The organism is Cyanobium sp. ATX 6A2 (genome assembly GCF_024346355.1).
Classification (GTDB): Bacteria; Cyanobacteriota; Cyanobacteriia; order PCC-6307; family Cyanobiaceae; genus NIES-981.
On record NZ_JAGQCU010000002.1, the window covers coordinates 164,217 to 219,084 of the forward strand.

Here is a 54,868-nt window from a genome sequence, read left to right on the forward strand (position 1 = left end):
GCGAGGCCACGGCGGCGGCGGTGCGCCAGGCCGACCCGGACCTGGTGATGCACCTGGCGGCCGAGAGCCATGTGGACCGCTCGATCGAGGGGCCGGGGGCGTTCATCGAGAGCAACGTGAGCGGCACCTTCCAGCTGCTGCAGGCGGTGCGGGCCCACTGGCAGGGGCTGGGCGCGGAGCGGCGCGAGCATTTCCGCTTCCACCACATCAGCACCGATGAGGTGTTCGGCTCGCTGGGGGCGGAGGGGCGCTTCTCGGAGACCACCCCCTACGACCCGCGCAGCCCCTATTCGGCCAGCAAGGCGGCCAGCGACCACCTGGTGAACGCCTGGCACCACACCTACGGCCTGCCGGTGGTGCTCACCAACTGCAGCAACAACTACGGCCCCTGGCAGTTCCCCGAGAAGCTGATCCCGGTGGTGATCCTCAAGGCGGCGGCGGGCGAGCCGATCCCGCTCTACGGCGACGGCGGCAACGTGCGCGACTGGCTGTATGTGGACGACCACGTGGACGCCCTGCTGCTGGCGGCCTGCCGCGGCCGGCTGGGCCAGAGCTACTGCGTGGGCGGCCATGGCGAGCGCACCAACAAGCAGGTGGTGGAGGCGATCTGCGCCCTGCTCGATGAGCTGCGCCCCGCCGGCGCCCCCCACGCGCGCCTGATCACGCCGGTCACGGACCGTCCGGGCCACGACCGCCGCTACGCCATCGATCCGGCCCGCATCAGCAGCGAACTGGGCTGGCAGCCGCGCCACAGCTTCGAGCAGGGGCTAGAGGCCACGGTGCGCTGGACCCTGGAGCACCAGGACTGGTGCGCCGAGGTGCGTGAGCGGGGCGGCTACAGCGGCGGGCGGCTGGGGCTGGTGGGGTAGGCGATCACACCAGCCAGCCCACCAGGCGCGAGCGCAGGGCCATCAGGCGAGTGCTGATCACTCCGGCGTGCCGCGATCGGAGTCCGACTCGGTGAGGCGAGGGGTTTGCAGCGGAGAGCGATTGAGGGCCAACTCCAGCACGGTTTCCAGCCGAATCACCCGACTGTTGAGCTCATCGATGCGGCGCTGCTGCTCCTTCATCAGGCCGGCCATGGAAGCCGCACGGACTTCGGCCAGGGCGTCATCGAGCGCCGCTTCGGTGCGAGCGGTGCTGAGCTCCAGTTGCTTCAAAGCCGCTTCCAGAGCATCGGATTCTGCCTGCCGCTCCGAACCAGCGCTGGAGGCATAGGCAGCACCCGCTTCCCGGAAAAACTGCCCGAGCGAGAGGCCCAGGCTGCTGGCGCGATCGGTGTAGGTGGCTTTCTCCGTGGGCGTCATCAAGACGGCAACACGCTCCGTTGCGCGCTCACCTGCGGTTTTCGGGGCCGTCGCCATCGGGTTTAAGCGCTGTGCATGTGCTGCACATATTAAGCGAGGCCAGTCACACCAGCCAGCCGACCAGACGGGAGCGCAGGGCCATCAGGCGGGGGTAGTGGCGGGCGAAGGGGCGCAGGCCGAACTTGATGATCTCCGCCGCCTTGGCGGGCAGGTTGCGGGTGGGTTCGCGCAGGCGCAGGCGCAGTACGGCCCAGGTGGGCAGCTGGCTGGACACGCCGCCGAGGTTGTAGGCCACCACCGGCTCGCGCAGGTAGGCCACGCGGCTGAGGTCGGCGAGGGCCGAAGCCATCCAGCCGCGGCAGGCGCCCTGGGGCGCGTCGAGGCGGTAGGGGTGGGCGCGGGCCCAGTCGCCCTCCACCACCAGGCTCTGGTGGTTGGGCAGGTAGAACCACAGCCAGCGGCGCAGGCTGCGCACCGCCGGGTCCGGCACCAGCCAGGGCGGGCAGCGACTGGGCGGCACGGGGCAGACGCGGGCCTGGCCGAACACCACCCGTGGCGGGGTGCCCGTGCGGCTGATGTGGGCCAGGGCGTGATCGAGGAGGCGCTGCAGGGCGTGGGGATGGAGCCAGTTGTCGCCGGAATTGAGGAACTGCACCCAGTGGCCGCGGCAGTGGGCGAGGCCGAGGTTCATGGCCGGGTAGATGCCGCGGGCCGGGTGATCGCGCACCAGCTCGAAGGGCGCCATGGCCTGGGGAGAAACGGGCTCATCGCTGCCATCCACCACCACCACCTGCAGGGCTGCTGACACCTGCTGGCTGCGGATCGAGGCGAGGGTGCCGTCCAGCTCCTGGGGGTTGTTGCGGGTGAGCACGACGATGCTCACCAGGGGCTGGGGTGAGGTGGCGCTCATGGGCTGGGGCTTCTTGAGTGAATGGCCATCTCAAAGGCGTAAAAATGTGCGGCTTTCAGGAGAATGGAGCTGGCGGTTTTTGGATCTAAAGGTGTGATTTTTGCCGACAATTCGTGACTGTCTGAATTGCCAAGTGCTGCCCTGTTCTGAATTTCGGCCATTGATAGCCTTCAAAGGCACTTGTCAACTGTGAAATTTAATATGCGGGCTTCGGGTACGCTGGTCTTGCTGTGTGTTGCTCGAGCACTCGCGGGTGGTTGAGCTCTTGAGATCACTTGCGTGGTAAGGAGGCCTTTCACGCAATCTTCTTGAAGAGATAGTTTGGGTTTTTCATGACTACTTGATAATTTGAGTTGTGCTTGATTTCTTTCATTAGCTTCGAAAGGCCAAAGGGGTCGGCGTCAGATGAATCATCAAATAATATAAATCCACCGAGTTCTAAGCTCTTGTCTATATTTTTAAAGTCGCGCTTTGCAAATTCATAGGTATGATTTCCATCTATATAGGCAAATGCGATCTCGCCGCCGAGGATTGTTGTTCTTCCAAATATATCATTGGCCTTTGCATGCTTTTGCCATAAGAGAAAAAACTCGTCAGATGTTTGCTCAACCGCGAAGGGCTTGTTGTCTGGAGAAAAGAATTCAATATTCCTGATGAATGATGACTTGACAAAGTTCCGATAATCTTTATGAGAGATCTGACTATTTCCTAAGTTTGGTCCATTTTCTGATCCCTCAAAGATCCACTTGTCGCAGCAGAAGATCTTGTTGTTCTTTCCGGCGATCTTAAGTAGGTAACTGATGACATTCGCAGAGAGGCCGCAGAAGCTCCCGATTTCTACAACGGGGACGCCTGATGGCAGATTCTCAATCGCAAAGCGCATGGCGTAGATATTGCCTTTTGTCAACATCCCTGCGTTTGCAAATGTAAGCCAATTTATATACTCATCTGAGATTGTTTTGGTTGTTAGCTGCTGTGCTCCTAGGTGAAGTAGTGTCTTGAGTCTGGCAATCATCGGTTTAGGTGATTTTGTTGCTTCTATCCTGCCGGGGTTCATCATTGCTTTCAAGCTCTGCACTCATGGCCTTTGACTGTGCAGACTGTTCAGCACCTCTCGATAAAGCTCGGCATAGAGCCCGGCGATGCGGCCGGGGTTCCAGAGCTGCTCCGCGCGCTGGCGGGCCTGGCGTCCCAGGGCGGCTTGCCGCTCGGGGGTCTCCAGCACCCAGCGGATGCCGTGGGCGAGATCGGCGGGGTCGTAGGGCTCGGCGAGGTAGCCCGTGCGCTGGTGGTCCACCACATCGGGCAGGCCGGTGGCGTTGAAGGCCACCACGGGCACGCCGCAACTCTGGGCTTCGCTCGCAGTTTGGCCAAATGCCTCCATCAGGGAGGGCACCACCATCACATCGGCGGCGGCGTAGAGCAGCGCCAGTGCTTGGTCATCATGGAGGGCGCCCACGTAGTGCACCGGCAGGCCTAGGTGAGGCGGGGCGTTTGGCTCCGATTGGCCGAATACCACTGCCTCGAGGCCGGGAACGCTTCGGGTGAGTCGGCGCAAAGCGGCAACCAGCAGATCCCAGCCCTTGCCCGGGTCGCGGCTGCCGCCTACAGCCCCGAAGAGCACTAAGGGCGGCTCTGCCGGCAGGGCGAACAGCTGCCTGGCTAGCGCCTGAGGCACGGGTCGATAGATCTCTGTAGGCAGCGGATGGGGGATCACCCGTACGGGCCAGTGCCCCAGCAGCGCTGAGCGTTGCACACACTCGGACAGCCAAGTGCTTGGACATACGAGCTGAATCGGTTGCTTCCAGTGGCGGCGTTTCCGCTGCCAGCACCAGCGGTCGAGATCCAGACCTTGATGGCCTTGCGGCCTGTTGGATGCAAGGTAGCCCTGCCGGTAGCGGTGATCTTCGAGGCCGTTGGGATGATGTTCACTACCGCAGAAGGCCCAGCTGTCGTGAAGGGACCAGACCAAAGCTTTCTTTAGTCGACCGATAGCTTCGATCGATAGCATTTCTCCGTTTACCCAATGTAGATGGAGCAAGTCAGAGTAATTGCTATTTAGTTCTCGGTCCAGTCGACAGGGTAGAAATGAAGGGGAATGGAGAATTTGATTCGTTGTGCTCTGAAGCCTTGAGAAGAGCAGGCCAGCAGATGATCGTGCAAGGGGAAGTGCTGCACTCTTCCCTGTTGGGCCATGGATAGTGGAGCAATCGCACAGCTTCCGGCCAACTCGCATCTGGCTGCGGATCTGAGGAAAACTGGTTCCTTGTAAACAGGTGTGTATGCGGTGCGCAGCGCGAGCAGCGCCACCTTGCTTGTCAGAGAAAGAGACATGGCACACTCGTATTGTGGCGCGCTCTGTAGATGGGCTGTCAGAGGTCTCTTCTGGAAGGCCCATCTGATTTATAACTTGGGAGAGTTCAGCTTTGGATTTCCTCATGCTATCCCTAGCCTCGCCAAGAGGCGATGCCTGATCCGGCGCAAAAGGCTGGGTTTGAAGATCTGGTAAAAAGTAAAACTGTCTGCAGCCGCATCTCTTAAGGCAATAGTTGGGCTCTTCATCTGAAGAATTCGTGACTGATGACGTGAGATGGCTTCTGAATAGGTGCGATACCCTGAAGGCGCAATTGCGGTATGGGTGGCGTCTTCGCTAAATCCAATGTTGAAAACTAAGTTCTCGTTTGGCAGGGCTGTCAGACCTCCGTTAACGAGGCAGGTAAAGGTCCACCGATAAGCCCATGAGTCCGGTTTCCCTTCGCGGAGCAGCCGGTCCCAGATGGCTGCCCAGTAGCGCGCTTCGCTGGGGTTCTCAAAGATTGATCCGAGCAGGCCGGAAGCCTTCAGGGCGGGCCACTGGTGGAGTTCGCCGTCGTAATGGCGCCAGCAGCGGCGCCAGGTGGCCCAGCCCCAGCAGTGGTTGTAGCGGCTGAAGTAATAGCTGCCGTCGCCACGCCAACGGCCATTCTGGAAGTTGTTGCCGCTGATGCACCACACCCGCGTGTCGTGGCGGTAGCGCTCCAGGAGGGTGACGCAGTAAACGAAAAAGGCGGGGTGGGGTACACAGTCGTCCTCTAGGACGATGCCCTCCTCCACCTGCTCGAAGAACCAGCTGATGGCGCGGCTGACGCCTAGGCGGCAACCCTGGTTGGTGTCGGAATAGAGCCGCTCGATCCGGCAGGGCCAATCGATCTCGTTGTCGATCACGGTTCTTGTGGCTGCCACCTTCTCGGCTTCGCCGGGGCGCTCAGGGTTGGGGCCATCGCAGGCGACGAACAGCCGCGTGGGTGCCACGGGACGGATGGCATCGATCACCTGGCGCAGGGTGTTGGGGCGGCGCCAGGCGATCAGGAGAAGGGGGGTGTCGGCGGGGGTGGGATCCAAAGCCATCGGTTAACTGCGCGCCATCAGGTCCACGTCGTGGAGATCCTTGAAATCGGCATCCATCGTGTACAGCCTGGCTTGATGGACACGGGCGTTGGTCAGGATGATGCTGTCAGCCATGGGCAGCCGCAGCGTGTGGCTGAGTTGCGCAGCGGCGATGGCGAGGCGGCTGTCGAGATCGTCCAGCATGCCGCGTTGCATGGCTGCAGCAGCCTGGATGGCCTGGTCCTCGCTGTGTTCCCGCAGCACCCACTTGAATACTTCGGTTTGGAGCATCGCCAGAAACCGATCAGGCAGTGGGCCGTTTGTGAACACCTCGATCCAACGAGACGAGTCCACCACGGCTCTTTGCGGATTCACAGGCGGTGGGGTTCGCGCTGGAAGGTGTTGTCTCCATCAAAAACCCGCGCAATGCAGCAGGGGGCTGGTTTGGCACCAGTTCGATCCGCCCCGGCAGCGCCAGCACCTGCGGCTGCTGGCCTGGAGCGAGGCCGAACTGCTCGCGCACCTGCTTGGGGATGACGACCTGGTACTTGGGGGAGACAGTTGTCAGATCCATGGCCCCAACGTAAGCCGGAAGCCAGGTGGATGCCGCTTTCCGGCTTCAGGAGCGGTTTGCCCAACCCGCGGGTTGGGGAAGGCGTCGAGGTGTTTGGGATTGGGGCCGTCGCAGGCGACGGACGGCTGGGTGGGCGCCACGGGACGGATTGCGTTAATCACCTGCTGCAGGGTGTGGGGGCGGTGCCAGGCGATAAGCAGGAGGGTGGCGGTGGCTGGGTCACGCGAGCGGGTGACGGTGAGCCGTACGTGCAGACAGAATAAGGGTGGTACTGGGCGCCAGGATTGCCAAAGACGCATGAAATCAAGAGGCGCCGATGGACCGATGTGCGGATTAGTCTTCAGACCTTTCCTTGTATCCAATAGCATAGATAGATGTGGCTCGCCTCGACTCCATGTCTAGCCCAGGCTGAAAATCCCGCAGCCTGCATTTGCTAAATCCTGCGCTTCTCATGATATTAATAAGATTCTCTTGGTCGAACATGTAGGCGTGTTCGCCTCTTCCCATGTATGCAATGTAATTCACTTGATCGATAAGGCTGCCTGTGTTGCTTAGCCCTGGGGTGTAAGCCTTCTCCACTTCCAGTAGGTTTTTTCCTGCAAGGTAGGCTTCCATGTAACGGCGAGCATTCGGAACGCATACGGAGAAATCGCCGCCAGGCTTTAGAGCTCGATGGCATTTTCTGAGGAGCCTGCGCAAATCATCGAAGGGAATATGTTCCAAGACGTGTGAGCTGTAGATGCTGTCTAGTGAGTTGTTTGGGAACGGCAGCCCTGCCCGCAAATCCCATGTCAAATCACAGCCTAAACTACGATCTAGTGTTATCCAGCCTCCGGCTCCAACTTTGTTGCCTGCGCCAATTTCCAGTCGAATTGGTGCCGTTCTTCTAAGGATAGAAGATACCTTTATTCTGGTTTGAATGGATTTTATCTTGAGGAAAGGCCATTTCCCGGCTCGCTTTGCTGCCGTGCTTATCTCGTTGAGCAAACTGTATCTTGGCTGACCTGCATCCATGCGTCACACTTCCTCCTGCCCTTGGCTGTGATCACTGCCTAGAATGGCGGCTATGTTCTGGTAGCGAAAAACAGGAAGATCCCCATCGTGAACTGCTAGGAGCCTTCCCTTCGGAAGTATTCTAAATAAGCTGTAGTCGCCAAGAATGAATCTAAAGTCATTCAAAAATGTGCGACTCGGAATCATCGTCTCGTTAAACTCGAATTGAATCGCGCCTATTTTCCGTGAGGCAATCATTTCGCGAAACCCTTGGAGTACTTTAAGCTCATGTCCCTCGACGTCAACTTTTAGCAGATCAATAAACCTAATTCTCTGTTGCCTGCAAAACTCGTCACCAGTCGTCACTTCTACTTTAAACGTCTTTTCCTGCTGCCCGTGGACTTCAGTAATGACGCCGGCTTCAAGAGAGGCGTGGGTGGACCCATACGATGAATCGGCGTAATCATGCATCCTTGCAGCCCCTCGCTGATTGGATAATCCGATGTTGAACGTTTTTATCGCTGGAATCTCCCGTACTCGTGCGGCAAGTGTCGTGAAGGTTTCCGGAGAGGGTTCAAAGGCAAAGAGCCGATAGGGTGTTTCGATCTTGAGGCTTGTGACCATCAGTGCCCAGTTGCCTACGTTGGCACCGACGTCGAAGACGACTGCGTCTGTAGGTGGCAGGTCTGCTGGCCTTCTTTCTTTGTAAGTCTTAAGGACTGAACGGGCAAATCCCTTTTCGCCCGATATTCTGAAATCCTGGTAGTTAAGAATCCCCTGCCCTCTCAGGCCGGCTAAGACCAGTGCTTTGTTGAATTTCGCCAGCCATGGTTTGCCAAAAACAGAGGCATAGACGTCAAGCAATACTGTAATCACCTGGCTTTTTGGCCTACAAGCTGGAATGGGAAGGCAAGCTTTAGGGCGTTTGCCCTTGTTTCCTCGGACCATAGTGCCATCACGGCAAAGGTTGCCAAGCCATAAGAAACAAAAGTCGCAATGGCTGCACCATGGAAGCCGTAACTGGGGATCAGTGCTAAATTCAAGAGGATGTTTGCTGAGCATCCAGCCGCAGTTCTTGCTGCAGAGACCTTTTCCAGCCCTGCTTTCTGAAGCCAGGATGAGCTTGCAGTGCCTGTTGAAACGGCAAATGAAGCTAGCCCTAGCCAGATCATCGCATTTTGAGCAGGCTGAAACCGTGGCCCAAAGATCAACGGAATTAGAGCCGATAAAGCTGTGCTTGTTACTAGTGCCATCCCTACACCGAGAATCCATGCGGCCTTGTACAGGCGTTTGAGTGCTGTGTCCGTATCAAAGTTGCCCCTACCGTGGCCAATTCTTGGTAGAAACGTTGCAGACAGGATTACTGGGAGGAAGTAGAGGCTTTCGGCTGTCTTTACGGCTACTGAGTACTGTCCTACTTCTTCAGGCCCGCGCAACCATTCCAGCATGACTTGGTCACTCTTGACATACAGCATCACCGACAATCCGGCCAGGAGCAACGGCCAGCCACGTTTCAGTAAAACGCGCGCTGTAGGCCATGATACCTCATGCAAGGTAGTAACGAATCTGTAGCTGTTGGCGAATCTGCTGAGAACAACAGCTCGTGCAGCCATTGCCAGGGTCTGCACGCCTCCAAACGCCATCAGCGGAGCTTGGCTCAGCAACGCAACGACTGAAACACACGCTCCAGCGATGGTCTGTGCAAGCCCTGCTTTTGCGACGCGGGTGCCTTGCTGCCGGTTCAGCAGCTCCACCTCAAACACCTCTGCGGAGCTGAACAGATTGCCCAGCACCGCCAGGCCCATCAGGCCGGCCAGCACCGGATCCCGCGCCGCCCAGGCAAAGGGCACCAGCACCAGGGCAATGACAGCCGTGCCCAGCAGTTCGATCCAGAAGGCGGTGGCCACCAGACCGGGTCGTGGCGGTTCCTCGCACAGCAGGATCGCCAGGCTGCCCTTCACGCCCAGGCTCCCCAGCGGGCTGAGCACGCCCACCAGGGCGGCCACATAGCTGAGGGTGCCGAGCTTTTCCGGCCCCAGATAGCGCGCCGTCCAGCCGCCGATGCCGATCGACACCGCCAGCCTGAACACCTGGCTGCCCACCTGGCTGATCAGGGACGTGCGCAGGCGCTCGGGTTTGGCTTGAGGCTGCCCCACGGCCATGGCTCAGTGGTGATTTGTCACCAGCCGGGGCACGGGCGGGCTCGCGGTTTCAGGGTAGGGCTCTGTGGGGACCGGCGGCTCAGGCTGGATCGGGCCCTGGCCAGCGGCCATCCACCAGGAACTGCTCCCTCTTCAGGGTGATCACCTGGCTCAGGCCGAAGGATGCGAAGGTCACGCCGTCGGGCCGGATTTCCAGCGTCCAGTCCTGGAAATCGAAGGGAGTGCTGCTGAACGCCCAGACAGACAGAACGCCCACGCAGGGCGCCTCCTGGGGGGCACGAGCCGAGAGCACTTCGAAGGCCTCGATCCCCAGCTGCCGCATCACCCGGCCCAACCGCTGACTGGCGGCATAGCTGCAGGGGTCAGTCACCGCCTCCAACGCGCTCTCCTCCAGGCAGTCCTGCAGCTGCAGACCCCGCTGCACCTGGATCTCCACGTGAAACGAGGTCTGCTGACGGTGGATCGTCTTGCCCGGTGGCAGCGGAGCGCCTTCCAGCAGTCGTAACGCATGGAAGGCTTGTTCGGCCAGCACCGTGGTGAGTGCCCGCGCCCCGTAGACCATCTCTCGCTGATCCTGTGGCGTGAAACGCGAGCCGCTGCGCAGCGGTGGATAGCGAAACGGGGTGATGAGCAGACGGTGCTGGGCCACCCCCGCCGGCAGCGGCGGTTTCACCGTTTCGATCAGGGCCTCCAGCCTGGCCTGGTCGGCCAGGGTTTCGGTCCAGCGCTCGCTGGCATGATAGCCCTGGCGGTCGGTGATGCGCACCACCCCGCCAGCCATTGGCTGGATGTGGGGCAGCAGAAACGTCTCCGGATCAGGCACGCAGGGCGTCCAGGTAGGCGGCCACGCGCGCCAGCCCCTCCACAGAGGCAAGCAACTGGCGCGGCGCCTGCTGCGCCAGGTGTCGGTTCGGCTGCATCAGCCAGTGCTGCATCAGCTCGGTATCCGATCCCATCAGCGCATCCAGGCTGCGCGCCACCCGTAGAAACAACAGACCGAGCTCTCCTTCCTTGCTGGCGGGATCCAGGCCGCTGCGTTCCAGGCTGGTGCGGTGCCGCCCCACGATCACACCAAGCTCGTCCTTGGAAATGCCCAGTTCAGCGGCTGCCTTGATGCAGGCATCGGCCACCAGCCGGGCATCGGCAGCCGAGGTGTCAGCACCGTGCTCCAGAACTGCCATTCAGCCTCGGTATTTGTGCGATTGCACGCAGGCTAGGCGCATCTGAGCGTTTGCGCGGTGCCCTTGGGCGTTCCTTTCCGGCCTTGCCAGCAGGCGTTGCCGCGAAACTGCGGCATCCTGCCTGGCATCGCCTGTTCCCAGCCCGCAGTCACCTGCGCCCCGTCGATGCCGGCCACCATCTACCTGCACTGGGCCGCCACCCCCTATTCCTGGGTGCGCTCCGGGCTCTATCACACGATCATCGGCGGAGATGGCACCGTCCACCGCCTGCACGCTTACAGCATCGATCTGCCGGCCCACACCTGGCGCCGCAACAGCAATTCGATCGCCCTCTCCTGCGCCTGCATGGGCGGCCGGCCCGATCCCTGGACGATCCCGCCCACCGAGGTGCAGCTCGATGCGCTGTGCCGTGAGGCTGCCAGCGTGGCCAGCAGCTGGGGCTGGCGCGAGGGCGACATCACCATCCAGCGGGTGATGACCCACGCCGAGGCGGCGTCAAACCGCGACGGCCGCCGGATGCACGACAACTACGGTCCGGTGATCTGGGGCGGCACCGGCGAGCGCTGGGATTTCCTGCAGCTCAGCAAGGGCGGCCCGCCCACTGGCGGCGAGGAGCTGCGGGGGCGCATCCGGCGGTTTCTGGCCGCGCCGGATGGGCCTGCGGGCAGTGGTGCTGGCAAGCCGGGGTCGGCGTCGAGCGCCGCCGGGGCAGCCCCTGGCGCTCCAGTCCGCCTCGAATTCCGCCGCGCCACCACCATGAGCGCCCGGGGCGAAACCCTGGCGGTGGAGCTTGACGCCAACGGCTCCTCCTGGGCCCTGGCCGCCGATCTGCTGGCGCTCTACGAGATCCCTTACGAATGGGACGCCAGCCGCCGCCGGGTGCTGGTGGGCAGCCTCGATGTGGTGCCCACCTTCCGCGACGATCAGGTGCAGCCCGGCGTCGGCTGGCCCCTGTTCGAGATGACCCTGCAGAACGGCAACGCGCCGGTAGTGCTGCGCGGCATCCTGCGCGACAACCGCGCCTGGTGCAGGGTGCTCGAATTCGCCGAGGAGTTCGGCATCAGCGCCACCTTCGAGCCGTTCACGCTGCTGGAGCGGCGGGGGGGATGAACGGGCCGCCGCTGGTTTCGGTGGTGATGCCCTGCCGCAACGCAGGCGCCTTCATCGGCCAGGCGATCGCCTCGGTGCAGGCCCAGACGGAATCCCGCTGGGAGCTGTTGATCGTGGACGACCACTCCAGCGATGCCTCCCCCGAGCTGATCGCCGAGGCGGCCCGCGCTGATGCCCGCATCCAGCCGCGCCTGCTGCCGTTTGCGGTGGGGGCGGCCACCGCCCGCAACCTGGCCATCGAGCGGGCCCGCGGCCGCTACATCGCCTTCCTCGATGCCGACGACCGCTGGCTGCCAGCGAAGCTGGAGCAGCAACTGGCTTGCTTTCGGGCCCACCCGGGCGCCGCGATCGTGTGTTCCTCGTATTACACGGTGCGGGCGATCGATGAACCGCTTCAGCACGTGGTGCAGGCACCGCAGCGCATCAGCTTCCGCGAGATCGTGCGCACCAACGCCATCTGCACCAGCACAGCCGTGGTGGACACCGCGGTGGTGGGGAGGTGCTACCTGCCCCGGCTCACGATCACCCACGACTGGGGCCTGTGGCTGCAGATCTTTGCTCGTGATCCGGAGCAAGTGGTCTGCTGTGGTGTGTGCGCCCCCTTGGCTGTACGGGTGCGTCATTCCCGCTCGCTGTCCGCCAATCCGTTGCGCACAACCCTCGACAGCTTCCTCACCCTTCGCTGCTACAGCGGCCTCTCCACCCCCGCGGTGCTGCTGGCCCTCGCCCACCATTCCCTGGCCGCCCTGCGCAAGCGGCTCTGAGCTCCGCCATGGCCGCCCGCATCGCCATCACCGGGGCCTCCGGCTTTGTGGGCCGGGCCCTGGTGGCGGCCCTTTCGCCCCACCACACCGTGTTCCCGGTGCCCCGTGCTCTGCTGGCCGCCGAGGAGTCGCCCGCTGCCCTGGAGCGCTTCGCGCCCACCCACCTGGTGCACGCCGCCGCCATCGCCCACCGCCGCCCGCCGCGCGGTGCCGCCGAGCGCCGCGAGCTGCAGCGGGTGAATGTGGAGCTGGCCGCCAGTACGGCCCTCCTGGCTGCCCGGCTGGGAGTGCGGCGGCTGCTGGTGCTCAGCTCCATCGGCGTGCACGGCGCCGCCACCGCCCACGGCCAGGCGATCACGGAAGCCAGCCCCCTGCAGCCGGCCAACGCCTACGCCCGCTCCAAGCTGGAGGCCGAAGATCGCGTGCGCACCGCCCTGGAGGGCACCGCCACCGGCTGCACGATCCTGCGGCCGGCGCTGGTCTACGGCCCCGGCGCCCCCGGCAACCTGGCCGCCTTCAGCCGCTGGGTGGATGCCGGCCTGCCCCTGCCTCTGGCCGCCGTGGCCAACCGGCGCAGCCTCATCGCCCTGGCCAACCTGGTGGACCTGATCGCCACCGCCCTGCTCGCCGAGGCCGCCGCCGGCCGCACCTACGTGGCCGCCGACGCCGAAACCATCGCCACCCCCGAGCTGATCCGCCTGATCGCCCGCGTGCGCGGCCGTCCTGCCCGCCTCTTTCCCCTGCCGCCGCCGGTGCTGGCCGCCGCCGGCCGCCTGCCCCTGCTCGGCCCGAAGCTGCGCCAGCTCAGCGGCAACCTGGTGGTTCACAGCGCCCTGGTGCGCCGCGAGCTGGGCTGGCGCCAGCCCCTGGCCCAGCGCGCCGCCCTCGAGGCCGCCTTCGCTTCCCAGCCCCGCTGACCGCCGCCGATGGCCCCGCTCCTGCTCACCACCGCGGCGGCCCTGCTCAGCTGGGCGCTGCTGGCCCTGCTGCTGCCCCAGCTGCGCCGCCGCCTGCCCGATCAGCCCAACGCCCGCAGTTCCCACCAGCGCCCCACCCCCCGCGGCGGCGGTGTGGTGTTCGCCCTGGTGGGCGCCGCCTTCGCCCTGCCCCTGGGCAGCGCCATGCCCGCCCTCTGCCTGCCCCTGGCCGGCGTCGGCCTGCTCGACGACCGCCGCTCCCTCTCCCCCGCCCTGCGCCTGGCGGCCCAGCTGGCCACCGCCCTGGTGCTGCTGGCCGCGAGTTCCTGGGCCGGCACGGGGTGGCTGCTGGCTGCGCCGCTGGCCCTGGCGGTGGTGGCCCTGATCAACCTCACCAACTTCATGGACGGCCTCGATGGCCTGGTGGCCGGCTGCCTGCTGGTGCTGCTGGCCGCCGCCGCAACGCCGCTGGCGGGGGCCGGCCAGCCTGCCCTCTGGCCCCTGGTGGGCGCCCTGCTCGGCTTCCTGCCCTGGAACTGGAGTCCGGCGCGGCTGTTCATGGGTGATGCCGGCAGCACCTTCCTCGGCGCCGTGTTCGCCGGCGCCCTGCTGCAGGCCCCCGGCTGGCGCGATGCCCTGGCCCTGCTGCTGGTGGCCACTCCCCTGCTGGCCGATTCCGGCCTCTGCCTGCTGCGCCGCCTGCTGGCCCGCCAGCCCCTGTGGCAAGCCCACCGCCTGCACCTCTACCAGCGTCTGCAGCAGGCCGGTTGGAGCCACGCCCGCGTGGCCGGCCTCTACAGCGCCGCCACCGCCGCCCTCGCCCTGGCCCAGCGCGCCGGCGGCTGGCCCTGGCTGCTGCCCCTCGCCGCCGCCGTGGTGCTGATCGGCGTGGGGCTCGATCGCCGCGTGGCGGTGCCGTTCGCCGTGGCGTCTACGGTGACTTTCAACTCGCAGCCGCCGCAGTGGCGCTGAGGTTTCGCTGGCCGTTCATCGGCGGCATCCCGCTGATGCTGCGGCGCCTGCCCCTGCTGCTCGCCGACGTGCTGCTGCTGCCCCTCTCGGTGTGGCTCAGCTTCCTGCTGCGCCTGGCCGATCCCTGGCCGCCCCAGCTGCAGGAGTCGCTCTGGCTGCTGCCCACCGTGCTGGTGATCGGCTTGCCGATCTATGCCCTCAGCGGCCAATACCGCGGCCTGGCCCGCTACGTGGGCAGCGCCGCCCTCTACCAGCTGGCCGCCCGCAACGCCCTGCTGGTGCTGCTGGTGGCCTTCGCCGGCCTGCAGCTGCAGCAGCCGGCCCCGCCCCGCAGCAGCTGGATCCTGCTCTGGATCCTGCTCACCGTGTTCACCGGCGGGTTGCGCTTCGCGCTGCGTGATCTGTTGCTCGGCCAGGTGCCCCGCGCCCCGCGCCGGCGCCGCCAGCGGGTGCTGATCTACGGCGCCGGTGCCGCCGGCGCCCAGCTTGCCGCCGCCCTGCGCCTGGCCCACAGCACCCGCATCGCCGCCTTCCTCGACGACGACCCCGGCCTCTGGCACCGCACCCTCTACGGCGTGCCCGTGCTGCCCCCCGCTCGCCTGCCGCGGCTGCTGCGCCAGGGGCGCGTGGATCAGCTCATCCTCTCGATCCCGTCGCTGCCCCAGAGCGAGCGCCGCCGCCTGCTGGCCTCCCTACAGGGCTATGGCGTGCCCGTGCTGCAGGTGCCCTCGGTGGATGAGATCGCGTCCGGCCGCGCCCGCATCGACACCCTGCGTCCGGTGCCGATCGAGGATCTGCTCGGTCGCGAGAGCGTCCACCCCGACGCCGCCCTGCTGGAGGGGGCGATCACCGGCCGCTGCGTGCTGGTGAGCGGTGCCGGCGGCTCGATCGGCGCCGAGCTCTGTCGCCAGATCCTGCGCCTGCGTCCCGCCCGGCTGGTGCTGCTGGAGCGCAGCGAGTTCGCCCTCTACGCCATCGGCCAGGAGCTGGAGGGCTGGGCGGCCCCGCAGCCATTGGTGCAGGCCCTCGGCGATGTGGCCGACCAGGGATTTCTGGAGCGGCTGCTGCGCGCCTACGGCGTGCAGGTGCTCTTCCACGCCGCCGCCTACAAGCACGTGCCCCTTGTGGAGGCCAACATCTGCGCCGGTCTGGCCAACAACCTCAACGGCACCCGCAGCGCCCTGGCTGCATCCCTGGCCTGCGGCCTGGAGCGCTTCACGCTGATCTCCACCGACAAGGCGGTGCGGCCCACCAACGCCATGGGCGCCAGCAAGCGCGTGTGCGAGCTGCTGGTGCAGAACGCCGCCGCCGCCCAGAGCCGCACCATCTGCTCCATGGTGCGCTTCGGCAACGTGCTCGGCTCCTCCGGCTCGGTGGTGCCGCTGTTCCGCCGCCAGATCGCCGCCGGCGGGCCGCTCACGGTCACCCACCCGGAGATCACCCGTTTCTTCATGACCATCCCCGAGGCCGTGCAGCTGGTGCTCCAGGCCAGCGCCATGGCCGCCGGCGGCGAGGTGTTCCTGCTCGACATGGGCCCGCCGGTGCGGATCGCCGACCTGGCCCGCCAGATGATCCAGCTCTCCGGCGCCAGCGTGCGCGACGCCGCCAACCCCGACGGCGACATCGAGATCCACTACACCGGCCTGCGGCCCGGCGAGAAGCTGCACGAGGAGCTGCTGCTCGCCGACGCCAGCGACCCCACCGCCCATCCCCTGATCAGGCGCGCCCGCGAGGAGTCCCTCGCGCCCGCCCGTCTGGCCGAGCTGATGGCCGCCATGGAGGCGGCCCTGGGCCGCTGGGATCAGCCCGCCGCCCTGGCGGTGCTGCGCCGGCTCGTGACCGATTACCAGCCTCGGTAGGCTGCCAGCACCGCCCTCCCTGGTAGCCGTTTTCACCATGCTCAAGCTCCTGCTGGGTGATCCCAATGCCCGCAAGCTGAAGCGCTACCAGCCCCTGGTGTCGGACATCAACCTGCTCGAGGAGGAGATCGCCCCCCTCTCCGACGACGAGCTGCGCACCCTCACCGCCGAGTTCCGCCAGAAGCTGGAGAACGCGCGCGGGGCCGGCGGCATGGGTGGCGGCGACCCCGAGGCCGTGCGGGCGCGCGAGCGCAGCGTGCTGGATGAGCTGCTGCCCCAGGCCTTCGCGGTGGTGCGCGAGGCCGGCAGGCGGGTGCTCGGCCTGCGCCACTTCGACGTGCAGCTGATCGGCGGCATGGTGCTGCACGACGGCCAGATCGCCGAGATGAAGACCGGCGAGGGCAAAACCCTGGTGGCCACCCTGCCCAGCTACCTCAACGCCCTCACCGGCCGCGGTGTGCATGTGGTCACGGTGAACGACTACCTGGCCCGCCGCGACGCCGAGTGGATGGGCCAGATCCACCGCTTCCTGGGCCTCTCGGTGGGCCTGATCCAGCAGGACATGACGCCCCCCGAGCGGCGCGGCAACTACGCCTGCGACATCACCTACGCCACCAACAGCGAGCTGGGCTTCGACTACCTGCGCGACAACATGGCCACCGATATCGCCGAGGTGGTGCAGCGCGAGTTTCAGTACTGCGTGATCGACGAGGTGGATTCGATCCTCATCGATGAGGCCCGCACGCCCCTGATCATCTCCGGCCAGGTGGAGCGGCCCCAGGAGAAATACCAGAAGGCCGCGGAGGTGGCGGCCGAGCTGGTGCGCGCCGCCCAGCTCGGCAAGGACGGCATCGACCCCGAGGGCGACTACGAGGTGGACGAGAAGCAGCGCAGCTGCACCCTCACCGATGAGGGCTATGCCAAGGCCGAGCAGATGGTGGGGGTGAGTGACCTGTTCGATCCGGCCGATCCCTGGGCCCACTACATCACCAACGCCCTCAAGGCTAAGGAATTGTTTGTGTGCGATGTGAACTACATCGTGCGTGGCAGTGATGCGGTGATCGTGGATGAGTTCACCGGCCGGGTGATGCCCGGCCGGCGCTGGAGTGATGGCCAGCACCAGGCGATCGAGGCCAAGGAGGGCCTGCCGATCCAGCCCGAAACCCAAACGCTCGCCTCGATCACCTACCAGAACTTCTTCCTGCTCTACCCGCGGCTGGCCGGCATGACCGGCACCGCCAAAACCGAGGAGGTGGAGTTCGAGAAGACCTACAAGCTCGAGGTGGCCGTGGTGCCCACCAACCGGCCCCGGGCCCGCTCCGACTGGAGCGATCAGGTGTACAAGAGCGAAACCGCCAAGTGGGGTGCCGTGGCCGCCGAAACCGCCGAAGTGCACCGCGCCGGCCGGCCGGTGCTGGTGGGCACCACCAGCGTGGAGAAATCGGAGCTGCTCTCAGCCCTGCTGGCCGGGCAGAAGATCCCCCACAACCTGCTCAACGCCAAGCCCGAAAACGTGGAGCGGGAGGCCGAGATCGTGGCCCAGGCGGGCCGGGCCGGCGCCGTGACCATCGCCACCAACATGGCCGGCCGCGGCACCGACATCATCCTCGGCGGCAACGCCGACTACATGGCCCGCCTGAAGCTCCGCGAGGTGCTGCTGCCCCTGCTCGTGCGCCCCGAGGAGGGCCACCGGCCGCCCGTTCCCCAGCAGCGCAGCCAGGCTGCCGCCGGCTTCGGCAACGGCGCCAACAGCGCCAGCGACGCCACCGCCCCCAGTGAGGCCCGCGCCATCGGTGCCCTCTACCCCTGCTCCCTCAGCGACCACACCGACCAGGCCCTCACGGCCCTGGCCCGGGAGCTGGTGAAGGCCTGGGGTGATCGTCAGCTCACCGTGCTGGAGCTGGAAGACCGCATCGCCCAGGCCGCGGAGAAGGCCCCCACCGACGACCCCCAGATCCAGAGCCTGCGCGAGCTGATGGCCCGGGTGCGCGGCGAATACGAAGCGGTGACCAAGGCCGAGGAGCAGCAGGTGCGCGAGGCCGGCGGCCTGCACGTGGTGGGCACCGAGCGCCACGAGTCGCGCCGGGTGGACAACCAGCTGCGCGGCCGCGCCGGCCGCCAGGGCGACCCGGGATCCACCCGTTTCTTCCTGTCGCTGGAGGACAACCTGTTGCGCATCTTCGGCGGCGACCGCGTGGCCGGCCTGATGAACGCCTTCCGGGTGGAGGAGGACATGCCGATCGAATCGGGCATGCTCACCCGCTCGCTGGAGGGCGCCCAGAAGAAGGTGGAAACCTACTACTACGACATCCGCAAACAGGTGTTCGAGTACGACGAGGTGATGAACAACCAGCGCAAGGCCGTGTACACCGAGCGCCGCCGGGTGCTGGAGGGCCGTGAGCTCAAGGCCCAGGTGATCGGCTACGGCGAGCGCACCATCGATGACATCGTGGAGGCCTATGTGAACCCCGACCTGCCGCCCGAAGAATGGGACATGGAGCGGCTGGTGGCCAAGGTGAAGGAGTTTATCTATCTGCTCTCCGATCTCGAGCCCAACCACGTGCAAGGTCTGTCGATGGAGGAGCTCAAGGCCTTCCTGCAGGAGCAGATGCGCAATGCCTACGACATCAAGGAGGGCCAGATCGAGGCCCAGCGGCCGGGATTGATGCGCGAGGCCGAGCGCTTCTTCATCCTCCAGCAGATCGACACCCTCTGGCGCGAGCACCTGCAGGCCATGGATGCCCTGCGCGAATCGGTGGGCCTGCGCGGCTATGGCCAGAAGGATCCGCTGATCGAATACAAGAACGAGGGCTACGACATGTTCCTGGAGATGATGACCCAGATGCGCCGCAACGTGATCTACTCGATGTTCATGTTCCAGCCCGCCCCGGCGCGCCAGGGCGCCACTGCCTGAACGCTCTGCCTGAGTGCTCTGCCTGAGCCCTTTCAGTTGGTGGTGCCGGGGTTGTCGCCCAGGAACTCCAGGATCTCCCGGTCGCGCAGGTTCTGGGACAGGCCGCCGCAGGGCTCGTGCAGCGGCCGCCCGGCGGTGAGCTCCTGCAGGCAGGCCTGGGTGCGCACCAGCTCGCTCTCCAGGGCGTCGATGCGCTCCATCAGGTTGCGGATCACCCGCGCCTCGGTATCCGGCAGGGCCGAGTGGGCGAGCGGATCCACGCGCACACCGCTCTGGTGCACCACCCGACCCGGGATGCCCACCACCGTGCAGTTCGGCTCCACGTCGCGCAGCACCACCGAACCGGCGCCGATGCGGGTGTTGGCCCCCACCGTGATCGCCCCCAGCACCTTGGCGCCGGCGCCCACCACCACGTTCTGGAGCAGGGTGGGGTGGCGTTTGCCGTGGGCCTTGCCGGTGCCGCCCAGGGTCACCCCCTGATACAGCAGGCACTGATCGCCGATTTCGGCCGTCTCGCCGATCACCACCCCCATGCCGTGATCGATGAACACGCCGTGGCCGATGCGCGCACCGGGGTGGATCTCCACGCCGGTGAGCAGGCGGCCCAGCTGGCTCAGCAACCGCGCCGGCAGCGGCAGTCGCAGGCGCCAGAGCCTGTGGCTGAGCCGGTGCAGCAACAGGGCGTGCAGTCCCGGGTAGCAGAGCAGGATTTCCAGCGGCCCGCGCGCGGCGGGATCCCGCTCCTGGATGATCGCCAGGTCGGCGCGGATGGCCTTGAACATCCGGGCATCCTGGCGGAGCGCCTGCCCTGTTGAGCGGCCCGCGTTTGACCGTGGGGCCCGCCGTCAGGCATGATCACTTGGCCGGCGGGGCGAGCCGCCAGGCGTGCTCGGCAATCGCGGCCGAACGTGCGGATGTAGCTCAGTGGTAGAGCATCTCCTTGCCAAGGAGAGGGTCGAGAGTTCGAATCTCTTCATCCGCTTGTCTTGAATCAGCCCGTCTTCAGGACGCCTCAGCCCCTCTTCTGGCTGCCTCAGTCCACTGTCAGGCCGATCTCCTTGCGCAGTTCCTCGATGGTGGCGGTGCCCAGATAGCTCTGGGCGCAGTGCACCACCGGCAGGCGCATCAGCTGGCCCCGGTTCTGGCGCAGGCTCTGCTCCACCAGCGGCAGGCTGGGCCGGTCGCAGAGCACGTGACCGGACGCCCGCAGCAGGGCCAGCAGGCGACTGCCGATGTCGGGGTTGGCGGTCATCACCAGCAGCTCGTTGCCCCGCAGGCTGTGCAGGATCACCTCGGCGGCCCGCAGGATGCCGGGGCTGATGCTCACCAGCCCCACGCAGCTGCCGCTGCGCAGTTCCTTGAGCAGCTCGAGCTCGTGGCGGAAGTCGTTGAGGTCCACCGGCACCGCGCGCACCCCGTGGCGGCGGGCGATCTCCTCCACCGGCTGCAGGAAATAGCGGCTGGTCACCACCGTGCCGTTGTTCGACTGCTCCAGCACACCCTCCAGTTCCTCCATCGGCACCACCTCCACCGGCACCGCCAGGTTGGGGGTGAGTTCCTCGGCGATCAGCAGCGAGGCGCCCAGGTCTTCCCGCGGCGTGCTCACCAGCACCCGGGCACCGCAGCGCAGCCGCCAGTCGATCTCGCGGGTGAGCAGGTCACGGGTCTGTTGCAGGGTGCAGCCGGCCTGCAGCAGCCCGTCAACGCTCTGGCGCACCTCCCGGTCGATGTCGGGCAGCACGCGGTTGCGGGGCCCCGGCGGCGGTTTGATCTGCCGCGGTTGCTGCTGGTTGCGCACGTAGATGCCCGAACCGGCCATGGCCTCCACCACACCGTCGGTCTCCAGCTGGCGATACACCTTGCTGATCGTGTTGCGGTGCAGTCCCGTCTGCATCGCCAGCTGGCGGGTGCTGGGCAGGCGGTGACCCGGCGGGTAGTGCCGGGCCGCGATCGCGAAACAAACCTGGTTGTACAGCTGGGTCGACGCGGGAATGTCGCTCTCCTGCTGGATGTGAAATCGCACGCCGCGCCGGGCCTGAGGGTTCGAACTCACCATACGGAGCATCTCCGTTGGGGACAATCCCCCTGTTGGCATACGCATGTGTGCCGGTTCAGGGACAGTTGCCCGGTCGCGGCGGGCTTCCAGACTGGCTTGGCCCCCGTTGCGACGCGCCATGGCCTCCGCTGTGATCTCCAGCTGGCAGGAGCTCCCGGCTGCCGGTGGACTGCGGCTGCGCTGCTGGTGGGCGCGGCCGGCGCAGCAGCGACCCCGGGCCGCCGTGCTGGTGCTGCCGGAGGTGTTCGGCCTCAACGCCTGGGTGCGGGGGGTGGCCGAGCGCCTGGCCGCGGAGGGCTATGGCGCCCTGGCGATGCCGATCTTCGCGCGCACCGCCCCCGATCTCGATCTGGGCTACGACGCGGCCGGGCTGGCGGCGGGCCGCGTGCACCGCGACCGGGTGAGCGCCGCCGACGTTCTCGCCGATGCCCGGGCCGCCATCGCCTGGCTCCAGGCCCAGCCGGGCCTGGACGGGCCCGTGGGCTGCGTGGGCTTCTGCTTCGGCGGCCACCTGGCCATGCTGGCGGCCACCATTCCCGAGGTGGCCGCCAGCTGCGCTGCCTATGGCGCCCGCGTGTCCAGCTTTCGCCCCGGCGGCGGTGAGCCCACCCTGGCGGTGCTGCCCACGATCCCAGGCCACCTGCTCTGCCTGGTGGGCGATCAGGACCCGCTGATGCCCGCCGAGGAACGACAGGCCATCGCCGCGGCCCTGGCAACCGACGCCGCCCGGCGGCCGCAGCTGGAGCGCCGGCTGGTGGTGGCGCCCGGTGCTGGCCATGGCTTCTTCTGTGAGGCCCGCGCCGACTACCACCCTGAGGCCGCTGCCCAGGGCTGGCAGGAGATGCTCGCGCTGTTCAGCCGCCGGCTCTGACGGCAGCTCTGGAGCCGTTCTCGGGGTGCTCCGCCTCAGGCCTCGGCCGGACTGACGGCAGCCGGACTGGCAGCGGGCGCCACAGTTTCGGCTTTGTTGGCCTGGCTCTTGACGCGGGTTGGCGTCTTGGGAGCGGCGGCGCTTTTGCGCGGACTGAGAAACATGATCATGTTGCGGCCCTCGCGCTTGGGGGGCTGCTGGATCTCGGCCGCTGTCTCCAGGTCTTTGGCCATGCGCTTGAGCAGCACTTCCGCCAGGGCCGTGTGCTGAATCTCCCGGCCCCGGAAGATCACCGTGCACTTCACCTTGTCGCCGGCCTTGAGGAAACGGGTGGCCTGACCGATCCGCACGTCGTAGTCGTGCTGATCGATCTTGTAGCGCATCTTCACCTCCTTGACTTCAGTTTGATGCGACTTCTTCTTGGCCTCCTTGGCCTTCTTCTCCTGCTCAAACTTGTATTTGCCGTAGTCCATGATCCGGCACACCGGCGGATCGGCCTTCTCGCTCACCAGCACCAGGTCGAGTTCCCGGTCCCTGGCCACGCTCAGGGCTTCGTCCCTGGTGATCACCCCGAGTTGACTGCCGTCGAAATCAACCACCCGTAGCTGGGGGTAGTTGATGCGCTCGTTGATGTTGGGCAGCTCCCGCACGGGAGCGCGGCGGTCAAAACGGGGACGAGGTGGCATTCAGGCGTTGGTAGGTGTCGGATGGGTGGATATCTCCCTTCACCCTAGACGCCCCTCGATCTCCGGCAATGCCTGGTGCAGTTGCCCCTTTGTGTCGGCGGCGCTCAGCCACAGGGGCCGGTGCTGGCGGCGAAACCAGGTGCGCTGGCGCTTGGCGAACTGGCGCGTGCGCTGGGCGGTGAGCGCCACGGCGGCGCTCCGCTCCAGCTCCCCGGCCAGCAGGCGCCGGGCCTCGCCGTAGCCGATCGTGTCCAGCAGGGGCAGATCAACGCCGTAGCGCCCGATCAGGGCCCCGGTTTCCTCCACCAGTCCGCCGGCATAGAGGGCCTCGGTGCGGCGCTGGATGCGCTGGCGCAGATCGGGCGGATCCAGGCCCAGTTCCAGCACCCGCCAGGGCGGCGGTGCGCTCCCCTGCTGGCCCGAGAGCGGGCGGCCGGTGGCGTACAGCACCTCCAGGGCCCGCTGGGTGCGTACCGCGTCGGCGGGGGTGATGCGGGCGGCGGCCACCGGGTCGGCGCTGCTGAGCAGCTGGTGGCAGAACGGCTGGCCGAGGGCCTCCAGCTGGCGGCGCAGGGCGGGCTGGGGCGGCACCGCCGGCGGCCGCAGGCCCTGGGTGAGGGCCTTGAGATACAGGCCGCTGCCCCCCGCCAGCAGGGCCAGGGGCGGCCCGCCACGGGGGTGGGCCAGTTCCGCGGCGATCGCCGCCTCGGCCAGGGCGCAGAACTCCTGCAGGTTGATCGGCTGGTCGGGCTCGCGCAGGTCGAGCAGGCCATGGCGGGCGGCCGCCTGCTGGGCTGCGCTGGGCTTGGCCGTGCCCACGTCCATGCCCCGGTAGAGCTGGCGCGAGTCCACGTTCAGCACCGCCAGATCGAGGGCCCGGGCCAGGGCGATGGCCAGGTCGGTCTTGCCGCTGGCCGTGGGGCCCAGCAGCACGATCACCAGGGGTTGGCCGCTGCCCATCGCTCCAGCCTGGCAGGCCGGCTGGCGGTGGTAGATTCACTCTCTGAGAAGGGATCTCGCCGGGAACGGTTGCCGGTTCCATGCCTGATCCCAGGGGAACCCCTCCCGCATGAGCGAAGCCACGAAGGTTCAGAACGATTACGGCGCCGAGCAGATCCAGGTGCTCGAGGGCCTGGAGCCGGTGCGCAAGCGCCCGGGGATGTACATCGGCACCACCGGGCCGAGGGGTCTCCACCACCTCGTCTACGAGGTGGTGGACAACTCCGTGGACGAGGCCCTGGCGGGCCACTGCGACCAGATCCTGGTGGTGCTCCACGAGGACGGCTCCTGCGGCGTCACCGACAACGGCCGCGGCATCCCCACCGACATTCACCCTCGCACCGGCCGCAGCGCCCTGGAGACGGTGCTCACCGTGCTGCACGCCGGCGGCAAGTTCGGCTCCGGCGGCTACAAGGTGTCCGGTGGCCTGCACGGGGTGGGCGTGTCGGTGGTCAACGCCCTCTCGGAATGGGTGGAGGTGACGGTGCACCGCGCCGGCCAGGAGCACCGCCAGCGCTTCGAGCGCGGTGAGCCCATCGGCACCCTCAGCTCCAGTCCCGCCGCCGCGGGCGAGGAGGAGCGCACCGGCACCGCCGTGCGCTTTCTGCCCGACACCCAGATCTTCAGCGGTGGCATCGAATTCGACTACGCCACCCTGGCCGCCCGTCTGCGCGAGCTGGCTTATCTCAACGGCGGCGTGCGCATTGTCTTTCGAGACGAGCGCCCCGCGTCCTGCAGCGAGGCCGGCGAACCCCACGAGGAATCTTACCTTTACGAAGGCGGTATCCGCGAATACGTCGCCTATATGAATGCGGAGAAGGATCCTCTGCACCGCGACATCATCTATGTGAACGCCACCAAGGACGGCGTGCAGGTGGAGGCCGCCCTGCAGTGGTGTGTGGATGCCTACTCCGACAGCATCCTGGGCTTCGCCAACAACATCCGCACTGTCGATGGCGGCACCCACATCGAGGGCCTCAAAACGGTGCTCACCCGCACCCTCAACACCTTTGCCAAGAAGCGCGGCAAGCGCAAGGAGGCCGATTCCAACCTCGCCGGCGAGAACATCCGCGAGGGCCTCACCGCCGTGCTGTCGGTGAAGGTGCCGGAGCCTGAATTCGAAGGTCAGACCAAAACCAAACTCGGCAACACCGAGGTGCGTGGCATCGTCGACACCCTGGTGGGTGAAGCCCTGGCCGAATTCCTGGAATTCAACCCCTCGGTGATCGATCTGATCCTCGAGAAGGCGATCCAGGCCTTCAACGCCGCCGAAGCCGCCCGCCGCGCTCGCGAGCTGGTGCGCCGCAAGAGCGTGCTGGAGAGTTCCACCCTGCCCGGCAAGTTGGCCGACTGCTCATCCCGGGATCCCTCCGAATCGGAGATCTACATCGTGGAGGGCGATTCGGCCGGCGGTTCGGCCAAGCAGGGTCGCGACCGGCGCTTCCAGGCGATCCTGCCCCTGCGCGGCAAGATCCTCAACATCGAGAAGACCGACGACGCCAAGATCTACAAGAACACTGAGATCCAGGCGCTGATCACGGCCCTGGGCCTGGGCATCAAGGGTGAGGAGTTCGACGAGAAGAACCTGCGGTATCACCGCATCGTGATCATGACCGACGCCGATGTGGACGGCGCCCACATCCGCACACTGATCCTCACGTTCTTCTTCCGCTATCAGAAAGCCCTGGTGGAGGGCGGCTATATTTATATCGCCTGTCCGCCTCTCTACAAGGTGGAGCGTGGCAAGAACCACACCTACTGCTACAACGAAGGCGAACTCAAGAAAACGGTTGCGTCGTTCGGCGAGAAGGCCAATTACACGATTCAGCGCTTCAAGGGTCTGGGGGAAATGATGCCCAAGCAGCTGTGGGAAACCACCATGGATCCCTCCACGCGCACGATGAAGCGGGTGGAGATCGAGGATGCCCTCGAGGCCGACCGCATCTTCACGATCCTGATGGGCGACAAGGTGGCCCCCCGTCGCGAATTCATCGAAAAACACAGCGCCGAGCTCGATCTCGCCCAGCTGGACATCTGAAATGACCGCGGTCGCCCCCTGGCGTGTGGCGGCCCTGCTGGGGTTCGCCCTGGTGGCCCCGGCCGGTCTTCCGGCCGGAGGGGCCGACTGGCGCCTGCCGGAACTGCGCCGCCGCCAGAGCCGGGAGCCCCTGCTCTCGGTGGTGCCCCAGGCGCTGCGCTGTGCCCCGCGCCACCAGGCGCCCACGATCAGCAGCACCGAAGCCGGGGTGCCCCTGCGGGTGCTGCGCCGCTGGCAGCAGCCCGGCGGTGAGCGCTGGCTGCAGGTAGAACTGCCCACCGTCGCCGGTCTGCGCCGGGGCTGGCTGGCCGGCTGAGGATCAGGCCGCCAGCGCCGCCTCGATCGCTGTGGTGAGTTCGGCGCCATCCGGTTCCACCGCACTCTTGAAGCGGCCCAGCACAGTGCCGTCCTTGCCGATCAGAAACTTCTCGAAGTTCCAGGCCACATCCCCGGCCGGCTCCACCTGGGTGAGGGTGCTGTAGGGCTCGGTCTTGGCGCCGCTGGCGTGCACCTTGTCGAACAGGAGGAAGTCGGCGCCGTAGGTGCTGGAGCAGAACTGCTGGATCTCCGCCAAGCTCCCCGGCTCCTGGCCGCCGAAGTCGTTGCAGGGGAAGCCGAGCACGCTGAAGCCCCTGGGCCCGTAGGTGTCCTGGAGCTTCTGCAGCCCGGCGTACTGGCGGGTGAAGCCGCAGCGGCTGGCCACATTCACGATCAGCAGCACCTGGCCGCCCCACTCCCCAAGCCGCCGTTCGGCGCCGCGGCTATCGCGCACCACCACATCACTCGCGTTCAGCGCCATCGAGAGCATCGGGTTCACACCTGCCGACGTTAGCTCTCGGGTTCGTGTGCCCCGGCCCGCGGCGGCCCATAAACTCGCAGGGCCCTGACAACTGGCGATGGGCGAGGCGAACGGCGCGACATCCCAGGCCACGGCCGCCAACGCCACGTCGGCCAACGCCAACGTCGCCGTGGTGGTGGCGTCGCAACTGGAAGCGCTGCTGCAGGCGGGGAACTACGACGGAGCGAAGCTGCTGCTGCAGCCGGTGCAGGAGGTGGACGCGGCGGAGGCGATCGGGCGGTTGCCGATGACGCTGCAGGCGCTGGCGTTCCGGTTGCTGCCGAAGGACGAGGCGATCGATATCTATGAGTATCTGCCGGTGGAGGTGCAGCAGAGCCTGCTGGAGCGTCTGCGCTCGGGAGAGGTGCTGGAGCTGGTGGAGGAGATGTCACCGGACGACCGTGCGCGGCTGTTCGATGAACTGCCGGCGAAGGTGGTGCGTCGGCTGCTGGCGGAACTGAGCCCGGCGGAGCGTCGGGTGACGGCGCAGCTGCTGGGGTATGCGCCGGAGACGGCGGGTCGGTTGATGACAACGGAGTTCATCGACCTGAAGGAGTTTCACAGCGCGGGCCAGGCGCTGGATCTGGTGCGCCGGCGGGCGCGGGACACCGAGACGGTGTATTCGCTGTATGTGACGGACGGATCACGTCACCTGTCGGGGATTCTGTCGCTGCGGGATCTGGTGGTGGCGGATCCGGAGACGCGGATCGGGGATGTGATGACGCGGGATGTGGTGAGCGTGAGCACGGACACGGACCAGGAGGAGGTGGCGCGGGCGATTCAGCGGTACGACTTTCTGGCGATGCCGGTGGTGGACCGGGAGCAGCGGTTGGTGGGGATCGTGACGGTGGACGACGTGATCGACGTGATCGAGCAGGAGGCGACGCGGGACCTGTATGCGGCGGGAGCGGTGCAGGCGGGCGATGAGGACGACTACTTCCAGGCCGGCCTGTTCACGGTGGTGCGCCGCCGCATCGTGTGGCTGCTGGTGCTGCTGGTGGCCAACAGCATCACGGCCGCGGTGATCGCCCGTGAGGAGGACATCCTCAGCCGGGTGGTGGTGCTGGCGGCCTTCATTCCGCTGCTGATCGGCACCGGCGGCAACGTGGGCGCCCAGAGCTCCACGGTGGTGATCCGCGGCCTCAGCACCCAGCAGCTGCTGATCAACGGCCGCCGCCTCACCGTGCTGCGCGAGGGCATCGCCGGCCTGATCCTCGGCCTGATGCTGATGGCGGCGGTGGTGCCCTGGGCCTGGCAGGTGGGCGGCGATCCGCACGTGGCCTGGACCACCGGCCTCAGCCTGGTGGCAATCACCACCCTGGCGGCGATCGCCGGTTCGGCCCTGCCGCTGCTGTTCAACCGCATGGGGCTGGATCCGGCGCTGATGTCGGCGCCGTTCATCACCTCGGCCGTGGATGTGGCCGGCGTGGTCATCTACCTGCGCACGGCCCGCTGGCTGCTGCCGGGCCTGGGGGAGAACGCATGAGCCGCACCCCCGGCACCCTGTCGAGCGAGCTCGGCGCCACGTCGGCCAACGCCAACGTCGCCGTGGTGGTGGCGTCGCAACTGGAAGCGCTGCTGCAGGCGGGGAACTACGACGGAGCGAAGCTGCTGCTGCAGCCGGTGCAGGAGGTGGACGCGGCGGAGGCGATCGGGCGGTTGCCGATGACGCTGCAGGCGCTGGCGTTCCGGTTGCTGCCGAAGGACGAGGCGATCGATATCTATGAGTATCTGCCGGTGGAGGTGCAGCAGAGCCTGCTGGAGCGTCTGCGCTCGGGAGAGGTGCTGGAGCTGGTGGAGGAGATGTCACCGGACGACCGTGCGCGGCTGTTCGATGAACTGCCGGCGAAGGTGGTGCGTCGGCTGCTGGCGGAACTGAGCCCGGCGGAGCGTCGGGTGACGGCGCAGCTGCTGGGGTATGCGCCGGAGACGGCGGGTCGGTTGATGACAACGGAGTTCATCGACCTGAAGGAGTTTCACAGCGCGGGCCAGGCGCTGGATCTGGTGCGCCGGCGGGCGCGGGACACCGAGACGGTGTATTCGCTGTATGTGACGGACGGATCACGTCACCTGTCGGGGATTCTGTCGCTGCGGGATCTGGTGGTGGCGGATCCGGAGACGCGGATCGGGGATGTGATGACGCGGGATGTGGTGAGCGTGAGCACGGACACGGACCAGGAGGAGGTGGCGCGGGCGATTCAGCGGTACGACTTTCTGGCGATGCCGGTGGTGGACCGGGAGCAGCGGTTGGTGGGGATCGTGACGGTGGACGACGTGATCGACGTGATCGAGCAGGAGGCGACGCGGGACCTGTATGCGGCGGGAGCGGTGCAGGCGGGCGATGAGGACGACTACTTCCGCAGCAGTCTGTTCGCGGTGGCCCGGCGGCGGGTGGTGTGGCTCCTGGTGCTGCTGGTGGCCAACTCGGGCACCTCGGCGGTGATCGCCAGCCAGCAGGGGGTGCTGGAGCGGCTGGTGGTGCTGGCGGCCTTCATTCCGCTGCTGATCGGCACCGGCGGCAACGTGGGCGCCCAGAGCTCCACGGTGGTGATCCGAGGCCTCAGCACCCAGCGGATCATGCAACTGGGCCTGGGCCGGGCTGTGCTGCGCGAAACCGTGGCCGGCGCCCTGCTCGGGTTGCTGCTGGCGGTGGTGGTGCTGCCCTGGGCCTGGGTGATGGGCGGCAGTGCCCTGGTGGCCATGGCGGTGGCCGTGAGTCTGCTCGCCATCAGCGTGCTGGCGGCCCTGGCCGGGGCCTCGCTGCCCCTGCTGTTCAACCGCATGGGCCTGGATCCGGCGCTGATGTCGGCGCCGTTCATCACCACCGCGGTGGATGTGGCCGGGGTGTTCATCTACCTCTCCACCGCCGCCTGGCTGCTCCGTGCTCAGATCGGCCTGTGATGCCGGTGCCAGCTCGGGAGGCACTGTGGCAATCCGAACCGTCAGATGAGAGGTCGTTCACACTTCTTCAGGTTAGGCTTTACGGAACTTCAAGCCAAGCGCCATGACCCCCGCAGTGGCTTACGTCCAGGACCGTCCCGGAACTGACCAGAGCAGCGCCCCCAACGCCGCACCCGCCTCCGGCTCCGAGCGCAAGCTCTCCGTTGCCCCCAAAGCCCGCTCCCACCCCGCCGCCGATGGCGACCTGGTGCGCAGCTACCTGCGCGACATCGGCCGGGTGCCGCTGCTGTCCCATGAGCAGGAGATCACCCTGGGCCGTCAGGTGCAGGAGCTGATGGGGCTGGAGGAGATCGAGCAGGAACTGACGATGCGTGCCGGTGGCAGCGCCCCGAGCGCCAGTGAGCTGGCGGCGGCGGCGGGGATGAGCCCGCAGCTGCTGAAGAAGCGTCTGCAGGCGGGGCGTCGGGCGAAGGAGCGGATGGTGGCGGCGAACCTGCGTCTGGTGGTGAGCGTGGCGAAGAAATACACCAAGCGGAACATGGAACTGCTGGACCTGATCCAGGAGGGAACGATCGGGCTGGTGCGGGGTGTGGAGAAGTTCGACCCCACCCGCGGCTACAAGTTCAGTACGTATGCGTACTGGTGGATCCGGCAGGGGATCACGCGTGCGATTGCGGAGAAGAGCCGCACGATCCGGCTGCCGATCCACATCACGGAAACGCTGAACAAGCTGAAGAAGGGTCAGCGGGAGCTGAGCCAGACGCTGGGGCGGACGCCGACGGTGACGGAACTGGCGGAGTTTGTGGAGCTGCCTGAGGAGGAGGTGAAGGACCTGCTGTGCCGTGCGCGGCAGCCGGTGAGCCTGGAGACGAAGGTGGGCGACGGGGAGGACACGGAGCTGCTGGAGCTGCTGGCTGGGGATGAGGAGCTGCCGGAGGAGCGGGTGGATGGGGAGTGCCTGAAGGGCGACCTGCGGGCGCTGCTGGAGCAGCTGCCGGACCTGCAGGGCCGGGTGCTGAAGATGCGCTACGGCATCCCCTGCTCCGATGTGCCGGAGGGCACCGAGCCCATGAGCCTCACCGGCATCGGCCGGGTGATCGGCATCAGCCGCGACCGGGTGCGCAACCTCGAGCGGGATGCCCTGGCCCGGCTGCGCCAGCTCGGTGAGGCGGTGGAGGCCTACGTCGCCAGCTGAGGCCGCCTGGCACAGAATCGGTGCGCTGAGCTGAGCTGCCTGGCAGCTCAGCCTGGCCTCTCTTCAGCGGTGCTTCCAGGCGATGATGTTCACCAACATCTTTCACGAGCTGGCGGCGATCCTGATGTTGGCCGGCGTGATCGGAGTGGTGGGCCTGAAGCTGCGCCAACCCCTGATCATCAGCTACATCCTCACCGGCATTGTCGCCGGGCCTGCCCTGCTGGGCTGGACCTCTGGCGGCAGTGAGCTGGAGCTGCTGTCCAGCATCGGCATCTCGGTGCTGCTGTTTGTGGTGGGCCTCAAGCTCGACGTGGGTCTGATCCGCTCGGTGGGGCCCGTGGCCCTGGCCACCGGGCTCGGCCAGATTGCGTTCACCTCGCTGTTCGGCTTTCTGCTCTGTCTGGGCCTGGGCTTCGCACCGGTGCAGGCGATCTACATCGCCGTGTGCCTTACCTTCTCCAGCACGATCATCATCGTCAAGCTGCTCTCCGACAAGCGGGAGATCGACTCCCTGCACGGGCGGATCGCGGTGGGCTTCCTGGTGGTGCAGGACATCGCCGTGATTCTGGCGATGATCCTGCTCACCTCCTTCGCCACTGACGCCGGCGGTGGTGTCGCCGCCCAGGCCGTGCGCCTGCTGCTGGTGGGCAGCGCCTTCGTGGTCGGCACCGCCGCCACCATGCGCTGGGTGATGCCGCCCCTGCTGGGCCGCCTGGCCGCCAACCAGGAGCTGCTGGTGCTGTTCGCCGTGGCCTGGGCCGTGGGCCTGGCCGCCCTGGCCGACGCCGTGGACTTCAGCAAGGAGGTGGGGGCCTTCCTGGGCGGCGTGTCCATCGCCTCCACCGCCTATCGCGAGGCGATCGCCTCACGGCTCACCGGTCTGCGCGATTTCCTGCTGCTGTTCTTCTTCATCGATCTCGGCTCCGGCCTCAACCTCTCGGCCGCCGGGGTGCAGCTCTGGCCTGCATTGGTGCTGTCGGTGTTCGTGCTGGTGGGCAACCCACTGATCGTGGTGGCGATCATGGGCGCGATGGGCTACCGCCGCCGCACCGGCCTGCTGGCGGGCCTCACCGTGGCCCAGATCTCCGAGTTCTCGCTGATCCTGGCGGCCCTGGGCCTGCAGCTGGGCCAGCTGGGAGATGGGGAGCTGAGCCTGATCACCCTGGTGGGCGTGATCACCATCGCCCTCTCCACCTACATGATCCTGGGTTCGGACCGGCTCTACCAGTGGCTGCAGGGGCCGTTGCGGCTGTTCGAGCGCGACAACCACTTCAGCGAAATCGCCGGCAGTTCCTCCGGGCCGGCCCGGGTGGATGTGATCCTGCTGGGCCTGGGTCGCTTCGGCAACGCCATCCACCGCCAGCTCCAGCCCCACAACCTCTCGCTGCTGGGCATCGACTTCGATCCCCAGGCCCTGCGCCTGGCCGCCGCCCAGGGGCTGCCGGTGCAGTACGGAGATTCCGAAGACCCCGAGTTCACCGCCAGCCTGCCACTCTCCTCCGCCACGGTGGTGGTGAGCACCCTGCCGTCCCTGGAGGCCAACGCTGCCATCCGCCACGGCCTGGCCACGGCGGGCTTCCGGGGGCACTTCATCGCCACCGCCCACGACGAGGCCGAGGTGGCCCGCCTGGAGTTCATGGGGGCCCACCGCACCTTGCTGCCCTTTCTGGATGCGGCCGAGCGGGCCGCCGAGCTGATCATCGACGACCTGCTGCAGCTGCGCGACCAACCGGCCCGCAGCGCCTAGTCGGCCGCCTGCTCCGCTTCGGCCTGATACCGCAGCAGGGAAGTGCCGCCCTCCCCCAGCAGGGTCAGGCCCGTGCCCTCGATGCGCCAGCCGCGCACCTGCTCGAGGGCGCGGAACACATCCGTCTCGAAGTCCATCACCGCTGGCGTGCAGGCCATCTTGGTGCTGGCCAGCGGTGAGAAGCGCAGGCTGTCGCCCTCCAGTTCGAAGCCCCCCATCAGCCGGTTGCAGCCACCGCTGCCGCTCACCCGCTCACTGTCGGGATCGAACAGCAGCTCCACCTGCCGGCCGCCGGCGGGGGGCTGCTGCGACCCTCCTGCGGCCTCCAGGTTCTGCAGCCGCCAGTTGGTGCCCCGCAGGGGCAGCGTCTCCGCACCGGGGCAGGTTTTCTGATCGCTGAGTCTGTTGAAGCGCTCCACCACCAGGGTGCGCCGGGGCGGCTGGGTCTCCTCCATCGAGGGGCGGGTGGTGATCAGCCCCTCCAGGGTGGCCAGCCGTGGCGCTCCGGCGGCCTCGCTCTGCAGGTAGGCCCGCTCCAGCGGCAGGTAGTCGGCTTCCATCGCCACCGGCAGGGTGCGGCCGGTGGCGCAGAGCTCGATGCTGGGGGCGTCGGCCAGGTAGCGGAACAGGCCCACCAGGTTGAGCTCTGGATCGATCGGCTGGGGTTCGCTCAGGCGGTTGAGCCGGTCGTTGAGCGGGGAGCGGATGCGCTCGCCCTCGAGATCGAGCTTGCGCAGCCGGCGGCCGCGCCCCATCGGCTCCAGAAACACCGGCGCCTCGCGCCCTCCGCGCAGCACCAGGCGTCCATCGGAGTCCAGCTGCCAGCGGCCGATGTCGTCGAAGCCGCGCTCCGGCTCGCGCTTCAGGTAGGTCTGGCGCAGCTGGTAGGTGCCGTCGGCCTCCAGATCCACCTGCCAGCGGATCGGGCCCGAGGCCCCTGGGATCTCGCCCACCCAGCTGGCCGGCAGCGGACCCAGCACCTTCTCCACCGGCTTGGCCTTCCCGGCCTGGGCGGGCGTGGCCGCGCTCAGCAACAGCAGGCTCAGGGCCAGGCCAGTGGGGATGGCCGCGGCGCCGCGGAGCGGGGCGGCCTGCTGGCGATGGGGAGAAACCTGCGGCGGCATCTGTGGCGACATGGGGGCGTGGGTTGGGGTGGGGTGCTGATGGGGCCTGCATCGGCTTGTCCAGAACGTGAATGCTGTGGGTGCCTGGGGGGTGGCAGTCCGCCCTTGGCGTTCCCGGAGCCCGGCTGGAGCGGCTCAAAGGAGCCGAATGTGGCCCCGTTCAGCTCATGATCCTGAGTTGTCATTCCCCATACCGTCAGTCTGGGAGCATCCTGTTTCTGATGGGCAAGCTCTCAGCTGGCCAGCATGAGATCTCCACTTGGACTCTCACAGCCAGGAGGATGCCGTTCTCGATGGCTTTGCTCAGCGACACGATGCACGCCTTCTGGAAGAGTGATGACCCGTCCGCAAAAATAAGGTCGGTGAAGAAGGTTGAGCGGGTCTAAGACTGTTGCTCGCTGCGTGGGTGCCGCCGCTCTTCGTTGATAGTTGCACCCGTGATGGGATGGCGCGTCACTGGGACTCTGGAGGACCGGATGGAGACATGCCCCGCGGCCTGGCCCACCACCATCGTCTTGGCGATCAGAATCGCCGACAGCCGGGGTGCAGAGTTCACAGATGAGCGCAGCCGACGAGCTCAAGCGCCTTGAGCGCGAGATTGAAGGGTCGGATCGCATCCCTCCCCAGCCGCCTGGCGAGGCGAAACTGCTGAAGGCTGCCGAATCGGACCGTCGCCGCAGCATCAGTTTTGACATTGCCCTTGCGGCCTGCGCACTTCTTGTGAGCGGATCCGTGGGCATCGATTGGGTTCGCCAGAGGGCGGCGGTGGGCTTGATGGCTGGTTATGCCGTTGGTCGACTGCGTCCTTAAGCCAGGCGCGGACTCGCCCTGATCCAGAGGACGCATCGTGGCGTTCTGTGGTGGTGGGGCCGCAGCCTCCTGAGCTGGGGCCCGGCGGCCAACATCGGGAGCACTGAGGAGGCGCTGATCTGGACCGGTTTGACGTGACGCTGGCGGCACACGCTCCTGTGCTTCGGCAGCAGCTCCTGGCCTGGTGGGAGGCCCATGGCCGGCGCCACCCGGAGCAGAAGCCGTGGATGGTGTGTGTGCACGGCGGCCGCTTTGGCGGCACTGAGCCCCTCGATCCCTATCCGATCTGGGTGGCGGAGGTGATGCTGCAGCAAACCCAGCTGCAGGTGGTGCTGCCCTACTGGCGGCGCTGGATGGCGGCCTTTCCCAGTCTGGAGCTTCTGGCGGCGGCCGAGGAGCACGACGTGCTGCTGCTCTGGCAGGGCCTGGGCTACTACGCCCGCGCCAGGCGCCTGCACCAGGGTGCGCGCCAGCTGCGGGAGGCGGCAGCTGCTCCTGGTGGGTCGACCACCGACCCCTGGCCGCGCGCGCTCGAGGGCTGGCTGGCCCTGCCCGGCATCGGCCGCAGCACCGCCGGCAGCATCCTCTCCTCGGCCTTTGATCTGCCGCATCCGATCCTCGATGGCAACGTCAAGCGGGTGCTGGCGCGCCTGATCGCCAGCCCGCGGCCGCCGGCGCGGCAGCTCAAGGGGCTGTGGCAACTGAGTGAGCTGCTGCTCGATCCGCAGCGGCCCCGGGCCTTCAACCAGGCGCTGATGGACCTGGGCGCCACGCTCTGCACGCCGCGCAATCCCAGCTGCGGCGCCTGCCCCTGGCGGGGGCACTGCGCTGCCTACGCTTCCGGCGCCCCCGCCGCCTACCCCGTGAAGGATGCCCCGCGTGAGCTGCCGTTTCAGGTGATCGGTGTGGGCGTGGTGCGCAACGGCGCCGGCGAGGTGCTGATCGATCAGCGGCTCAACGAGGGCCTGCTGGGGGGGCTGTGGGAGTTCCCCGGCGGCAAGCAGGAGCCCGGCGAGCCGATCGTGGCCACGATTGAACGTGAACTGCGCGAGGAGCTGGCGATCGAGGCAGAGGTGGGCGAGGAGCTGATCAGCCTCGAGCACGCCTACAGCCACAAGCGGCTGCGCTTCGTGGTGCACCTGTGCACCTGGCTGAGCGGTGAGCCCCAACCCCTGGCCTCCCAGCAGGTGCGCTGGGTGCGGCCCGAGCAGCTCGAAGAGTTTCCCTTCCCCGCCGCCAACGCCCGCATCATCGCGGCCCTGCAGGCGCGGCTGGGGCTGGAGCCTGGCCGTGCTGCCCACGCCGGCCGTTCCGCTGCCTGACGCCGGTGTCATCAGGACCAAGCCGTTGGCGCGGGCGGCGAACCGGGCCAGGGTGAGGGCTGTCGCCTCACCGCCGGATGGCCACACCCCCACCTGCCGCGCCCCAGGTGCTCTGCCTCGGTGAGGCGCTGGTGGATCGGCTCGGCCCCCCCGGCGGCGAGCCTGCCGCCGCCACCAGCGACGACCGCCTTGGTGGCGCCCCCGCCAATGTGGCCTGCGCCCTGGCCCGTCTGGGCACGCCGGCGGCGTTCCTGGGCCGGCTGGGGAGCGATGCCATCGGCGAGGCTTTCGCCCGCCTGTTCGCCAGCCGCGGGGTGGATACCACCGGCCTGCAGCGCGACACCGAGCGGCCCAGCCGCATCGTGCTGGTGCGCCGCGATGCCGCCGGGGAGCGCCAGTTCGGCGGCTTCGCGGGCGAGCGGGGGACGGGCTTCGCCGATCAGGCCCTCGACGCTCCCCAGCTGGAGGCTGCCATTGACGGCCTGACGCCGTCGGCGCGCTGGCTGCTCACCGGCACCATCCCCCTGGCCTCGCCCGCGGCGGCGGCGGCCCAGGAGCTGGCGCTGGCAAGGGCCGCGTCAGCCGGTGTGGCCGTGGCGGTGGATGTGAACTGGCGGCCCACGTTCTGGAATCCGGCCGCCGATCCGGCCAGTGGTCCCGATGCCCAGCAGCTCTGCCGCTGCCAGCCCCTGCTGGAGCGGGCGGCTCTGATCAAGTGCGCCCGTGAGGAGGCCCTGTGGCTGTGTGGCAGCGACGATCCCGCCCTGCTCAGCGCCTCCCTGCCCGGCCGGCCGGCGGTGGTGGTGAGCGATGGCGCCAACCCGGTGCGCTGGTGCTGGGGGGAGGCCACCGGCGAGCTGGCTCCCTTCCCGGTGGCCGCGGTGGACACCACCGGTGCCGGCGATGCCTTCAGTGCCGGCCTGCTGCACGGTCTCTGCGCCCGCCCCGAACTGCTGGGCGGCGGCGATGAACCGGGCCTGGGGGAGCTGATGCGCTTCGCCAGCGCCTGCGGGGCCCTGGTGTGCCAGGGGGCCGGTGCCATCGATCCCCAGCCCACCGCCGCCGAGGTGCAGGCCTGGCTCAGCCGGGCCCGTTGAGGCCGGTGGGGCAGTGCAGAGCGGCGCTGCGCCCGGCCTCGGGGTTGGCGGGATCGGCCAGCTCCAGCTCCAGCAGCCAGGCCTGGGGCGGCAGGGCGCTGAGCCGCCCCGGCCACTCCACCGCCAGCAGCGCCCCCAGTTCCCCGGCCTCCTCCTCCTCCTGGGCGAACAGTTCCTCGGCGGCGGCCGGCTGCTCCAGCCGGTAGAGATCCAGATGCACCAGCGCCGTGGGTGTGCCGTTTGGCAGTACACCGCTGTAGTGCTGGGCCAGGGCGAAGGTGGGGCTGGTGATCGGCTCGGCGATGCCAAGCCCCACCGCGATCCCCTGCACCAGGCAGGTTTTGCCTGCCCCCAGATCCCCCTGCAGCATCAGGGCGGGGGGCACGCCTGTGCCTTCCGGCACCCGGGCCGCCAGCAGCCGGGCCGCCAGTTCCCGGCCCAGGGCCTGGGTGGCCGCCGCATCCACCAGCCGCCAGTGCTGCCGGGAGCCGCTGGCGGACGGTCGTGGGGTGCCTCCGTGCGGGCGATTGCGGTTCACGGCGCCTGGGATGCTCTCGGTAGATTGCCCCCCAGCGAGCCCGAAGCCTCGGCGTCTCCGCAGAACTTTCCAACGCCCTCCCAGCCGGGAGCGAGCCGTACCCCCCGGAGCAACAATCCATGGTGGCCACACCCGCCGCAGCGTCCCGCGCGTCTGCCCTGCAGAGCACGTCGTCGTACGTGATCGCCGACATCGGCCTGGCCGACTTCGGCCGCAAGGAGATCGCCATCGCCGAAACCGAGATGCCGGGCCTGATGGCCCTGCGCCAGAAGTTCGGCGCCGAGCAGCCCCTCAAGGGCGCCCGCATTGCGGGTTCGCTGCACATGACGATCCAGACCGCCGTTCTGATCGAAACCCTGGTGGCCCTCGGGGCCGAAGTGCGCTGGGCCAGCTGCAACATCTTCTCCACCCAGGATCACGCCGCCGCCGCGATCGCCGCCGCCGGCATTCCCGTGTTCGCCTACAAGGGTGAAACCCTGGATGAGTATTGGGCCTTCACCCATCGCATCCTCGAGTGGGGCGATGGCGGCACGCCCAACATGATCCTCGATGACGGCGGCGACGCCACCGGCCTGGTGGTGCTCGGCACCAAGGCCGAGAGCGATCCTTCGGTGCTTGACAATCCCTCCAACGAGGAGGAAACCGCCCTCTTCCACAGCATTCGCCAGAAGCTGGCCGCCCAGCCCGGCTTCTACTCCCGCATCCACGCCGCCATCCAGGGGGTCACCGAGGAAACCACCACGGGTGTGGCTCGCCTCTACCAGATGCAGAAGAGTGGCGAATTGCCCTTCCCGGCGATCAACGTCAACGACTCGGTGACCAAGAGCAAGTTCGACAACCTCTACGGCTGCCGCGAATCGCTCGTGGACAGCATCAAGCGCGCCACCGATGTGATGGTGGCCGGCAAGGTGGCCCTGGTGATGGGCTACGGCGATGTCGGCAAGGGCTCAGCCCAGTCGCTGCGGGGCCTGGGTGCCACCGTGATGATCGCCGAGATCGACCCGATCTGTGCCCTGCAGGCGGCCATGGAGGGCTACCGTGTGGTGCGCCTCGACGAGGTGGTGGGCGATGTGGATATCTTCGTGACCGCCACGGGCAACTTCAGGGTGATCCGCCACGAGCACCTGCTCCGGATGAAGGATCAGGCGATCGTGTGCAACATCGGCCACTTCGACAACGAGATCGATGTGGCCTCCCTCAAGCAGTACCCCTGGGACAACATCAAGCCCCAGGTGGATCACATCGTGCTGCCCTCCGGCAACAGGATCATCCTGCTGGCCGAGGGCCGCCTGGTGAACCTGGGCTGCGCCACAGGCCACCCCAGCTTCGTGATGAGCAACTCCTTCACCAACCAGGTGTTGGCCCAGATCGAGCTGTTCAGCAAGCGCGAGCAGTACGGCAACCAGGTGTACGTGCTGCCCAAGCACCTCGATGAGATGGTGGCCCGCCTCCACCTCGAGAAGATCGGCGCCCGGCTCACCGAGCTCACGTCCGAGCAGGCGGCCTACATCAACGTGCCGGTGGAGGGGCCTTACAAGCTCGACCACTACCGCTATTGAGGTGCCGCCTGGTCAGCCCGCGTCGGGCGGCCACCGGCCTGGGGCCGGACGCCGCCCTCATGCGGGCTGACCAGGCGGGTTCGGTGGGGCTGGGGCAGGCCTGGCCCTGGTGTCTGCTCCGGCATCCAAGCCAACCCCCGGCTCGCCGTGGCGCGTCGATGGGCGGAGCCGGCCGTCGCGTCAGCGCGGCCGGCGACCCCATGTGCGCGCCACGGCGCAGGCGCTCAGAACGGCACTTCCTCCTCGCTGGGCTCACCGCCCCCAAAGCCCCCGCTGCCGCCACCGCCGTAGCTGCCAGAGTCGGCCATGGCGGCCTCGCTGTCGCGCTTGGAGCCCAGCAGCTCCAGCCGATCCACGCGGATCACCGGCTTGGTGCGTTCCTCGCCGCTGCTGCGGTCGGTCCAGCGGTCGAGCTTGAAGCTGCCGATGATGCCCAGCAGCGAGCCCTTGCGCACATAGTCGGCCGCCACCTGGGCCTGCTTGCCCCAGATCTCGAGGTTGAACCAGTCGGGCTCGTCGTCGCGGCTGCGGCGGTTCACAGCCAGGGTGAGGTTGGCCACCATGCTGCCGGATTCGAAGTAGCGCACCTCGGGATCGCGGCCGGCCCGGCCCACCAGGGTGATGGAGTTGACGCCCATGGCGTGTGTCCTCGTTCGTAGGGATCAATGATGCGGCACCCGGAGCCGGAATCCGGTCTCTGGCGCCACTGTTGTCCCAGTGCCACCGCCGGGAAGGGGCTGTAACACCCACCTATGATTCGACGCCTGCCGGCCCATTGCTGCCACGTGTTTTTCCGTCGCTTTCAGTTCTCCCGCGACATCGGCATCGATCTGGGAACGGCCAACACCCTGATGTACGTGTCCGGCAAGGGCATCGTGCTTCAGGAGCCCTCGGTGGTGGCCCTCGATCTCGAGAGGGGCGTGCCCCTGGCCGTAGGCAATGAGGCCAAGATGATGCTGGGTCGCACCCCCGGCAACATCCGTGCGGTGCGCCCCCTGCGCGATGGCGTGATCGCCGACTTCGACGCCGCCGAGCAGATGATCAAAAGCTTCATTCAGAAGGGCAATGAGGGGCGCGGCATCGTGGCGCCGCGGCTGGTGATCGGCATTCCCAGCGGCGTCACCGGCGTGGAGCGCCGCGCCGTGCGCGAGGCCGGCCTGGCCGGCGCCCGCGAGGTGCACCTGATCGATGAGCCGGTGGCCGCCGCCATCGGTGCCGGCCTGCCGGTCACCGAGCCCGTGGGCACGATGATCGTGGACATCGGCGGCGGCACCACCGAGGTGGCGGTGCTCTCCCTGGGCGGCACCGTGCTCAGCGAATCGGTGCGGGTGGCCGGTGATGAGCTCAGCGACGCCATTGGCGTGTACCTCAAGAAGGTGCACAACCTGGTGGTGGGCGAGCGCACCGCCGAGGACATCAAGATCCGCATCGGCTCGGCCTTTCCCGACGAAAACCACGACGAGACCTCGATGGATGTGCGCGGCCTGCACCTGCTCTCCGGCCTGCCGCGCACCATCAACGTGCGCGCCGGAGACATCCGCGAGGCGATGGCCGAACCGCTGAACGTGATCGTGGAGGCGGTGAAGCGCACGCTCGAACGCACCCCCCCCGAGCTGGCGGCCGACATCGTGGATCGCGGCATCATGCTCGCCGGTGGTGGCGCCCAGGTGCGCGGCATCTCCGATCTGATCAGCCACGAAACCGGGATCCTCACCCACGTGGCGGAAGAGCCCCTGCTCTGCGTGGTGCAGGGTTGCGGCATGGTGCTGGAGGACTACAAGCGCCTCGAGCGCGTGCTCGACACCCCTGACTTCGTGCGCCAGATGGCCTGAGTCTGATGCAGTCGCCTGGCCGCGGGCTGCGCCTCCCGCCGCTGCGCGGGGTCAAGGCAGCCTGGCCGTGGCTGCTGGTGTTCGCCGCCGTGGCGGCTGTGCGCCTCAGCAAGGGGGCGTTCCTCAGCGATGCCTTCGCCCTGTTCAGCCGTCCCTTCTGGCCGGGCAGTGCCCAGTCGGAATGGCTGCGAGCCGCCCAGCAGCTCGATCAGCAGAGCCGCCTCGAGCAGCTTGAGGCCGACAACCGCCGCCTGCGGGAGCTGCTCGAGCTCCAGGCCGGCTCCGGCGAGCTGCTCAGCGCCCCGGTGATCTCCCGCCAGGCTCAGGGCTGGTGGCAGCAGCTGGTGATCGGTCGCGGCTCGCTGCAGGGGCTGGACAGTGGCCATGCGGTGCTCGCCCCGGGCGGGCTGCTGGGCCGGGTGGTCAGCGTCACCCCCTCCACCGCCACCGTCACCCTGCTCACCGATTCCTCCAGCCGCGTGGGCGTGTGGGTGGGCCGGGTGCGCCACCACGGCATGCTCGTGGGTCAGGGCACCGATCGCCCCCTGCTGCGCTTCATCCAGCAGGACGTGGGGGTGCGGCCTGGCGATGTGGTCACCACGTCCCCCGCCAGCACCCTGCTGCCGCCGAATCTCACCGTGGGCGTGGTGCAGAGCGTGAATGACCAGGCGGTGCCGGCCCCCGAGGCGGTGGTGCAGCTGAGCGCGCCGGCCGAGGCGATCGACTGGGTGCAGGTGCGGGTGACGGCGCCGTGAGCGGCCTGGCGCGCCAGCGCTGGACCCTGGCCACCGTGCTGCTGGTGCCCCTGCTGGTGCTGGCCGCGCCACCCCCGTTGCAGCTGGCCGGAGTGCCGCCCAGCTGGGCCGTGCTCTGGCTGCTGCCCTGGGCCCTGGTGGACGGCCCCCTCTCCGGCGCCCTGCTGGGGGTGGTGCTGGGGCTGTTGCTCGATGGCCTCCATCCCGGCCCGCTCACCCAGCTGCCCGTGCTGGCCCTGCTGGGCTGGTGGTGGGGCCGGCTGGGGAGCCGGCGGCCGCCGATCGAGCGCAGCTTCAGCCTCGGCCTGCTGGCCCTGCTGGGCACCGCCCTGCTGGGGGCTTCGCTGGCCCTGCAGCAGCTGCTGTGGGGGCTCTCCAGCGCTGCGGCCGTGCACACGCTGCTGGCCCAGACCCTGCTCACGGGTCTGCTGGCACCGATGCTGTGCTCACTGCAACTGCTGCTCTGGCGCCAGCTGGCCCCGGGGTTGCGCAGCTGATGCCGATACCCCCGCCAGCCGAGCCACCGCCAGCCGAACTCCAGCCAGCCGATGCCGCCTGATCCGATGTCCAGCCTGACGATGCCCCGCCGGCGGTTGCTGCGCCTGCTGGCGCTGGCGGGGGGATCGGCCGGCCTGGCGGCCTGCGGCCGGCCTGGGGGCCGGGGCGATGGCCGGAGTGAGCTCAACCTCTGGACCCTCGATCTGGCCCCCCGCTTCAACGACTATCTGGGCGGCGTCATCGCCGCCTGGGAGCGCGACAACCGGGCCGAGCGGGTGCGCTGGACCGATGTGCCCTGGGGATCGGTGGAGCGCAAGCTGCTGGCCTCGGTGTTCGCCCGCACCGCCCCCGATCTGGCGAACCTCAATCCCCCCTTCGCCGCCAATCTGGCCAGCAAGGGAGGGCTGCTGGATCTGGCGCCCCTGGTGAGCGCCGAGGCCGCCGCGAGCTATCTGCCCGCGATCTGGGAGGCGGGTGGCCAGGACGGCGCCCAGTTCGCCATTCCCTGGTATCTCACCGCCCGCATCGGCATGGCCAACCGCCGCTTGCTGGCCGAGGCGGGCAGCAGCGCCCCGCCCCGGCGCTGGCGGGATGTGCCGGCCTGGGCGGAGGCCGTGCGGCGGCGCACCGGGCGCTACGCCCTGTTCATGACGGTGGTGCCGGACGACTCCGCGGAACTGCTGGAGACCCTGGTGCAGATGGGCGTGCAGCTGCTCGACGGGCGCCGCCGCGCCGCCTTCAACAGTCCGGCCGGGCGGGAGGCTTTCCAGTTCTGGAGCGAGCTCTACCGCCGCGAGCTGCTGCCGCGCGAAGTGGTGAGCCAGGGCTTCCGCCGCGCCATCGAGCTCTACCAGGCCGGTGATCTGGCCCTGGTGGCCACCGGGCCGGACTTCCTGCGCAACCTGCAGACCAACGCCCCCGGCATCGCCCGCGACACCGCCCCCTTCCCGCCGATCACCGGCGAGGACGACGCCGCCAACGTGGCGGTGATGAACCTCGTGGTGCCCCGCCAGAGCGCCATGGCCGCCGAGGCCGTGAGCTTCGGGCTGTTTCTCACCAACGCCGCCAATCAGCTGGCCTTCGCTGAGGAGGCCCGGGTGCTGCCCTCGTCGCGGGAGGCTCTCCGCCAGCTGGAGGCGTCGCTGGCCCGGCCCGCCGGCGGCGATCCGGCCAGCCAGCTGGTGGAGCAGGCCCGGCTGCTCTCGGCCCGCACCCTGCGCCGCGCCCGGGTGCTGGTGCCGGCGATCCCGGGCATCAAGCGCCTGCAGGCGATCGTGTACACCCAGTTGCAGCGGGCGATGCTGGGCCAGGTGGACAGCGACCGGGCCCTGGCGGAAGCGGAGCGGGAGTGGAACCGCTACGCCGAGGCCCGCTGGCCCTGACGGAGCGAGGCCCGCTGGCCTTGAAAAACCCTTAAGCCTCGCCTGTTACCCCCCTCTGGTGTTGGCGCAGACGGGCACCCGTGACCCATAGAAAGGTAGGGTTGCGAAACTTCATACCGTTGGTGCCTTGCCCATGCCCTCGGCGGACAGGCCCACCCCATCGGGCGATCCCAAGGCCACCGTGCTCGTGGTCGACGACGAAGCGGCCGTACGCCGGGTGCTGCTGATGCGCCTGCAGCTGGCTGGCTACCGGGTGGTGTGCGCCGAGGACGGCGAAGAGGCCATCAGCCTGTTTCATCAGGAGCAGCCCGATGTGGTGGTGCTCGACGTGATGATGCCCAAGCTCGACGGCTTTGCGGTCTGCCGCCGGTTGCGGGCCGAATCCTGCGTGCCGATCATCTTTCTCTCGGCCCTCGATGCCATCGCCGAGCGGGTGTCGGGCCTGGATCTCGGGGCCGACGACTATCTGCCCAAACCATTCAGCCCCAAGGAACTCGAGGCCCGCATCGCCACCATCCTGCGCCGGGTGGGCCGGGGCTCGGCCTCCACTGAGCCACGCGAACTGCCAAGCGGCAATGGCGTGCTGCGGGTGGGGGATCTGGTGGTGGACACCAACCGCCGCCAGGTCACCCGCGACGGCGACCGCATCGCTCTCACCTACACCGAGTTCAGCCTGCTGGAGCTGCTGTTCCGCGAGCCCGGCCGGGTGGTGCCCCGGGCCGAGATCCTCGAGCAGCTCTGGGGCTATCCGCCCCGCCGCGCCGCCGACCTGCGCGTGGTCGACGTCTACGTGGCCCGGCTGCGGGGCAAGCTCGAGCCCGATCCCCGCAACCCCGAGCTGATCCTCACGGTGCGCGGCACCGGCTATGCCTCCCAGCGTTTCGGGGACGGCGGCATGGTGGCCGCCGGCTGAAGCAGCCCCCCGGGGCGCCCCCGCCCTGCGTCCCCGTCCTGCAGGATGGCTGCCTGCCGAACCCTTCCCGCCCCCGTGTCGGAGCTGCGCGAAATCCGCCTGCAGAAGGCCGCTGCCCTGGCGGAGCTGGGCCAGGGCCCCTACGCCCTGCGCTTTGAGCCCAGCCATCGCACTGCCGAGCTGCAGGCCGCCCATGCCGATCTGGCCAACGGCCAGGAGCGCGACGTGGCCGTGGCGGTGGCCGGCCGGGTGATGACCAGGCGGGTGATGGGCAAGCTGGCCTTCTTCACCCTGGTGGATGAGAGCGGCCCGATCCAGCTGTTTCTGGAGAAGGCCACCCTGGAGGCGGCCAACCCGGAGGCGCCCCCGCCCGGGGCCTTTGCTCAGATCACCAGCCTGGTGGATGCCGGCGATCTGATCGGGGTGCAGGGCACGCTGCGGCGCACCGATCGCGGCGAACTGTCGGTGAAGGTGACGGGCTGGCAGATGCTCACCAAGGCGCTCCAGCCCCTGCCCGACAAGTGGCACGGCCTGGCTGATGTGGAGAAGCGCTACCGCCAGCGCTATCTGGATCTGATCGTCTCGCCCCACACCCGGGAGACCTTCCGCCGCCGTGCCCTGCTGGTGAGTGCCATGCGCCGCTGGCTCGATGAGCACGGCTTCCTGGAGATCGAGACGCCGGTGCTGCAGACGGTGAGCGGCGGCGCCGATGCCCGCCCCTTCGAAACCCACCACAACACCCTCGACCTGCCGCTCACCCTGCGCATCGCCACCGAGCTGCACCTCAAGCGGCTGGTGGTGGGTGGCTTCGAGCGGGTGTATGAGCTGGGCCGGATCTTCCGCAACGAGGGGGTGAGCACCCGCCACAACCCTGAGTTCACCTCGGTGGAGGTCTACCAGGCCTATGCCGACTACACCGACATGATGATGCTCACCGAGGAGCTGATCGCCGCGGTGTGCCGTCAGGTGTGCGGTGACACCCGCATCACCTACCAGGGCACCGCCATCGACCTGGCGCCCCCCTGGCGCCGCGTCACCATGCACGACCTGGTGCAGCAGGCCACCGGCCTCGATTTCAACGCCTTCGCCAGCCGCACGGACGCGGCGGCCGCCATGGAGGCGCAGGGGCTGGAGGTGCCGGCCCTGGCCGATTCCGTGGGCCGCCTGCTGGTGGAGGCCTTCGAGCAGCGGGTGGAGGACACCCTGGTGCAGCCCACCTTCGTGCTCGATTACCCGGTGGAGAACTCCCCCCTGGCCCGCGCCCACCGCAGCAAGCCGGGCTTGGTGGAGCGCTTCGAGCTGTTCATTGTGGGTCGCGAAACCGCCAACGCCTTCAGCGAGCTGATCGATCCGGTGGATCAGCGCCAGCGCCTCGAGGCCCAGCAGCAGCGCCGGGCCGCCGGCGACCTGGAGGCTCAGGGGGTGGACGAAGACTTCCTCCAGGCCCTGGAGGTGGGCATGCCACCCACCGGCGGCCTGGGCATCGGCATCGATCGGCTGGCGATGCTGCTCACCGACAGCGCCTCGATCCGCGATGTGATCGCCTTCCCGCTGCTGCGTCCGGAGGCCTCACCGGGCACCGGAGAGGGGGCCTGAGAGGGCGCAATGGGATAATGGCTCCGGTAGCCAATCTCCCCCCAGGGGCAACGATTCCATGAGTGGCGAGCGCGTTGGTTTTCGCTTCCAACATGCGGATGCGGTCGTGAAGCGCAACCCTCAGGGTCGCTCACGCCGTGGCTGGGTGATGGAACCCGTGGAGCAGACCACGAGCCGGGGCACGAAGATGCCCGCCTATCGCATCCGCTGGCGGGACAGTGAACGTCCGGAGATCGTGCTGCAGCACATGCTGATCGCCGATCCCGACCCCACCCCGCCGCCGGAGGGCGTCAGCCTGGTGCCCCCGGCTCCGAAGGCATGAGCGCTGGCCGGCGGTCCCTCAGCCGGTAGGCGAGGCTGCCCAGGTGCTCCTTCACTGCCACGGTGCTGAGTTCGAGGGCATCGGCACTGGGCAGCAGATCCATCACCAGGCTGGCCGCCGTGGGTGCGCCGAACTGGGCCCGCTCCGGCAGCTGAAAGTCGCAGGCCACCGGAATCACCTCCAGGCCGCTGCGCCGCTCGAAGCTCTTCAGGGAGCGGGGCAGGTGGTAGGCGCTGGTCACCAGGATGATGCGACGCCAGCCGCGCTGGCGGCCCAGCTCACCGATGTCCCGGGCTTCCTCGGCGGTGGTGCGCGAGTGCGGGTTGAGCAGAATGCGCTCGGGGGGCACCCCCAGCTCCTCGGCCAGATCCCGGGCCCAGATGGCCTCCGGGGCGGCCGGATCGCCGCTGGTGAAGCTCACACTGCCGCCGCTGGTCACCAGCAGCGGCGCCCGCTGCTGGTTCAACAGCCGCACACCGGTGAGCAGCCGGTCGCCGCCCTCGGCCACCTCCACCCCGGCTCGTGGTGGCAGTGGCGGCCGCAGGCCACCGCCCAGCACCACCACGGCGTCGGCCTGGGGGATCGGCTCCGGCACCAGGGCCGCGGCTCGCTCCTCCAGGCCCCAGATCAGCTGCCGGCTGGTGAGCGGCATGGCGAACAGCCAGATCACCCCCAGCCCGCCGGCCCCCAGCCAGGGGCCCCAGCGCCGCCTGCGGCCCAGCCATCCCGCCACCCCCAGGCTCAGGCCCAGCCCCAGGGGGTAGAGCAGCAGCGGCAGCAGCTTGGAGAGCAGGAAACCCATCGCCGAGGGGTCTGGCCGGATCAGCCCTGGTTGCGGCGCAGCCGCTCCAGGTCCTGCTGGGTTTCGAAATCGGCCCAGGCCTGATCCAGGTTCAGCTTGGGGTTGGCCTGGGCCTCGGCCTGGGCTTCGTTTCGGACGCTGGTTTCATGTTCGGTGGGAGCGTTGAGCTCGGCCTCCAGCTTGCGGAAGGCCACACCCAGTTCCCCCAGGGCCTGCCAGCGGTCACGGCCCCGGGCCCGCAGTTCGGCCACGTGCAGCTCGGCCCGCTCCGCCAGCTCGCCGGCACCGGCGGCGCGGGCCCGCCCCACCCGCCCCTCCCACTCGCCGATCTCGCCGGCCAGGTGCAGCAGTTCCGAGCGGGTCTGCTCGGCGCTCGTCTGCAGGTCGATGCGGCGGCGGCGCAGGCGCTGTTGCCGCTCCAGCCGCTCCTGCTGGCGCAGCAGCCGCTCCTGCTCGGGGTTGGCGCTCAGAAACGACTCCAGCTGCTCCTCGAGCTGCGCCTCCAGGCGGCTGAACCAGTCGCTCGCGGTCATGGCTGGGCGGGGGGTTCGGCGGCTGGGCCGGGGGCCTGGCCGGGGGCACGGGTGATCAGGGGCGCCTCGATCTCCTCCTGCAGGGGGGTGATCGCCGCCTCGCGGGAGCGCAGCAGCAGCTGGGTGAGGCGGGCGACGCCGCCCTCGCCCAGGTTCTGGCTGGCGAGCGTTTCGAAGCTGGCGGCGTAGAGCTGCTCGAGCTGGGCGATCAGGCCCTCGCGCAGCTGGCGCACGGCCTGGCGCTGGTCTTCCCTCGACATGGCGGCTGGGGCAGGGCTCAGGGTGAGTCTGCCTGGCCCAGCAGATGCAGGGACAGATCCGCGGCTGTGTCGCTCCAGCGGCCCAGCGGCCGCCAGAGCGCCTCGGCGGCCAGCTGCAGAAAGGCCTCCGGGGTGTACTTCACGCTGTATTCGCTGATCAGTTCCTCGCCGGCGGCGAAGCTCCAGCGGCCACCGGCGAGCCGCACCGTCTGGGGGCGCTGGCTCACCAGCGCCATGGCGATGCGGCTCTGCTCGGGCTGCCAGCGGGCCCGGTAGCGGAAGCCGGCGGGGTCGAAGTCGCCCTCCAGATCCCGGTTCAGGCGGGCCAGCAGGTTGAGGGCGAAGGCCGCCGAGGCGCCGGCGGCATCGTCGTAGGCGGCCTCCAGGCGCTGCACCGCCTTGGGCTGGTCGATGCCGATCAGCAGCAGGCCGCCGGGCCCCAGCAGGCGCCGGAACTGAACCAGCAAGCGGCGGGCCTCGGCCGGATCGAAGTTGCCGATCGAGCTGCCGGGGTAGAAGCCCAGCCGGCGTTGGCCGGCCAACTCGGGCAGGGGCGGCAGGGCCGGCTGGGCGTTGTAGTCGCAGCACACCCCCAGCACCCGGGTGGCGGGGTGGCCGGCCTGCAGGGCGGCGCAGGTGGCTTCCAGGGCGCTGCGGCTGATGTCCAGGGCCAGGTAGGCGGGCGGCCGCAGGGCGTCCAGCAGGGGACCGGCCTTGCGGTCGTTGCCGGCGCCGAATTCCAGCACCACCGGGGGTGGCGGGCCGATCGCCGCCGCGATCGCCGCCGCTGAGCACTCCAGCAGCCCCACCTCGGTGCGGGTGAGGGTGTACTCCGGCTGCTCGCAGATCGCCTCGAACAGCCGCGAGCCTTCGGCGTCGTAGAGCAGCCAGGCGGGCAGCTGCCGCGGCCGGCGCTCCATGCCCGCTCGCACCAGCGCGCTGATGTCGGCCGGGGCCGGATGCAGGTCGATCAGCCGCGGGCGCTGGGTGGTGAGGTTCATGGCGCCGGAAACGGTTCGCTGAGGGGGGGCTGGCCGTTACGGGCCAGGCGCAGGCCGGCCGCCATCCAGCGGCAGGCGGGGGGGAAGAAGTTGCGGTAGGTGGCGCGCTCGTGACCCGCGGGGGTGAGGAAGCCGCTGCCGCGCAGCACGAACTGGGAGCTCATGAACTTGCCGTTGTATTCGCCCACGGCGCCGGCGGCCGGCCCATAGCCCGGGTAGGGGCGGTAGGGGCTGGCGGTCCACTGCCAGAGCAGTCCATCGGCCTGGGGTAGCCCCCCCGCCGGCGCCTGGGCGGCGGCCGCCAGCTCCCATTCAGCCTCGCTGGGCAGCCGGGCACCGGCCCAGCGGGCGTAGGCGTCGGCCTCGAACCAGCTCAGGTGTCGCACCGGCGCCCGGGCCTGCCGCGGCTGCAGCCCGGCCAGGGTGAATTCGGCCTCCCCGCGCCAGTAGCGCGGCGCCCTCCAGCCCCGCTGCTGGCACACGGCCCAGCCCTCGCTCATCCACAGCTCCGGTCGCCGATAGCCGCCGTCGGCGATGAAGGCGGCGTAGTCGCCGTTGCTCACCAGCGTCGGGGCCAGACAGAAGGGTTCCAGCCACACCCTGTGGCGGGGCGCCTCGTTGTCGAAGTGGAACCCACCCCCGCCGTGACCGATCTCCACCAGCCCGCCAGGCCAGCCCAGCCAGGTCTTGCCAGGGCCGGAGCCGGCCCCATCGATCCAGGCTGCCAGCCGCCGTTGCCAGAGCGCTTCGGGGCCATCGGGGCCGGTGTCGTAGGCGGGGGCCAGGGGGTTGCGGCTGAAGCCGTCCAGCAGGTCCATCAGCAGCAGTTCCTGATGCTGTTGCTCGTGCTGGCGCCCCAGCTCCAGCAGCTCCCGCAGCGCCACGGCGCGGCTGGGCTCGAGCCGCTCCAGCAGCGCGGGAAGCTGCCCCAGGGCGGCATCCAGACGCTTTCGCCAGGCCAGCACGGCGGCGATCGGCGGCCGGCTGAGCAGGCCGCGCTGGGGCCGCGGATGGCGCTCGCCAACGGCGTCGTAATAGCTGTTGAACAGGAACCCCCAGGCCTCGGGGGCGGGCTCGTAGGCCAGGGGCAGCCCCGCCTGCAGCAGGGGCCTGAGCACGAACTGCTCGAAGAACCAGGTGGTGTGCCCCAGGTGCCACTTGGGCGGGCTGGCGTCGGCCATGCCCTGGAGGCAGAGGTCCTCCGGTTCCAGGGGTGCGATCAGCTCCAGGCTGCGGGCGCGCACGGCGAGCAGATCGCTGGCCAGATCGGTCCCCTGCAGCAGGCCGCTGGTCATCGCATCACTGGGCTCAGGCCCGACCATAGGGAGCTTGCCTACGATCCGCCCACGCGGCGGAGGCTTGATGGGTGGGATCAGTGAGGGGTTCGTCGCCGCGGTGGGCCACACGCCGCTCATCCGCCTGCGCCTGCTCAGTGAGCTCACCGGCTGCACGATCCTCGGCAAGGCCGAGTTCATGAACCCCGGTGGTTCGGTGAAGGATCGGGCCGCCCTGGGCATCCTGCTGGAGGCGGAGGAGCAGGGGCTGCTCCAGCCCGGCGGCACGGTGGTGGAGGGCACCGCCGGCAACACCGGCATCGGCCTCACCCACATCTGCAATGCCCGCGGCTACAAGGCCCTGATCGTCATTCCCGATACGCAGTCGGCCGAGAAGATCAACCTGCTGCGCAGCCTCGGCGCCGAGGTGCGCACCGTGCCGGCCGTGCCCTACCGCGACCCCAACAACTACGTGAAGCTCTCGGGTCGCATCGCCGCCGAAACCCCCGGAGCCGTGTGGGCCAACCAGTTCGACAACCTGGCCAACCGCCGCGCTCACTACGCCAGCACCGGGCCGGAGATCTGGGAGCAGACCGGGGGCAGGCTGGATGCCTGGGTGGCGGCCACCGGTACCGGCGGCACCTACGCCGGTGTGGCGCTGTTCCTCAAGGAACGCAACCCGAGGGTGCGCTGCGTGCTGGCCGACCCCCATGGCAGTGCGCTCTATTCCTGGGCGAAAACCGGCGAACTGGCCAGCGAGGGCAATTCGGTGACCGAGGGCATCGGCAACAGCCGCATCACCGCCAACCTCCAGGGGGCGCCCGTTGATGACGCCGTGCGCATCGCCGACCAGGCTGCCCTCGACACCATCTACGACCTGCTCTGGCGCGAGGGACTGTTCATGGGGGGCTCGGTGGGCATCAACGTGGCCGCGGCGGTGGAGACGGCGCGGCGGCTGGGCCCGGGCCACACGATCGTCACCGTGCTCTGCGACAGCGGCGACCGCTATCGGTCCCGGCTCTACGACCGTGACTGGCTGGCGAGCCGTGGGTTGCGGCAACCTGAGCGCCCAGCGGTAGCCGCCGGCTGATGGCATCCGACTCCGAGCACACCAGTGACTCCCGCCCGGGCGAGCTGATCGGCGATCGCTACAGGCTGGAGCAGCAGCTGGGGGAGGGGCCCCAGGGCTGGGTGTGGCGCGGCTGTGACCAACTCGCCGCCGATGCCCCGGTGGTGCTGCGCCAGCTCGGGCCGGAGCACGATCAGCAGCGGGCGCGGGAGCTCTGGAGCCGCCTGCAGGGGGTGCTGCACCCCCAGGTGCCGCGCCTGGGGGCGGCCATCAGCCACAACGGCAGCCTCTGGTTGGTGCGCGAGTGGCTGTCCGGTCCCACCTTCGCTGATCTGCAGGCCGCCCGGGGCCAGCGCCAGATGGTGTTCGGGGCCGGCGAGGTGCTGCTGCTGCTGCGCCAGATCCTGCCGGCGCTGGCGGTGTTGCATGGCCAGCAGCTGGCCCACGGCGACCTCTGCCCCGCCAACCTGCTGCGCCGTGACAGCGACGGGCTGCCGGTGCTGCTCGACTACGGCCTGGTGGCCGGCACGGCGGCCGTGACCCCCGGCTATGCACCGCCCGAGCTGGCCAGCGGCCAGCGCCTGGAACCGTGGATGGACTGCCACGCCCTGGGCGTGACGGCCCTGGTGCTGCTCAGCGGTGATCCGCCCGAGCGGCTGCTCGACCCCGCCACCATGGCCTGGCGCTGGCCGGCGTCCCTGGCCGAGGAGCCTGGGCTGCGGGCCGCCCTGGAGGGGCTGCTGGCCACCGATCCTGGGCGCCGCTACGGCTCGGCGGCGGCGGCGCTGGCGGCCATGCAGGCCCTGCCCATGCCGGAGAGCACCGGACCGGTGCCGCGCTCCGACCGCACCCTGGCCCTGGTGCCGCCGGCCGCACCGCCGCCACCGCCAGCCACCGCTGCCAGCCCGGCCCCGCCCCTGCCGCCGGCCCTCGGCATTGCGGCGGCCGCCGCCACCGCCGCTGCTGGGGCGGCTGGTTCGAGGCCGTCTGTCCAGCTGCCGTTTGAACCGGTGGCCGCCGCGGAGCCGCCTGATCTCCCCCCCCTCAACACCCTTGACAGCCGCCGGGCGCCCGGCGGCCGGCTGCTGCGGGGCGAGGAGCGCGAGCTGCAGGCCGACGGCAGCGTGTGGCCGGTGGTGATGGCTCTGGTGCTCTCGGCCGTGGTGGGCACGGCCCTGGGTTGGTGGTGGCTGAGCCGCGGCACCAGCTCGGAGCCCAGCACCCCCGATGTGGCTCTGCAGCTGCCCAGCAGCCTGCCCCGGGAGGAGGTGAATCAGCGCCAGCAGCTGCTCAACCGCCTGCGCGCCCTGCAGGTGGAACGGGCCTGGTTCCTGAAGCTCGTGGATGCCAGCCTGCTGGCCCGCTTCCCGGAGCGGGGCGGGCGCCTGCCCAGCGATTCCGCCGAGGATGCGCCCCTGCGCCAGGCCTGGAATGACCTGGCCGAGGAGTTGCTGGCCCGGGTGGAACAGCTGCCCCTCACCCTGCGCCAGCGGCTGGGCCGCTATAGCAATGCCGACTGGGAGCGGCGCGAGAACCAGCTGGAGTCGCAGGGGCTGAGCCCTCCGGTGCTGCGCCAGCTGGTGTCGGCCAATGCCCAGGCCCTGCTGCCTGGCCGCTCCGGCACCTCCATCCCCTCTGAGCCGTTTCGCCAGCTCTGGTACGCCGCCGCCGAGCAGAGCCTCTCCAACCTCCAGATCGAGACGATCCAGGCCCGGCCCCTGCAGACCGAGGTGCGCAACACCTCGGTGGCCGCCGGGGGCGCGCGCCTGTTCCCGGTGCGCGCCCCGGAGGGCCACGCGGTGGTGCTGGGGGTGAATGGCTCGCCGTTGATGCAGATGGCCGTGTTCGCCGCCGACGGCACCCTGCTGGAGTCGCGCGGGCCGCTGCGGGTGGTGAGCCTGGACGGGCAGAACCGCCAGCCGCTGCAGCTGCTGGTGAGCAACGACGGTGTGGCGGCGGGGGTGATCACGCTCTCGGTGCGGGCCGATCCCCCCGCACCGGAGCCGCCGCCGCCGGTGCCCGAGGCCGGCGAGCGCCGCGAGCCGGCGCCGCAAGACGACAGCCTGGAGGGCCTCTCGGAGCCCCGCCAGGAGCAGGCACCCGAAGCCAACGAGGAGGCTGGGCCCGCCGGTGCCGACCAGTCCCAGTAGCCGAGCTCGGCCCTAGATGCGGGCGATGGCGGCGCGGGTCTCCTTCGCCATCTCCTTGCGCTTCTCCTCCTGGCGCTTGTCGTGCAGCTTGCGGCCCTTGGCCAGACCCAGGGTCACCTTGATCCAGGAGCCCTTGAGATGCAGGTTGAGGGGGATCAGGGTGAGTCCCTTCTGCTCCAGGGCCACGCGCAGCTTGTCGATCTCGCGGCGGTGGGCCAGCAGGGTGCGCACCCGCAGGGGCTCGTGGTTGAAGTAGGCGCCGGCGTGGCTGTGGGGGGAGATGTGCACGTTGTGCAGCTGCAGCTGGCCGTTGCGGATCAGGCAGAAGCCGTCGCGCAGGTTGGCCTGGCCGGCCCGGATCGACTTCACCTCCGTGCCCACCAGCTCGATGCCGCACTCGAGGGTGTCGAGGATCTCGTACTGGTGCCGGGCGAAGCGGTTGTCGGCCAGCAGGCGCTGGGCCGCGTCGCGCTGGGCCCTGGCGGCGAGCTTCTTGGTGCCGCCCTTGGCCATGGCTGTGATCCCGCTGCGCGCCTGCTCCGACTCCCGACCCTAGGCAGGGGCCGGTACCCTCCACCCATGGCGATCGTTTCCTCCGGATCCCAGGGCCAGGGCCGCCCCGGAGCCACCCCGGCGCCGCGTCGGCTGCTCGACCCGGCGGCCGCCAACGGGCCGGCACTGGATGGCCCGGCCGCCGTGCCGGAGGTGGTGGTCCGCGAAGACTCCCTGCGGCCGAAACGACTGGACGACTACATCGGCCAGAGCGAGCTCAAGCAGGTGCTGCGCATCGCCGTGGAGGCCACCCGGGCCCGCGCCGAGGCCCTCGACCACGTGCTGCTCTACGGACCCCCCGGCCTGGGCAAGACCACCATGGCCCTGGTGCTGGCCGAGGAGCTGGGGGTGCGCTGCCGCATCACCAGCGCTCCGGCCCTGGAGCGTCCGCGCGACATCGTGGGGCTGCTGGTGAACCTGCAGCCCCATGAGCTGCTGTTCATCGACGAGATCCACCGCCTCAACCGGGTGGCCGAGGAGCTGCTCTACCCGGCGATGGAGGACTACCGCCTCGACCTCACCGTGGGCAAGGGCACCACCGCCCGCACCCGCAGCCTGCCGATCGCCCCCTTCACCCTGGTGGGGGCCACCACCCGCGCCGGGGCGTTGAGTTCACCGCTGCGGGATCGCTTCGGGCTGATCCAGCGGTTGGAGTTCTACGGCCTCCACGACCTCCAGGCGATCGTGCTGCGGGCCGCCGGCCTGCTGGAGGTGCGGCTCGATGCCGCGGCGGCCCTGGAGGTGGCCCGCCGCTGCCGCGGTACCCCGCGCATCGCCAACCGCTTGCTGCGCCGGGTTCGGGATGTGGCGAGTGTGCGCGGCCGGGAGCAGGTCACGGCCGCGCTGGTGCACGAGGCCCTGACCCTGCACCGGGTGGATGGCCGCGGCCTCGATGCCCACGACCGCCGCCTGCTCACGCTAATGCTGGAGGGCTACGGCGGCGGTCCTGTGGGCCTCGACACCCTGGCGGCCGGCCTGGGCGAAGACCCCGCCACGCTGGAGGCTGTGGTGGAGCCCTACCTGCTGCAGCAGGGCCTGATGCAGCGCACCCCCCGCGGGCGTTTGCTCACCGAGGCGGGCCGGGCCCACCTGGCCGACGCTGGCCCGGTGGCCGCCATT

Annotated in this window: 54 protein-coding genes and 1 tRNA gene (2 of these 55 only partly in view); 29 read left to right on the top strand and 26 right to left on the bottom strand. The window is 68.6% G+C overall.

Translation table 11 applies throughout. From position 1 onward, the window contains the following. Positions 1–869 carry the 3' portion of a dTDP-glucose 4,6-dehydratase gene (gene rfbB / locus KBY96_RS03445; RefSeq protein WP_254977815.1) on the top strand. 241 nt of this gene lie to the left of the window's left edge, so only the last 869 of its 1,110 coding nucleotides appear in the window; its start codon lies beyond the left edge, outside the window; its stop codon occupies positions 867–869. A gap of 57 nt (positions 870–926) precedes the next feature. On the opposite strand, the gene KBY96_RS03450 is transcribed toward rfbB, so the two are convergent. The 12 genes from KBY96_RS03450 to KBY96_RS03505 form a co-directional block, all read right to left on the bottom strand. Continuing rightward, entirely contained in the window at positions 927–1,364 is a 438-nt protein-coding gene (locus tag KBY96_RS03450) for a hypothetical protein (RefSeq protein ID WP_254977816.1), read from the bottom strand. 46 nt (positions 1,365–1,410) lie between these two features. Next, positions 1,411–2,217, bottom strand: a complete 807-nt coding sequence (locus KBY96_RS03455; RefSeq protein ID WP_254977817.1) for a glycosyltransferase — start codon at positions 2,215–2,217, stop codon at positions 1,411–1,413. Positions 2,218–2,512: 295 nt separating this feature from the next. Then, the gene (locus KBY96_RS03460) at positions 2,513–3,295 is read right to left on the bottom strand and encodes a class I SAM-dependent methyltransferase (RefSeq protein ID WP_254977818.1); all 783 of its coding nucleotides are present in this window, start codon (positions 3,293–3,295) and stop codon (positions 2,513–2,515) included. After that, positions 3,296–3,895, bottom strand: coding sequence for a glycosyltransferase (locus KBY96_RS16355; RefSeq protein ID WP_254977819.1), 600 nt, complete (start codon positions 3,893–3,895; stop codon positions 3,296–3,298). Between the two features lie 758 nt (positions 3,896–4,653). Then, the gene (locus KBY96_RS03470) at positions 4,654–5,604 is read right to left on the bottom strand and encodes a glycosyltransferase family 2 protein (protein ID WP_254977820.1); all 951 of its coding nucleotides are present in this window, start codon (positions 5,602–5,604) and stop codon (positions 4,654–4,656) included. A gap of 3 nt (positions 5,605–5,607) precedes the next feature. Beyond that, positions 5,608–5,874, bottom strand: a complete 267-nt coding sequence (locus KBY96_RS03475) for a hypothetical protein (RefSeq protein ID WP_254977821.1) — start codon at positions 5,872–5,874, stop codon at positions 5,608–5,610. Between the two features lie 13 nt (positions 5,875–5,887). Beyond that, entirely contained in the window at positions 5,888–6,157 is a 270-nt protein-coding gene (locus KBY96_RS03480) for an AbrB/MazE/SpoVT family DNA-binding domain-containing protein (RefSeq protein ID WP_254977822.1), read from the bottom strand. 333 nt (positions 6,158–6,490) lie between these two features. Next, a complete protein-coding gene (locus KBY96_RS03485; protein ID WP_254977823.1) occupies positions 6,491–7,171 on the bottom strand; it encodes a methyltransferase domain-containing protein in 681 nt (226 codons plus the stop codon). Between the two features lie 3 nt (positions 7,172–7,174). Next, the gene (locus KBY96_RS03490) at positions 7,175–8,014 is read right to left on the bottom strand and encodes an FkbM family methyltransferase (RefSeq protein WP_254977824.1); all 840 of its coding nucleotides are present in this window, start codon (positions 8,012–8,014) and stop codon (positions 7,175–7,177) included. Positions 8,015–8,022: 8 nt separating this feature from the next. Beyond that, positions 8,023–9,312 carry a flippase gene (locus KBY96_RS03495; RefSeq protein WP_254977825.1) on the bottom strand — a complete coding sequence of 430 codons (1,290 nt, stop codon included), beginning with the start codon at positions 9,310–9,312 and terminating at the stop codon, positions 8,023–8,025. A 79-nt stretch (positions 9,313–9,391) separates the two neighbouring features. Next, entirely contained in the window at positions 9,392–10,135 is a 744-nt protein-coding gene (locus KBY96_RS03500) for an RES family NAD+ phosphorylase (RefSeq protein ID WP_254977826.1), read from the bottom strand. Next, positions 10,128–10,493, bottom strand: coding sequence for an MbcA/ParS/Xre antitoxin family protein (locus tag KBY96_RS03505; RefSeq protein WP_254977827.1), 366 nt, complete (start codon positions 10,491–10,493; stop codon positions 10,128–10,130). Before KBY96_RS03505 ends, KBY96_RS03500 begins: the two co-directional genes overlap by 8 nt. Positions 10,494–10,658: 165 nt before the next feature. On the opposite strand from KBY96_RS03505, the gene KBY96_RS03510 reads away from it, so the two are divergent. From KBY96_RS03510 to secA, 6 genes are read left to right on the top strand one after another with little or no spacing between them, the layout of a single operon-like run. Next, the gene (locus tag KBY96_RS03510; protein WP_254977828.1) at positions 10,659–11,603 is read left to right on the top strand and encodes an N-acetylmuramoyl-L-alanine amidase; all 945 of its coding nucleotides are present in this window, start codon (positions 10,659–10,661) and stop codon (positions 11,601–11,603) included. After that, positions 11,600–12,367, top strand: coding sequence for a glycosyltransferase family A protein (locus KBY96_RS03515; protein WP_254977829.1), 768 nt, complete (start codon positions 11,600–11,602; stop codon positions 12,365–12,367). Before KBY96_RS03510 ends, KBY96_RS03515 begins: the two co-directional genes overlap by 4 nt. 8 nt (positions 12,368–12,375) lie before the next feature. Then, a complete protein-coding gene (locus KBY96_RS03520; protein ID WP_254977830.1) occupies positions 12,376–13,284 on the top strand; it encodes an NAD-dependent epimerase/dehydratase family protein in 909 nt (302 codons plus the stop codon). 9 nt (positions 13,285–13,293) lie between these two features. Beyond that, a complete protein-coding gene (locus KBY96_RS03525; protein ID WP_254977831.1) occupies positions 13,294–14,256 on the top strand; it encodes a glycosyl transferase in 963 nt (320 codons plus the stop codon). Beyond that, positions 14,247–16,115, top strand: a complete 1,869-nt coding sequence (locus tag KBY96_RS03530) for a nucleoside-diphosphate sugar epimerase/dehydratase (RefSeq protein ID WP_315859461.1) — start codon at positions 14,247–14,249, stop codon at positions 16,113–16,115. Before KBY96_RS03525 ends, KBY96_RS03530 begins: the two co-directional genes overlap by 10 nt. A gap of 37 nt (positions 16,116–16,152) precedes the next feature. Then, complete coding sequence (gene secA / locus KBY96_RS03535) at positions 16,153–19,029, top strand: preprotein translocase subunit SecA (RefSeq protein ID WP_254977832.1); 2,877 nt, start codon at positions 16,153–16,155, stop codon at positions 19,027–19,029. A gap of 32 nt (positions 19,030–19,061) precedes the next feature. On the opposite strand, the gene epsC is transcribed toward secA, so the two are convergent. Further along, the gene (gene epsC, locus KBY96_RS03540) at positions 19,062–19,811 is read right to left on the bottom strand and encodes a serine O-acetyltransferase EpsC (protein ID WP_396122242.1); all 750 of its coding nucleotides are present in this window, start codon (positions 19,809–19,811) and stop codon (positions 19,062–19,064) included. 128 nt (positions 19,812–19,939) lie between these two features. Here epsC and KBY96_RS03545 point away from each other — a divergent pair. Beyond that, positions 19,940–20,011: transfer RNA gene (locus KBY96_RS03545), tRNA-Gly, on the top strand. A 51-nt stretch (positions 20,012–20,062) separates the two neighbouring features. On the opposite strand, the gene KBY96_RS03550 is transcribed toward KBY96_RS03545, so the two are convergent. After that, positions 20,063–21,052, bottom strand: a complete 990-nt coding sequence (locus KBY96_RS03550; RefSeq protein WP_254977905.1) for a GntR family transcriptional regulator — start codon at positions 21,050–21,052, stop codon at positions 20,063–20,065. A gap of 151 nt (positions 21,053–21,203) precedes the next feature. On the opposite strand from KBY96_RS03550, the gene KBY96_RS03555 reads away from it, so the two are divergent. Next, the gene (locus KBY96_RS03555) at positions 21,204–21,956 is read left to right on the top strand and encodes a dienelactone hydrolase family protein (RefSeq protein ID WP_254977833.1); all 753 of its coding nucleotides are present in this window, start codon (positions 21,204–21,206) and stop codon (positions 21,954–21,956) included. Between the two features lie 35 nt (positions 21,957–21,991). Here the strand turns inward: KBY96_RS03555 and infC are convergent, their stop codons facing one another. Both infC and miaA read right to left on the bottom strand, forming a co-directional pair. Further along, positions 21,992–22,642, bottom strand: a complete 651-nt coding sequence (infC, locus tag KBY96_RS03560; protein WP_254977834.1) for a translation initiation factor IF-3 — start codon at positions 22,640–22,642, stop codon at positions 21,992–21,994. A 39-nt stretch (positions 22,643–22,681) separates the two neighbouring features. Next, on the bottom strand, positions 22,682–23,602 hold the full coding sequence (gene miaA / locus KBY96_RS03565) for a tRNA (adenosine(37)-N6)-dimethylallyltransferase MiaA (RefSeq protein ID WP_254977835.1): 921 nt from the start codon (positions 23,600–23,602) through the stop codon (positions 22,682–22,684). 109 nt (positions 23,603–23,711) lie between these two features. Here miaA and gyrB point away from each other — a divergent pair, with 109 nt between their 5' ends. Then, positions 23,712–25,679 carry a DNA topoisomerase (ATP-hydrolyzing) subunit B gene (gene gyrB / locus KBY96_RS03570; protein ID WP_254977836.1) on the top strand — a complete coding sequence of 656 codons (1,968 nt, stop codon included), beginning with the start codon at positions 23,712–23,714 and terminating at the stop codon, positions 25,677–25,679. A gap of 1 nt (position 25,680) precedes the next feature. Continuing rightward, positions 25,681–25,995, top strand: a complete 315-nt coding sequence (locus KBY96_RS16250; RefSeq protein ID WP_261358032.1) for an SH3 domain-containing protein — start codon at positions 25,681–25,683, stop codon at positions 25,993–25,995. A gap of 3 nt (positions 25,996–25,998) precedes the next feature. On the opposite strand, the gene KBY96_RS03580 is transcribed toward KBY96_RS16250, so the two are convergent. After that, complete coding sequence (locus tag KBY96_RS03580; protein WP_254977837.1) at positions 25,999–26,478, bottom strand: glutathione peroxidase; 480 nt, start codon at positions 26,476–26,478, stop codon at positions 25,999–26,001. Positions 26,479–26,575: 97 nt separating this feature from the next. On the opposite strand from KBY96_RS03580, the gene mgtE (KBY96_RS03585) reads away from it, so the two are divergent. The 4 genes from mgtE (KBY96_RS03585) (at position 26,576) to KBY96_RS03600 (ending at position 32,360) form a co-directional block, all read left to right on the top strand. Next, positions 26,576–28,003: a magnesium transporter gene (gene mgtE, locus KBY96_RS03585; protein ID WP_254977838.1), complete on the top strand. Its 1,428-nt coding sequence runs from the start codon at positions 26,576–26,578 to the stop codon at positions 28,001–28,003. After that, positions 28,000–29,418, top strand: a complete 1,419-nt coding sequence (gene mgtE / locus KBY96_RS03590) for a magnesium transporter (RefSeq protein ID WP_254977839.1) — start codon at positions 28,000–28,002, stop codon at positions 29,416–29,418. Before mgtE (KBY96_RS03585) ends, mgtE (KBY96_RS03590) begins: the two co-directional genes overlap by 4 nt. Before the next feature lie 103 nt (positions 29,419–29,521). Continuing rightward, positions 29,522–30,613 carry an RpoD/SigA family RNA polymerase sigma factor gene (locus KBY96_RS03595; protein ID WP_254977840.1) on the top strand — a complete coding sequence of 364 codons (1,092 nt, stop codon included), beginning with the start codon at positions 29,522–29,524 and terminating at the stop codon, positions 30,611–30,613. 85 nt (positions 30,614–30,698) lie between these two features. After that, positions 30,699–32,360 (top strand): cation:proton antiporter, encoded by a 1,662-nt coding sequence (locus KBY96_RS03600; RefSeq protein WP_254977841.1) that lies wholly within the window; start codon positions 30,699–30,701, stop codon positions 32,358–32,360. Here KBY96_RS03600 and KBY96_RS03605 read toward each other — a convergent pair. Then, a complete protein-coding gene (locus KBY96_RS03605) occupies positions 32,357–33,496 on the bottom strand; it encodes an META domain-containing protein (protein WP_254977842.1) in 1,140 nt (379 codons plus the stop codon). The two genes, KBY96_RS03600 and KBY96_RS03605, sit on opposite strands and share 4 nt — an antisense overlap. Before the next feature lie 546 nt (positions 33,497–34,042). Here KBY96_RS03605 and KBY96_RS03610 point away from each other — a divergent pair. The 3 genes from KBY96_RS03610 to KBY96_RS03620 all read left to right on the top strand — a co-directional run bounded on the left by KBY96_RS03610 (position 34,043) and on the right by KBY96_RS03620 (position 36,713). Next, complete coding sequence (locus KBY96_RS03610; RefSeq protein ID WP_254977843.1) at positions 34,043–34,294, top strand: hypothetical protein; 252 nt, start codon at positions 34,043–34,045, stop codon at positions 34,292–34,294. A 134-nt stretch (positions 34,295–34,428) separates the two neighbouring features. Next, entirely contained in the window at positions 34,429–35,616 is a 1,188-nt protein-coding gene (gene mutT, locus KBY96_RS03615; RefSeq protein ID WP_254977844.1) for an 8-oxo-dGTP diphosphatase MutT, read from the top strand. 77 nt (positions 35,617–35,693) lie between these two features. Next, the gene (locus tag KBY96_RS03620; protein WP_254977845.1) at positions 35,694–36,713 is read left to right on the top strand and encodes a carbohydrate kinase; all 1,020 of its coding nucleotides are present in this window, start codon (positions 35,694–35,696) and stop codon (positions 36,711–36,713) included. Here the strand turns inward: KBY96_RS03620 and tsaE are convergent. Then, on the bottom strand, positions 36,697–37,182 hold the full coding sequence (gene tsaE, locus KBY96_RS03625; protein WP_254977906.1) for a tRNA (adenosine(37)-N6)-threonylcarbamoyltransferase complex ATPase subunit type 1 TsaE: 486 nt from the start codon (positions 37,180–37,182) through the stop codon (positions 36,697–36,699). The genes KBY96_RS03620 and tsaE overlap by 17 nt on opposite strands. A 188-nt stretch (positions 37,183–37,370) precedes the next feature. On the opposite strand from tsaE, the gene ahcY reads away from it, so the two are divergent. Continuing rightward, positions 37,371–38,810 (top strand): adenosylhomocysteinase, encoded by a 1,440-nt coding sequence (gene ahcY / locus KBY96_RS03630; protein WP_254977846.1) that lies wholly within the window; start codon positions 37,371–37,373, stop codon positions 38,808–38,810. 224 nt (positions 38,811–39,034) lie between these two features. On the opposite strand, the gene KBY96_RS03635 is transcribed toward ahcY, so the two are convergent. After that, entirely contained in the window at positions 39,035–39,448 is a 414-nt protein-coding gene (locus tag KBY96_RS03635; RefSeq protein WP_254977847.1) for a single-stranded DNA-binding protein, read from the bottom strand. A 147-nt stretch (positions 39,449–39,595) separates the two neighbouring features. Here KBY96_RS03635 and KBY96_RS03640 point away from each other — a divergent pair, with 147 nt between their 5' ends. The 7 genes from KBY96_RS03640 to KBY96_RS03670 all read left to right on the top strand — a co-directional run bounded on the left by KBY96_RS03640 (position 39,596) and on the right by KBY96_RS03670 (position 46,108). Then, positions 39,596–40,642 carry a rod shape-determining protein gene (locus KBY96_RS03640; protein WP_315859463.1) on the top strand — a complete coding sequence of 349 codons (1,047 nt, stop codon included), beginning with the start codon at positions 39,596–39,598 and terminating at the stop codon, positions 40,640–40,642. A gap of 5 nt (positions 40,643–40,647) precedes the next feature. Then, positions 40,648–41,397: a rod shape-determining protein MreC gene (mreC, locus tag KBY96_RS03645; RefSeq protein ID WP_254977849.1), complete on the top strand. Its 750-nt coding sequence runs from the start codon at positions 40,648–40,650 to the stop codon at positions 41,395–41,397. Then, positions 41,394–41,894, top strand: a complete 501-nt coding sequence (gene mreD, locus KBY96_RS03650) for a rod shape-determining protein MreD (RefSeq protein ID WP_254977850.1) — start codon at positions 41,394–41,396, stop codon at positions 41,892–41,894. The genes mreC and mreD overlap by 4 nt, the downstream gene beginning before the upstream one ends. Before the next feature lie 66 nt (positions 41,895–41,960). Then, positions 41,961–43,277 carry a sugar ABC transporter substrate-binding protein gene (locus KBY96_RS03655; RefSeq protein ID WP_254977851.1) on the top strand — a complete coding sequence of 439 codons (1,317 nt, stop codon included), beginning with the start codon at positions 41,961–41,963 and terminating at the stop codon, positions 43,275–43,277. A gap of 133 nt (positions 43,278–43,410) precedes the next feature. Then, positions 43,411–44,190, top strand: a complete 780-nt coding sequence (gene rpaB / locus KBY96_RS03660; RefSeq protein ID WP_254977852.1) for a response regulator transcription factor RpaB — start codon at positions 43,411–43,413, stop codon at positions 44,188–44,190. 75 nt (positions 44,191–44,265) lie between these two features. Then, positions 44,266–45,786 carry a lysine--tRNA ligase gene (gene lysS / locus KBY96_RS03665; protein WP_254977853.1) on the top strand — a complete coding sequence of 507 codons (1,521 nt, stop codon included), beginning with the start codon at positions 44,266–44,268 and terminating at the stop codon, positions 45,784–45,786. 58 nt (positions 45,787–45,844) lie between these two features. Next, on the top strand, positions 45,845–46,108 hold the full coding sequence (locus KBY96_RS03670) for a hypothetical protein (protein ID WP_186698038.1): 264 nt from the start codon (positions 45,845–45,847) through the stop codon (positions 46,106–46,108). On the opposite strand, the gene KBY96_RS03675 is transcribed toward KBY96_RS03670, so the two are convergent. Genes KBY96_RS03675 through egtB form a run of 5 tightly spaced genes read right to left on the bottom strand, consistent with a single transcriptional unit; the run spans position 46,077 to position 49,999 of the window. Next, a complete protein-coding gene (locus KBY96_RS03675) occupies positions 46,077–46,910 on the bottom strand; it encodes a YdcF family protein (RefSeq protein ID WP_254977854.1) in 834 nt (277 codons plus the stop codon). The two genes, KBY96_RS03670 and KBY96_RS03675, sit on opposite strands and share 32 nt — an antisense overlap. A 20-nt stretch (positions 46,911–46,930) precedes the next feature. Continuing rightward, positions 46,931–47,443 carry a hercynine metabolism protein gene (locus KBY96_RS03680; protein ID WP_254977855.1) on the bottom strand — a complete coding sequence of 171 codons (513 nt, stop codon included), beginning with the start codon at positions 47,441–47,443 and terminating at the stop codon, positions 46,931–46,933. Then, positions 47,440–47,703 (bottom strand): hercynine metabolism small protein, encoded by a 264-nt coding sequence (locus KBY96_RS03685; protein ID WP_254977856.1) that lies wholly within the window; start codon positions 47,701–47,703, stop codon positions 47,440–47,442. The genes KBY96_RS03680 and KBY96_RS03685 overlap by 4 nt, the downstream gene beginning before the upstream one ends. A 17-nt stretch (positions 47,704–47,720) precedes the next feature. Then, entirely contained in the window at positions 47,721–48,704 is a 984-nt protein-coding gene (egtD, locus tag KBY96_RS03690; RefSeq protein WP_254977857.1) for an L-histidine N(alpha)-methyltransferase, read from the bottom strand. Further along, positions 48,701–49,999, bottom strand: coding sequence for an ergothioneine biosynthesis protein EgtB (gene egtB, locus KBY96_RS03695; protein WP_254977858.1), 1,299 nt, complete (start codon positions 49,997–49,999; stop codon positions 48,701–48,703). The genes egtD and egtB overlap by 4 nt, the downstream gene beginning before the upstream one ends. Before the next feature lie 67 nt (positions 50,000–50,066). Between egtB and KBY96_RS03700 the strand changes: the two genes are divergently transcribed. Both KBY96_RS03700 and KBY96_RS03705 read left to right on the top strand, forming a co-directional pair. Beyond that, positions 50,067–51,068, top strand: coding sequence for a cysteine synthase A (locus KBY96_RS03700; RefSeq protein ID WP_254977859.1), 1,002 nt, complete (start codon positions 50,067–50,069; stop codon positions 51,066–51,068). Beyond that, positions 51,068–53,197, top strand: coding sequence for a protein kinase domain-containing protein (locus KBY96_RS03705; protein ID WP_254977860.1), 2,130 nt, complete (start codon positions 51,068–51,070; stop codon positions 53,195–53,197). Before KBY96_RS03700 ends, KBY96_RS03705 begins: the two co-directional genes overlap by 1 nt. 12 nt (positions 53,198–53,209) lie before the next feature. Here KBY96_RS03705 and smpB read toward each other — a convergent pair whose 3' ends face one another. Beyond that, positions 53,210–53,710 carry an SsrA-binding protein SmpB gene (gene smpB, locus KBY96_RS03710; protein WP_254977862.1) on the bottom strand — a complete coding sequence of 167 codons (501 nt, stop codon included), beginning with the start codon at positions 53,708–53,710 and terminating at the stop codon, positions 53,210–53,212. Between the two features lie 66 nt (positions 53,711–53,776). Here smpB and ruvB point away from each other — a divergent pair, with 66 nt between their 5' ends. After that, a protein-coding gene (gene ruvB / locus KBY96_RS03715; RefSeq protein ID WP_254977863.1) for a Holliday junction branch migration DNA helicase RuvB crosses the window boundary here: on the top strand, positions 53,777–54,868 show its 5' portion. It continues 24 nt past the right edge of the window; the window shows 1,092 of its 1,116 coding nt (coding positions 1–1,092); the start codon lies at positions 53,777–53,779; its stop codon lies beyond the right edge, outside the window.

Bases quoted from the DNA above. Each gene is read 5' to 3' on its own strand.
- KBY96_RS03450 (WP_254977816.1), bottom strand. From the start codon at position 1,364: ATGGCGACGGCCCCGAAAACCGCAGGTGAGCGCGCAACGGAGCGTGTT.
- KBY96_RS03455 (WP_254977817.1), bottom strand. From the start codon at position 2,217: ATGAGCGCCACCTCACCCCAGCCCCTGGTGAGCATCGTCGTGCTCACC.
- KBY96_RS03470 (WP_254977820.1), bottom strand. From the start codon at position 5,604: ATGGCTTTGGATCCCACCCCCGCCGACACCCCCCTTCTCCTGATCGCC.
- KBY96_RS03475 (WP_254977821.1), bottom strand. From the start codon at position 5,874: ATGCTCCAAACCGAAGTATTCAAGTGGGTGCTGCGGGAACACAGCGAG.
- KBY96_RS03480 (WP_254977822.1), bottom strand. From the start codon at position 6,157: ATGGATCTGACAACTGTCTCCCCCAAGTACCAGGTCGTCATCCCCAAG.
- KBY96_RS03485 (WP_254977823.1), bottom strand. From the start codon at position 7,171: ATGGATGCAGGTCAGCCAAGATACAGTTTGCTCAACGAGATAAGCACG.
- KBY96_RS03495 (WP_254977825.1), bottom strand. From the start codon at position 9,312: ATGGCCGTGGGGCAGCCTCAAGCCAAACCCGAGCGCCTGCGCACGTCC.
- KBY96_RS03505 (WP_254977827.1), bottom strand. From the start codon at position 10,493: ATGGCAGTTCTGGAGCACGGTGCTGACACCTCGGCTGCCGATGCCCGG.
- KBY96_RS03510 (WP_254977828.1), top strand. From the start codon at position 10,659: ATGCCGGCCACCATCTACCTGCACTGGGCCGCCACCCCCTATTCCTGG.
- KBY96_RS03515 (WP_254977829.1), top strand. From the start codon at position 11,600: ATGAACGGGCCGCCGCTGGTTTCGGTGGTGATGCCCTGCCGCAACGCA.
- KBY96_RS03520 (WP_254977830.1), top strand. From the start codon at position 12,376: ATGGCCGCCCGCATCGCCATCACCGGGGCCTCCGGCTTTGTGGGCCGG.
- KBY96_RS03525 (WP_254977831.1), top strand. From the start codon at position 13,294: ATGGCCCCGCTCCTGCTCACCACCGCGGCGGCCCTGCTCAGCTGGGCG.
- secA (WP_254977832.1), top strand. From the start codon at position 16,153: ATGCTCAAGCTCCTGCTGGGTGATCCCAATGCCCGCAAGCTGAAGCGC.
- epsC (WP_396122242.1), bottom strand. From the start codon at position 19,811: ATGTTCAAGGCCATCCGCGCCGACCTGGCGATCATCCAGGAGCGGGAT.
- KBY96_RS03555 (WP_254977833.1), top strand. From the start codon at position 21,204: ATGGCCTCCGCTGTGATCTCCAGCTGGCAGGAGCTCCCGGCTGCCGGT.
- infC (WP_254977834.1), bottom strand. From the start codon at position 22,642: ATGCCACCTCGTCCCCGTTTTGACCGCCGCGCTCCCGTGCGGGAGCTG.
- miaA (WP_254977835.1), bottom strand. From the start codon at position 23,602: ATGGGCAGCGGCCAACCCCTGGTGATCGTGCTGCTGGGCCCCACGGCC.
- gyrB (WP_254977836.1), top strand. From the start codon at position 23,712: ATGAGCGAAGCCACGAAGGTTCAGAACGATTACGGCGCCGAGCAGATC.
- KBY96_RS16250 (WP_261358032.1), top strand. From the start codon at position 25,681: ATGACCGCGGTCGCCCCCTGGCGTGTGGCGGCCCTGCTGGGGTTCGCC.
- KBY96_RS03580 (WP_254977837.1), bottom strand. From the start codon at position 26,478: ATGGCGCTGAACGCGAGTGATGTGGTGGTGCGCGATAGCCGCGGCGCC.
- mgtE (WP_254977838.1), top strand. From the start codon at position 26,576: ATGGGCGAGGCGAACGGCGCGACATCCCAGGCCACGGCCGCCAACGCC.
- mgtE (WP_254977839.1), top strand. From the start codon at position 28,000: ATGAGCCGCACCCCCGGCACCCTGTCGAGCGAGCTCGGCGCCACGTCG.
- KBY96_RS03595 (WP_254977840.1), top strand. From the start codon at position 29,522: ATGACCCCCGCAGTGGCTTACGTCCAGGACCGTCCCGGAACTGACCAG.
- KBY96_RS03600 (WP_254977841.1), top strand. From the start codon at position 30,699: ATGTTCACCAACATCTTTCACGAGCTGGCGGCGATCCTGATGTTGGCC.
- KBY96_RS03605 (WP_254977842.1), bottom strand. From the start codon at position 33,496: ATGTCGCCACAGATGCCGCCGCAGGTTTCTCCCCATCGCCAGCAGGCC.
- KBY96_RS03610 (WP_254977843.1), top strand. From the start codon at position 34,043: ATGAGCGCAGCCGACGAGCTCAAGCGCCTTGAGCGCGAGATTGAAGGG.
- KBY96_RS03620 (WP_254977845.1), top strand. From the start codon at position 35,694: ATGGCCACACCCCCACCTGCCGCGCCCCAGGTGCTCTGCCTCGGTGAG.
- ahcY (WP_254977846.1), top strand. From the start codon at position 37,371: ATGGTGGCCACACCCGCCGCAGCGTCCCGCGCGTCTGCCCTGCAGAGC.
- KBY96_RS03635 (WP_254977847.1), bottom strand. From the start codon at position 39,448: ATGGGCGTCAACTCCATCACCCTGGTGGGCCGGGCCGGCCGCGATCCC.
- mreC (WP_254977849.1), top strand. From the start codon at position 40,648: ATGCAGTCGCCTGGCCGCGGGCTGCGCCTCCCGCCGCTGCGCGGGGTC.
- KBY96_RS03655 (WP_254977851.1), top strand. From the start codon at position 41,961: ATGTCCAGCCTGACGATGCCCCGCCGGCGGTTGCTGCGCCTGCTGGCG.
- rpaB (WP_254977852.1), top strand. From the start codon at position 43,411: ATGCCCTCGGCGGACAGGCCCACCCCATCGGGCGATCCCAAGGCCACC.
- KBY96_RS03670 (WP_186698038.1), top strand. From the start codon at position 45,845: ATGAGTGGCGAGCGCGTTGGTTTTCGCTTCCAACATGCGGATGCGGTC.
- KBY96_RS03675 (WP_254977854.1), bottom strand. From the start codon at position 46,910: ATGGGTTTCCTGCTCTCCAAGCTGCTGCCGCTGCTGCTCTACCCCCTG.
- KBY96_RS03680 (WP_254977855.1), bottom strand. From the start codon at position 47,443: ATGACCGCGAGCGACTGGTTCAGCCGCCTGGAGGCGCAGCTCGAGGAG.
- KBY96_RS03685 (WP_254977856.1), bottom strand. From the start codon at position 47,703: ATGTCGAGGGAAGACCAGCGCCAGGCCGTGCGCCAGCTGCGCGAGGGC.
- egtD (WP_254977857.1), bottom strand. From the start codon at position 48,704: ATGAACCTCACCACCCAGCGCCCGCGGCTGATCGACCTGCATCCGGCC.
- egtB (WP_254977858.1), bottom strand. From the start codon at position 49,999: ATGACCAGCGGCCTGCTGCAGGGGACCGATCTGGCCAGCGATCTGCTC.
- KBY96_RS03700 (WP_254977859.1), top strand. From the start codon at position 50,067: ATGGGTGGGATCAGTGAGGGGTTCGTCGCCGCGGTGGGCCACACGCCG.
- KBY96_RS03705 (WP_254977860.1), top strand. From the start codon at position 51,068: ATGGCATCCGACTCCGAGCACACCAGTGACTCCCGCCCGGGCGAGCTG.
- smpB (WP_254977862.1), bottom strand. From the start codon at position 53,710: ATGGCCAAGGGCGGCACCAAGAAGCTCGCCGCCAGGGCCCAGCGCGAC.